The organism is Phocaeicola massiliensis B84634 = Timone 84634 = DSM 17679 = JCM 13223 (genome assembly GCF_000382445.1).
GTDB lineage: Bacteria > Bacteroidota > Bacteroidia > Bacteroidales > Bacteroidaceae > Phocaeicola > Phocaeicola massiliensis.
In genome coordinates, this window is the sequence record NZ_KB905472.1 from 1553766 (window position 1) to 1611436 (window position 57671).

Consider the following 57671-nt stretch of genomic DNA (forward strand, 5'->3'; position numbering starts at 1 on the left):
TTTGTGAACAGAAGCACAAATGCTGCTGCGGAAGCTTTTAATGCAAAAATTAAAGCATTTAGGGCTTCATTTCGTGGAGTAGTAGATAAGAGGTTTTTTCTGTATAGATTAGCAAAGGTGTATGCATAAAGGGAAATTAACAAATGTTAATCCCCCAAGAATTACAACTGAGCCAATAATCTTCCGTTCAAAAGACCTTGGCCGACCCCGGGGAACGGCTTATTCTTCCCTTTGTTTGTGATATGATATTTAAATCCCCAAGAATAATAAGTGACCCATTTGCAAGTCATCACCACATAAAATTTCCCTCTTTGGACCTTAATTCATCACAGGCAAGACCAAAGAGGGAAATTATTATGTGTAAATCTATAAGATTTTCAACGTTCAATTTCTATATAGACAGTATCTATCGTGCTTTTCTTTATCAGCATTTGATTTTCAATTCATCCAATATAGCACGCATCTTCTCAAAAGTAGTGATTCGAGTAGGAACCAAAGGCAGACGAAGCTTATTCTCAATCAACCCCATAACATTCAGCATAGCTTTCACTCCGGCAGGATTGCCATCCACAAACAGCAAGCTGAACAATTCTGTAAATTTATGATGGATAGTCAATGCATTTGCAAAATCTCCCTGAAGAGCCAATCGTGTCATACGACTAAATTCACGCGGAAAAGCATTGCCGATTACAGAAATAACTCCTACTGCTCCTAATGTAATCAAAGGAAAAGTTATTCCGTCATCACCCGAAATCACATCAAAATTAGCCGGCTTGTTCTTGATGATGTCATCCATTTGAGTAATATTTCCAGAAGCCTCCTTAATAGCAATGATATTATTAAAATCGCGTGCCAAACGTAAAGTTGTTTCGGCCGTCATATTTACACCGGTACGTCCGGGAACATTATAAAGCACTACCGGAAGGTCGGTAGCTTCAGCAATCGCCTTATAGTGCTGATAGATACCTTCCTGAGAGGGTTTATTATAATATGGTACAGCTACAAGAACAGCGTCTACACCGGTGAAATCATCATTTTTCAGCGATTCGACAACAGTGCGGGTGCAGTTGCTACTGATTCCCAATAAAATGGGAATTCGTCCGTTCACTCTTTCTACCACCAAATGTTTTATCTTATCCTTTTCTTCTTTAGTCAAAGTCGGGGTTTCGGCGGTAGTTCCCAACACACACAAAAAGTCTGTTCCGTTCTGTAGCTGGTAATCTACCAAACGGAGTAACGCTTCATAATCAACGCTATCATCTTCTTTGAAAGGAGTAATCAGTGCCACTCCCATTCCTTTTAATCTTGTTTGTATCATAAATAAATAATAAACTCTTATTCAATAGCTCACAAAAGTACGAATATTTTCTTTTTTAGCGATAAAAATCATATAATTTTTAAATTATACATACTAAAAAGTCACTTAATCATCTCTAGAAACTCTTCTTCGCTCACCATGGCAATACCTAACTTCTGCGCTTTTTCCAATTTACTGGGACCCATGTTATCTCCGGCTAAAATAAAACTGGTTTTCGAGGAAATGCTTCCTACGTTCTTTCCACCATGTTTTTCGATGAATGCTTTATATTCGTCACGCGAATGATAGGTAAATACCCCGCTGATAACAATCGATTTTCCCGCCAACTTCTCAGTACGGTCAGCAGTATCTTGTTCATCAGCCTCCATTGTCACCCCGGCAACTCGAAGACGCTCAACGATATCCCGATTTTTGGCATCTGCAAAGTACAAAATAATACTTTGAGCTATCTTTTCACCGATTTCATCGACATGGATCAAATCGTCGAGGCCGGCATGTATTAAAGCATCGATAGATTTAAACGCTTTGACCAAAGTTTTTGCTGTGGTTTCACCCACAAAACGGATGCCCAGCGCAAAAAGAACTCTTTCAAACGGCACATTCTTTGATTGCTCGATACCTGAGATAATATTCTCGGCCGACTTTTCTCCCATGCGTTCCAAATTAATAATATCAGATGCTTTCAGTTTGTACAAATCAGCTATATCGTGAATAAGTCCTTCTTGATAAAACTGGTCTACGGTCTCAGGACCGAGACCTTCGATATTCATCGCCCGGCGACTGATAAAATGTTCTATTTTTCCTTTTATCTGGGGAGGACAGGCCGTGTCATTGGTACAATAATAAGCAGCTTCACCTTTATAACGTACCAATTTGCTTCCACACTCAGGGCAGTCAGTAATGAATCTCACTTTATCGCCAATCATTATACGGGCATCTTTGTCTACACCAACAATCTTCGGAATAATTTCACCGCCTTTCTCTACATATACCATATCGCCAATGTGAAGATCGAGTCCTTCAATAATATCTGCATTATGGAGAGAGGCGCGTTTTACCACTGTTCCCGCCAGTTGCACAGGGTCAAGATTGGCAACCGGAGTAACGGCTCCCGTACGCCCTACTTGATAAGTCACTTTGTTCAAGCGGGTACATGCCCGTTCTGCCTGAAACTTATAGGCAATAGCCCAACGGGGAGACTTGGCTGTATAACCAAGATTACGCTGTTGACGCAGAGAATTGACTTTCAGTACAATACCATCCGTAGCAACCGGAAGATTTTTACGCTCGGTATCCCAATATCTGATAAACTCAAATACCTCTTCCAATGTTTTACACTTGCGTGTAACATCAGATATCTTAAAGCCCCATTTTTCTACTTCTTTCAAATTTTCGTAATGGCCGTCATAAGGCAAGTTTTCACCTAATAAATAATATAGGTAAGCATCCAACTTGCGAGAAGCCACGATAGCAGAGTTCTGCAGTTTCAGCGTTCCCGAAGCAGCATTGCGCGGATTGGCAAAAAGCGGTTCCTCGCGAGCTTCGCGCTCACGATTCAGTTCTTCAAACACTTCCCAAGGCATCAGAATTTCTCCACGAATTTCAAATTCGGACGGATAACCTTCACCATGCAAAACAAGCGGAATACTACGGATGGTTTTCACATTATCCGTCACATCGTCTCCTTGCACACCGTCACCGCGAGTAACGGCACGACTCAATTTCCCATTCTCATAAGTAAGGGAAATGGAAGTTCCGTCATATTTCATCTCACAGCAAATTTCAAACTCTTCATTCAAAGATTTCTTCACACGGTCATAAAAATCCGAAACTTCCGATTCCGAATAAGTATTGGCAAGCGAAAGCATAGGATATTTGTGTACCACTTGAGTAAAGTTCTTATTAATATCACTCCCCACACGCATGGTAGGCGAATTTTCATCCCGATGTTCGGGATGCTTTGCTTCTAAGTCTTGCAGCTCACGCATCAGAAAGTCAAATTCCTGATCGCTGATTTCGGGAGCATTCAGCACATAATAATTATAGTTATGGCGATGAAGTTCCTCGCGCAATTGATCTATTCTTTCTATTTCAGTCATACTATAAAAGATAGTTTCCTGCAAAAATAGCTATTTTTTGAATGAAAAACACCGTTAGGCAGAGAGGATTTTAGTACTTTTGCAAAAAATATATAGAAAATGAGAATAGATATCATAACTGTATTGCCCGAGATGCTGGAAGGTTTCTTCAACTGCTCCATTATGAGCCGGGCACAAAAGAAAGGAATCGCAGAAATTCATATACATAATTTGCGTGATTATGCTTTCGACCGTTATCGCAAAGTAGACGATTATCCCTTTGGAGGATTTGCCGGTATGGTGATGAAAATTGAGCCGATAGACCGATGTATTTCCGCCCTGAAAGCAGAGCGTGAATACGATGAAGTAATTTTTACAAGTCCCGATGGAGAACAATTCAATCAACCAATGGCAAACTCTCTCTCGCTTGCCAAAAACTTAATCATTCTATGCGGGCATTTTAAGGGAATAGACTACCGAATCCGTGAACATTTCATTACGAAAGAAATTAGCATTGGTGACTATGTTTTGACAGGAGGTGAACTTGCAGCGGCTGTTATTGCCGATGCGGTAGTTCGTATTATCCCCGGAGTAATTTCTGATGAGCAATCTGCTTTGTCTGATTCTTTCCAAGATAATTTATTAGCTGCTCCTGTCTATACACGCCCGGCCGAGTACAATGGATGGGCTGTTCCTGATATACTCTTATCGGGGCACGAGGCAAAAATAAAAGAATGGGAACTTCAGCAGTCTTTAGAGCGAACTCAACGTTTAAGACCGGATTTGCTAAAATAAAAAATAAATATAAAAAGCAAGGAGGTGCAGACGGTATCCATTACCCTCTGCACCTCCTTGCTTTTAGGAACACACCTACTTAAAGTTCTACTTCAGCTCTTCAAGTTCATCAAAGTATAGATGTAGTCTTCCCACCCGCAATAAAGCTTTTTCTGCATATTCTAAACCTTCATTTTTATAAAAACGAACCATTTCATCGGGAAAAAACATTTAAAGTTATCATTTGATACCCTTGCATAAAGTTGCAGGTGCAACTTATTTAGAAGCCAAAGTTCATCGGGCAACAAGAACAAAAAGCCCCGCAAGGATAAAGAGTAATACCTCAAAACATCCTTGCGGGGTCAACTTATATAAAGGTAAAACTATTACACTTCTAATGCACCTATGATATCTTTTACAGATGTATACCCATGACGCTCTAAATAGTCATTAATACCTTCTGATACTTTGACAGTAACAGCAGGGTCTATAAAGTTTGCCGTACCAATCTGTATGGCGGTAGCACCTGCAAGCATAAACTCTACCGCATCTTTCCAATCCATGATGCCACCTAATCCTATGACAGGAATATTTACCGCTTTAGCTACTTGCCAAACCATACGCAGAGCAATCGGTTTTACTGCCGCGCCACTCATGCCGCCCGTAATGGTCGAAAGAACAGGACGACGTTTCTCTGCGTCGATTGCCATACCCAACAATGTATTTATCAAAGAGACACTATCGGCACCCGATGCTTCGGCAGCCCGTGCAATCTCAGTGATATCTGTCACGTTAGGCGATAACTTTACAATCAACGTTTTTTTATACACCTCACGAACAGCTTTCACCACCTTCGAACAGCCTTTGGCAGAAACACCGAAAGCCATACCTCCCTGCTTTACATTAGGACAGGAAATGTTCAATTCGATGGCCGGAATCTTATCAAGCTCATTGATAATTTCTGCTGTCTTGGCATAGTCTTCTACAGCCGAACCTGAGACGTTTACAATCATATTGGTATTGATATCCTTTATCTGTGGATATATGTGCTCCACAAAGTAATTTACGCCCTTATTTTGTAATCCTACAGCATTGAGCATTCCCATGGGGGTTTCTGCCATACGCGGATAAGGATTTCCTTCACGATGGTGAAGAGTAGTACCCTTTACAATGATACCGCCAATCTTTTCTAAATCTACAAAGTCCTCAAACTCTTTTCCGTAGCCAAATGTACCTGATGCCGTCATAACAGGATTGGACATCATCAAACTGCCAATATTTACGCTTAAATCTGCCATAATAGTTTCTTTATATTAAATACAGGACCATCTTTACAAACACACAGGTGACCTTCGTCCGTGTTTTCCACACAACATAAACATGCACCCACGCCACACGCCATCATGTTCTCCAATGACACCTCGCATTCGATACCATTGGCTTTGGCATATTTGGCAACTGATACCATCATAGGCTTCGGACCACAAGTATATATCATGTTAAAGCTATTGTTGTTCAACAGACTATGTCCGGTCACATAACCTTGTTCACCCATACTGCCGTCTTCAGTGGTGGTATAAACCTCACCCAGCTTCTCAAATTCTTTTAATTGCAACAGATCCTTAGAGGAACGTGCACCCAACAGAAAGGTTGGCTTACAGCCGGCCTTTGCAAGTTCTACCCCTAACATAAGCATAGGAGCAGTACCTACACCACCACCCACCAGCAAAGGCTTGAATGCCGTAACATCCTTGGGTATAGTAAATCCGTTGCCTAAAGGCATTACTACATTAACGATGTCACCCTGCTTTACAGTTGCCAATTTACGTGTACCGTCACCAACCAACTGTACCAGGAACCATACTTCGTTTGTTTTCTTATCCACATAGTTAATGGAAATCGGACGGCGCAGAAAAGTAGTATTAGAGCCGTCAATCCGTATCTCAGCAAACTGACCCGGCAACATTTCGGGTAACGGGTTAGCCTGAGTCATTTTAATCAGAACATAATTGGCATGCAATTTAATGTTCTGTGTAACCACAAGGTCTAAAATATATTTTTTCATGAAATAAAATTGGGTAAATTCGTTTTTCAATGCAAAGATACACGAATTTACCCAATTAGTTATCTGTGGGAGGGCATTTTAGTAAAATGCAAGCTATTTTTCCGGGCGAAAGGTTTCATAAGTACCATTATCGAAGAAAATTCTTATTTCAGTGATTTTTCTGGCAGGTTTTTCTATGTACTTAATCTCCTCACGCACAATCTCTTTAGGGGGAATAGTAGAGGCTTTAACCTCAATTTCCTTGCGATATTCTGGCACATTCGTCCCATTGGACGCAAATAATGAATTCTCGTCAAACAATGGTCCGGGAAAACTACCATTATTATCCGAGTCCACATCGGTCTCCATTTCTCCTTCACCATAGAGAAGCCAATCCAAACTAATGTAATCACAAGCCTTGTGTATTTTCATGACTACCTCCAGGCTCGGATTATTCCTACCACTCAGGATATGAGAGAGAGAAGAAGGCGAAATTCCTATCTTATCTGCAAATTGCGCAGCAGTCATACCTTCTTTTTGGACGATTTGAGCTATTCTTTCCTTCATTTACAAAAGTAATAAGTCAGATTATATAGATACAAAAGTAATTCTTATAATTCGGATTTGCAAATTTACAATATATAAATGTATAGTTTATACTTGTATTTATTAAATTTACATATTTAAATAACGCTGTGTTTACAAGCGTAAACCGCCCTAAAATAGCGATAATCTTAACTTTAATTATATAGGTATAAAACACTCATTATATGAGTATTATAAATTAGATATACACGCAATATACAAATGAAAATATCGAAAAAAGCAACCTTTTTACATATTCTTTATTAACTGCTTTATGAACAGGTAATAATTTATTGGTTTTCAGCAAAATATCAGCTAACATATAAGCTTAAATAAATATACATACACATTTATAACCTTGTGCTTTACAAGAGAACATATCTCCATTTACAACTATAAAATATCAGTTTGTAAATATGGTAATTTACAAAGTTATCTATATCTACTGCTGTTTACAATCATATATTTACTGTTGAAAATATAAAAATTCGCCAATCATGAATTTTACCTCCTGAAGAAGAGAGGCACACCTCTTCATCTGATTCCGCAAGCCCTCGTACCAACAGACATTTTACCTACACATATATACGCATAGGGTTACACGTGCATATGCATAATATGTATATTGATCAGGTTCTGTAATATCTGTATCAGGATTTAATTAGTTTGTCTCCCTCTCTTGACAAACGCTTTTTATGTGATATAATTTGCAACTCGCCAAACTTAAAAATAGAGAAATACTTTCATTTTCACGAACAAGCACCCGCTTCTCAGCAAATACACGATTCTCAAGAAGCAAAATTCCATATAACTACCTAATTATAAATAAGATAAACTTAATTTTCAGTATCAACAAAAAGAACAATCTAGAAATTTGTAAGAGAAGATACCTATCAGGATAACCCCAATAAGCACAAAGAAGAAACAAGATAATAAATATGTAAAATAATATCAATATGCGACAAAGGCAGTTAGCAAGAAAAGAAATACTATAAAGAAGTCCCGATGCTCTCCCATCACAAAGAACATCGGGACTTCTTTTCTTCCACCGACAACTCTACCTAATGAAGAATTTTATAAACAAGTTCCCGGAGTAACTCCCCATCTCCCAAAGAAGAATTTCCCACCCCTTTCGACTTGGCATCGCAGTAACGAATTTCACCAATTATCTGCATCACCTTTACTCCGCTATATTTCCTCATAGCAGCCAGATAGTCCTTAGATTGCCAAGGAGATTTCAGTCCCAACTGAGCAGCAATACCTTGTTCCGACTTCTCGGGAGCATAATATGCCAGCATTAAATTAGAGAAGAAATTAAATAACACAGACAATGTCATCTGCAGAGGATTAGTCTTAGGATTCTCCTCAAAATATTTTATTATCTGATTTGCTTTAAATACATCCTTTATAATCAGAGCATTTCTAAGCTCATAGTTATTATAATCCTTGCTTATGCCTATATTCTGCTCTATTTGCTCCGGTGTGATTCGTTTTTGCCCTTTAGGAAGAGTAATAATAAGTTTTTCCAATTCTCCTGCCATTCTACTCAAATCCGTACCGACAAACTCAGCCATCATTTCGGATGCTTTCGGCTCAATCTCGATAGATTTACGCTTTAAATAAGAAGTGATAAAGCCAGCCAATTGAGCATCCTTTATCTTCTTTGATTCAAAAAGCACACCCACTTTCTCTATCTCAGCTGCCAATTTTTTTCTTCTGTCCAGAACACCATGCTTATGACACAGCACCAAAATGGTAGATTCCAAAGGCTTCTGCAAATAATAAGACAGCTCATCTATATTTTTGACACCTTGTGCTTCCTTTACTATGACAACCTGATATTTAGACATCATAGGATAACGCTTGGCGGCATTGATAATGGTAGCTATGTCCGTATCAGCACCATATAGAATCGTTTGGTTAAATTCCTTTTCATTTTCATTTAACACTGTTTGGGCAATATACTCAGAGATTCTGTCTATATAATAAGACTCTTCTCCCATAAGATAATACACCGGCTTATAAATACGATTTTTCAAGTCACGGGCTATTTCTTCGTAAGTGGTTTCTTTTGCCATAATAAGTAAAATTACCAGTCAAATTTCAAGTGTTTAACCGTCTTCTTTTCATCAATGATCATACGCATGGAAGCAATGCCAATCTCTACATGCTCCTTCACAAACTGTTGCGTTACAATGTTGTCGCTCTTGTCGGTTTTCACCCCTTCCGGAATCATCGGTTGATCTGATACTAAAAGTAATGCGCCGGTAGGAATATGATTATAAAAGCCGGTAGTAAACAAAGTAGCCGTCTCCATATCCACACACATGGCACGAGTCTTAAGAAGATACTTTTTAAACTCTTCATCATGCTCCCAAATGCGACGATTAGTAGTATATACAGTCCCCGTCCAATAGTCACGAGCATGGTCGCGAATAGCAGACGAAACAGCACGTTGCAACATAAATGCCGGCAATGCAGGAACTTCAGGCGGATAATAGTCATTAGAAGTTCCTTCTCCACGGATGGCAGCTATTGGCAGAATCAGATCTCCCAACTTATTTTTTTTATCTATCCCTCCACACTTTCCAAGAAAAAGGCATGCTTTAGGCTGAATTGCCCCTAGCAAATCCATGATAATAGCCGCATTAGGGCTACCCATTCCAAAATTAATGATAGTCATCCCCTCCGCACTGGCAGATATCATATTGGCATCACGCCCCAACACCGGAACACCGAATTTCTCGGCAAACAACTCCACATATTTATTGAAATTGGTCAGAAGTATATACTCTCCGAAATCTTCCAGGCTTCTTTTTGTGTAGCGAGGAAGCCAGTTTGCTACAATTTCCTCTTTTGTTTTCATAATCTTTTGTATTTTTGTACCGGTTATACCGAATTATACTTATTGCAAATTTACTAAATGTTATCATTAAACTTACCATCCTACGAAGCTAAAATAGTACAGCGCAACGGAAAAAATGTTATTTTCGATACGCTCCGAAAAAGATATGTCGCCCTTACCCCGGAAGAATGGGTAAGACAACATTTTGTTCATTTTCTGACGGATTATAAAGGTTATCCTAAAGGACTTCTTGCCAATGAGATACAATTAAACTTGAACGGAACAAAGAAGCGTTGCGACACTGTCCTTTACGATAAGAATTTGAGTGCAAAGTTGATAGTGGAGTACAAAGCCCCCCATGTAGAAATAACACAAGCGGTATTCGACCAGATAACACGCTATAACATGGTATTGAAAGTGAAATATCTCATTGTGAGTAACGGTCTGAGTCACTATTGCTGCCAAATCGACTATAACACGCAAAGTTACGTCTTCTTGCCCGAAATTCCATCTTACTCCCAACTGTAGCCGGGGGAAGATCGATATATAAAATACGGATTGCATAAAACATTACCGCCACATCAGTGACAGTAAGTTCTATGCAATCCGTTCGATATAAATAATAAATAACTTATTTCTTGACAGACTCTAAATGCTGTTCCGATACTACACCGGCCAATTCAGGGTCAATCATGATACGACCACAATATTCGCAAACGATAATTTTCTTACGCATACGAATATCCAATTGCTTCTGAGGCGGAATCTTGTTAAAACAACCGCCACATGCATCGCGTTGTACATAAACAATACCCAAACCATTACGAGAGTTCTTACGGATACGTTTAAACGCCTGCAATAAACGAGGTTCTATAGTAGTTTCCAACACTTTAGCCTTTTCACGAAGCTTTTCTTCCTCCTGTTTTGTTTCAGAAACAATTTCTTCCAGTTCAGCCTTTTTCGCATCCAAGTCTTTCTTTCTTTCTTCCAAAGCTTCATTGCTTTGTGCGATTTCCTCATTCTTGGCCTTTTCGGTAGCTGTATATTCTTTAATACGCTTTTCGCAGAGTTCAATTTCCAATGACTGGAATTCAATTTCTTTTGTCAGCACATCATATTCACGATTATTGCGTACATTGTCTTGCTGAGATTTATATTTCTCTACAGAATTCTTAGCCGCTTCAATCTCAATCTTCTTTGTGGCAATATTTGATCTCAGCTCTTCTATTTCAGCTTTAATCTTTTCGATACGGGTACTCAAACCTGCTACTTCATCTTCAAGGTCTTGTACTTCAAGAGGAAGTTCACCTCTCAGCGTCTTAATCTTATCGATTTCGGACACCATGGTCTGTAACTGGTATAAAGCTTTCAATTTCTCTTCTACCGTCAATTCACTCGGGTCTTTCTTTGCTTCTCTAGCCATAGTTTTTCTTACAAATATTTAATGGGATTGGTGTTTACCCGCGTCATCTGGACTTCCAGTGCCGGAAACATTTCCCGTATGATTGAATAAAATATTTCTTTTGTATATTGTTCACTCTCATAATGTCCTATTTCAGCTATCAAAATATCATTCTCATAATTAAAATAGTCATGATACTTCACTTCACCGGTAATAAAAACATCTGCTTTACCAACCGCACGAGGCAACAAAAACGCACCTGCACCACCACACAAAGCCACAGTCTGAATCAAACGTCCTGATAAACGGGTATGCTTCACACACCCCACTTCAAAAGTTTTCTTGATGTTTTTCAGAAACTCCAACTCTGTTTCAGGCTTCTTCAACTCTCCTATAACTCCGGCTCCTACCTGAGCCCAATCGTTTTTCAACGGATAGAAATCAAACGCAGGTTCCTCATAAGGATGAGCACCCAGCAAAGCTTTTACAACAGTCGCCTTTTTGAAATCAGGCAGAATTGTTTCGATGCGTATTTCGGACTCTTTATGCAATTCGCCTACCTCTCCACAAAATGGACTTGCCCCCTTCAAAGCACGGAACATCCCCTCACCTTCCACATTATAACTGCATGAATCATAATTACCTATGCATCCACATCCTGCCTCCGCCAATGCATTTCTTACCTCATCAGCTTGTGCGCGAGGAACAAAAGTAACCAATTTCAGCAGACATTCCTGTTTCGGCTCAAGTATACGAATATTCTCCAAACCGATTTTCTCCGCAATTTTGAAGTTCACCCCACCCGGCGCATTATCCAAATTGGTATGAGCCGAATAAATAGCAATATCGTTCCTGATAGCTTTCAGGATACAACGTTCCACATAATCTCGCCCCGTAATAGATTTATATCCTTTGAAAATAAGCGGATGATGTGACACAATAAGATTGTATCCTAACGTGACCGCTTCATCTACAACGGCTTCAGTAACGTCTAAACACAACAAAGCCCCTGTTGCTTCCGCTTCTGTCAGTCCGATTTGCAGTCCGGCATTATCAAAACCGTCTTGCAAAGGCAGAGGCGCGAACCTTTCAAGGGCACCTATTACTTCTTTAATTTTCATTTCTTCGAGAAAATTTGAATGCAAAGATACATTTTTTCTTGATGAAACGAAAATAATCAGAAAGATTTTCTACTTTTATATCTTGTAGACTACTATGAAGGTTATTTCCTACATAAAGTAACTCCACCAAAAAGGCAACAGTAATAATAGAAATCTTCAAAACAAGTTTAATAGGACAATAAAGCCAATAAGGTGTACAAGATTATTTTCTTTGTTTGATAAACTTATTCTTTAGAGCATAACGTTCATCTACAACGCAATTGGTAGGAAAAAAGGTGAGATAAAGACGCCACTCCCCTTCCTGAAAAGTAAATTTCCGCCCTGTAATCCCTTGCTGTATTTGTGTTATCTTCCCTTTGATAAACACTTCCAGTCCATCCAGTTCCGAACTTCCTTCACACATGATATCTGCGGTAATAAAAAAACCGGGAGTCTCCATTTCAGCTATTCTACGCCATATTTGTTCTTTGTCTGTCATTAAGATGATATTTGTCAAATACTCTATTTACGTTTTCCCTCTTTATGCACTTGCAACAGGCGACCATAAGAATCAAAAGATTTTCGGGAAGCCAGCATAATGGTAATCATCAATGAGAGCATGGAAGAAGCAACAGTTATCACTACTATCATTATCTGATATTTAATTGCTACATGAGGCGAACTGCCACCTAATATCTGTCCAATCATAGTCCCGGGAAGTGCCACTAACCCCGTTACAGCCATGTTAGCTATACCGGGACTGAAGGCTTTTATTAAAGCCTGACGAATAAAAGGAGCAGTGGCCTCGCTACGAGTGGCACCGTTACCCAACAAGTAATAATAAAGTTGTTGCTCACGCTTCAAACCGGCATAGTAAGTATTGAGACCAATCACATTCACTCCCAACATATTACCCATGATAATACCAAATATCGGGATGAAATATTGAGCACTGAAAATGTTATCTAGTCTAAGCACGAAGCCTAGGAAATAAAGTCCTACCAACACCACTGTCACCAGAAAACCCACGGAAACGGGAATCATTAAAATATGACGCTTCAAACGAGTACGGGTAACAGCTGTTTCAGCTGCAACGCCCACCATAATAATTACCCATAAGAAATTAATAAAAGGATTATTCCACTCAAACAGAAAGCGGAGATAGACACCGATAAAAAACAACTGAATGATCATTCGTACGGCACCAATTAGAATAGGTTTCAGTAATCCCGTTTTGAAACGCCACAAGAAGTAAACAGGTATCAGTAAAAGCAGTAATCCTACTCCCAAACTGGTGTAATCTATATCTATCGTTCCCATCCGTACACGTTTTATAAATTAAATATATGGTTGCAACCGGCAGCAAACTGCTTGTCGTGAGAAACTGCCAGAACAGTCATACCCTTACCGCACAGACTTCTAAAAAAATCTATCACGCGGTCGCAAGAGCTGGGATCAAGCGCCGAAGTAGGTTCATCCACTATCAATATCGATTTATTGAGTACCTCGGTAACCGCCAGCATAATCCGTTGTCTCTGTCCACCCGACACCTCGTGCACACGCTTGTGATAAAGCTCTTCTTCCAAACCCAACAAGGCAAAATTATCCAACAAGCGTTCCATGCTAAAGCCTGTTTCCCGATTGGCTTTCAACTCAAAAGGCATACGCACCATATCACTTACCCATTCAGACGGCAAGGCAAGCTCTTGTGGAATCCATGCTATTTTCCGACGGACAAAATCGGCATTTCGAGGGGTCATCTCTACCCCATCTACTTTGATAACTCCTTCACTTATAGGCACAAATCCTAAGACAGCCTTCAATAACGAAGTCTTTCCACTACCCGAGTCACCGCAAACACAAACACTCTCACCCCGATTTACATGCAAGTTGAGATGCCTGAAAAGTAACAAGTCACCAAAGTTGATAGATATATTTTTTATTTCAATCATTTCTCAAAGAATAAAGGTCGGGAGCATTCACTGCTGCCGACCTTCCTTATTTTAAGACTAAAAAATCAATAAGCTCTAGCAAAGAGTACACGGCGAGCAGATGGTTTACCGGTTACCATACATTTGCCCGGAGTAAGGCTTTCTTCGTCTGCATCAAAAGGCAGACAACGGATAGTTGCCTTTGTCTCTTCTTTTATGCGGTCTTCCGTCTCAGGAGTTCCATCCCAATGAGCCAAAATAAACCCGCCTTTTTCTATTTGTTCTTTAAACTCATCGTATGAGTCTACCTTTACGATATGGCTGTTACGATAGTTCAATGCTTTCTGATAAATATTGTTCTGAATTTCTTCCAACAGATTCTGTACGTATTCTTCAATACCATCGCATGAACGGGTTTCTTTTTCCAAAGTATCGCGGCGCATTACTTCCATCGTATTGTTTTCGAGGTCGCGTCCCCCCATTACCAAACGAACGGGTACACCTTTAAGTTCGTAATCGGCAAATTTAAAGCCCGGACGCTTATTGTCGGCATTGTCATACTTCACAGAGATGCCCATGGCTTTCAGTTTCTTCACGATACCTTCTACCTTGGCATCAATCTTCTTCAGCATTTCATCATTCTTATAAATCGGAACGATAACTACCTGAATCGGAGCCAAATGCGGTGGTAATACCAAACCATTATCATCAGAGTGAGTCATAATCAACGCACCCATCAAACGGGTAGATACCCCCCATGAAGTAGCCCAAACATAATCCAGTTTATTGTTCTTATCAACAAACTGAACATTAAATGCTTTTGCAAAGTTCTGTCCCAAGAAGTGGGATGTACCGCATTGCAATGCTTTTCCATCCTGCATCAAACCTTCAATGGTATAAGTATCAAGTGCACCGGCAAAACGTTCGTTAGCCGATTTCACACCCTTGACAACCGGAACTGCCATATATTTTTCTGCAAAATCACCATAAACATGCAGCATCTTTTGTGCTTCCGCTTCTGCTTCTTCACGAGTTGCATGAGCCGTATGACCTTCCTGCCACAAAAATTCTGCCGTGCGGAGGAACAAACGGGTACGCATTTCCCAGCGCATTACATTTGCCCATTGATTACATAGAATGGGAAGGTCACGGTATGAATTAATCCAGTTCTTATATGTACTCCAAATAATAGTTTCCGAAGTAGGACGGATAATCAATTCTTCTTCCAACTTAGCAGCCGGGTCAACAATAACTCCTGAACCGTCTTCTGCATTCTTCAGACGATAGTGAGTCACTACTGCACATTCTTTGGCAAAGCCTTCTACGTGTTCGGCTTCACGGCTAAGGTAGGATTTAGGAATCAGCAACGGGAAATAGGCGTTAACGTGACCTGTTTCTTTAAACATATCGTCCAACTGACGCTGCATCTTTTCCCAAATGGCGTATCCGTAAGGCTTAATAACCATACATCCGCGCACAGGTGATTGTTCGGCTAGATCCGCCTTTACCACCAAATCATTATACCACTGAGAATAATTCTCGCTTCTTTTGGTAAGTTCTTTTAATTCTACTGCCATTGCTATATTGTTATTTTTACAATCCTTTTTAGAGTCTGCAAAAGTAGTAAAAAAGCATGGGAAAGTACCAATGATTTCCCAAAAATATTATTGATAACGGTAATACCACCAATAGGTATCGCCAAATTCGCGTCGCATACGGTTCTTCTGCTCTACCGGTGAAGTATATTCCTTTTGAAGTTTATCAAACTCTTGCAGGCGTTGTATCATCAGCGTATCATTTAGAACACGCGGATAAGCGGGGTGTGATTGCTTGTAAAGCATAATCGCCTCGCGGTAATAACGGGGTAATGTATCTTGCTCAAAAAAGCTGTCTTCCACGACAGAAGCAAATTTATCAAGCTTCTTATCAAGTAGCAGAGCACTCAGATAGTAGTCCAAAGCGGTATGTTTCCCTACTTCATCCCGACAAATACGGGCAAGGAAATCGGTCGTACTTTCTGCCGTATAAGGTTTAGCTCCCAGATAATTGTACAAACTGTCTGCATCCAATCGCAAGGTGCCCTGCGAAGACGAAGAAAACAGCAAACCATCCGAACCGTAGTATTGAGGATACTCAAACAAGTGCTCGCCCATCGTTCCCTCACGCGACAAGGCATATGCCCGAAGCACGGTAAGCGTACGGCTTGGGTCCAAAGATTCGTATCCCACTTTGCGTGCAGCTTTATAATCTTTCTCTCGGATGGCATTCTCTATAGCCAACTCATGATGAAAGTTAATATCCGAATTGCCGATACACGCCGTCATCAGACACAGTATCAGCAAAATAGCTAAATTAGAGTTGATCAGCCCAATTACAGAACTTTCATGATCCAGCCAATGACGAAATATTCGCCGAAGCACAAACACAACTCCGACATACATAATAAGTAAAAGAGGTAACAGCCATAACCATTTATCCGCAAAGTTTCCACCATGATAAAGAGAACGGTTCACATCCGTCAGCACTCCCAACAATAGACAGGAAGGGAAATATGAAAGTGACCTTACCGAACCTTTCAACCCCAACAAGCCATTTATCCCCCATCTGAATATTAATAAGACAAGTGTAATGATAATGGCTCCCGCCAAAGGCGAATAATGAGTCTTTCCCTGAGACAACGAATAGTGTAATGCCCCCAATACATCACCCTGAAACAGGTAAAGATAGATGAAACTGAAAGCAGAGAAAAGAAGACCGCACGCACCCGTGAGGATGCGAACGGCTCTTTTATAGGACAAATTGGTATTGCTACTCATATAAAATTATTCTTTCACTTTTTTCAAAACCACTGCTGAACGAGCCGGAATATACAGTTTCAACCATTCTTTTCCTTCTCTTTTATAAAGAGGATCAAAGTTGGTCAGATGTCGTATGCTATCGTCTGCCAAGCCAAAACCTCCAAATTCTTTTGCATCGGTATTGAGAACAACCTCGTATGCTCCGTAAGGAACCAAAAAACCATAGTCTGTAAACGACCGAGTCGGATTGAAATTGAAAACGAAGATATTATTCTTACGACGGTATGCCAATACCTGGTCACTGTCATTATGCCATACTTCAATCACCGGAGTATCCTGTATATTCTTCATCTCTCTGAGGGTATGTATCATAGCCGAATCAAAATCACCCAAATAATGGTAACACAGGTTTTTATTGTCTACCAAGTTCCATTGGCGACGTGCATATTTATGCGACCATCCATTACCTTCGCGCGGAAAATCAATCCATTCAGGATGGCCGAACTCATTACCCATAAAGTTCAGATAACCGCCGTTAATGGTAGATGCTGTTAATAAACGGATCATCTTATGCAGAGCAATACCGCGATGTACGTTATAATTCTCGTCTCCTTTCTGGAAATGCCAATACATATCAGCATCTATCAGGCGGAATATAATTGTCTTGTCTCCTACTAAAGCCTGATCATGACTTTCGGCATACGAAATGGTTTTCTCGTCCTTGCGGCGGTTGGTCACTTCCCAAAACATACTGCTCGGTTTCCAATCTTCGTCTATTTTTTCTTTGATTGTCTTAATCCAATAATCAGGAATATTCATAGCCATACGGTAGTCGAAACCATATCCTCCGTCTTGGTAAGGTGCAGCCAGCCCCGGCATGCCCGATACTTCTTCTGCAATAGTGATAGCTTTAGAATTCACCTGATGAATCAGCTTATTGGCCAATGTAAGGTAACAAATTGCATTATCGTCCTGATTGCCATTAAAATAATCACCATAATTACAGAATGCTTCACCTAAACCGTGGCTATAATACAGCATGGAAGTCACACCATCAAAACGGAAACCATCGAAATGAAACTCTTCCAGCCAATATTTACAGTTGGACAATAAGAAGTGTATCACTTCATTCTTACCATAATCAAAGCACAATGAATCCCATGCCGGATGCTCACGACGCACACCGGGATAAAAGTATTGATTCGGATCTCCGGCAAAGTTGCCCAATCCTTCTACTTCATTCTTAACTGCATGAGAATGAACTATATCCATAATAACGGCTATACCCATTCTGTGAGCAGTATCAATCAGTTCTTTCAATTCCTCGGGAGTACCAAAACGAGAAGACGGAGCAAAGAAACTGGATACATGATAGCCGAAACTTCCATAGTAAGGATGTTCCTGAATGGCCATAATCTGAATACAATTATAACCGTCGGCTGCCACTCTTGGTAATATCTTCTCACGGAACTCATTATAAGTACCTACTTTCTCTTCATTTTGGGCCATACCAATGTGACATTCATAAATCATCAATGGATCTATTTTGGCACGGAATACTTTTTTTCTGAATTTATAAGGTTTTTCCGGTGCCCAAACCTGAGCACTGAATATCTTTGTCTGTTCGTCCTGAACAACACGAGTTGCCCATGCAGGAATCCGCTCACCTTCACCACCGTTCCAACGGACTTTCAATTTATACAAATCACCATGCTTTACAGCATTAGGATTGAGTTCCACTTCCCACACTCCGGGAGAATTCTTCACGCGATACATCCGATAATCGCCATTCTCTTTCCAACCATTGAAATCTCCAATAATATAGATTTCTTTCGCATTCGGTGCCCATTCACGGAACACCCATCCTCTTTTAGTACGGTGCAGACCAAAATAAAGATAACCGGTTGCAAAGTCAGAAAGTGTTGATTTGCCGTTTGTCAGTTCAAGTTCTTTGTCGATTGCATGCTGATGACGTCCTTCAATGGCAGCCGAATAAGGCTCCAGCCATGGATCACTTTCAATAATTCCTAATTTGGGAGTTGTATTTTCCATAATATGATAATTAATACTGTTAGTCATTTCCTTTATTTTACACCAATACTTTTACGATTACTTTTTTCACGCCATCCGGTGTGACCCCCGGAGCATGCGCGTCTTGAGGAAAGAAGATTACAAACATTTCCGGCTTTACAGGAATGTAGCTTTCAGCCAGCCCATGGTAAAAAGAAATATCTTTATCAGCATTATATTCAGCCTCAGGCAGATCCTCACGAGGAGTATATCCCATCACTTCTACTCCTGACAAAGGTATCTGTATATCAATAAAACGATTATGCGTTTCTAATTTAGCTTCTTCTTTAGTCTTGGGGTTGGTCTGCGAAAAGTTAACCACCAGGTCATCACCCTGCAGTTTTATTTTTCCCAATTCCTGAGCATTCAGATCGGTTGTCTTCAAAAACTTGATTGCCTCTGCAAACAATGGATTTAATGAAGCATACTTTTCCAGATTTTCAAATTTATCTACTACCATAATTTTATATTTAAATGGTTAATGTTACTTTCTATTATTCAAAGTCATCAATAGTGAAGTTTGTGAAATCGGCAAAACGCTTCAATTGCTTGAAGACGTCCTCCACCTTATCCATCAAATCAGGTGTCATGAAGAAGTCATCAGGTACCATGTAAGTGCAAGTAAACTCCTTACATTTTAAATAATCTATATATTCAAAATCTTTAGGAAATCCTTTTGGAGCTGTTTTCAAATGTGTTTCGCCAATAATGGGGAAATAACGCTTAAATGCAGGATCTTCTACAATAGCTCTATACTCCTCTATATTGTCATATACCGCCTGTCTGACGGCTTTCAGTACTTTAGAATCAAGACAAAGGCTTCCTCCCGCAAGCATGCTGTTTCCATTTTCCAAATGAAGATAATAGCCACAATGGTCCGACTTCTTGCCATGGGCATTGATATAGCCACCGAAATGTATTTTATAAGGAGTCTTATCTGCCGAAAAACGAGTATCTCGATAAATACGATAAGTACAGTCCTTGGCTTCTATACCACGGACACTATCATCAAATAAAGAGATTCGTGCAATAACAGCTGTCAATAATTGTTCAAATTCAGCCTGTGCTCTCAAATACTCTTCTTTATGCACCTGAAACCACTCACGGTTGTTGTTTGCAGCCAGTTCCTTTAAAAATTGAAAGATAATAGATATATCCATGTTCTATTTGTCACACGTTTACTTGACAAATATACAATATATATTTGTAACGAACTAGAAAAAAACGAAGTATTTATCTTTTTCCTACTATCTTCAAGAACTCATTATGCAACTTTCCATTGGTTGCAAGTACCTCATGACCATTATAGAAATTCTCTCCGCCACTGTAATCAGTCACTTTACCGCCTGCATTCATCAAAATTATTGAGCCGGCAGCAATATCCCATGGACCAAGGAACCCTTCTATACGGGCTTCAAAGCGCCCGGCTGCCACATAGCACAATTCAGCAGCCGCAGCTCCCTGTAGACGAAGACCGCCTACATTGCCATAAAGTTTATGCACTATATGCTCGGCAAGTGGCTTATAGGATTGAAAATTGTAAGGAAATCCTAACGCAACGAAAGCCTCATCCATGTCCGCTACATCCGACACATGAATTTCCCTACCGTTCAGATAAGACGGCGAACCTTTGTATGTCCAATAAAGTTCATTACGACACACTTCATATACCACTCCCACCAGCAATTCTTCGCGGTTTCTCAAAGCAATGCTGATACAGTAAGGTGCATTATTATGGATAAAGTTGGTGGTTCCGTCCAACGGATCTACCAACCAGCAATACTCTTCGTCAGTCAGACTGCCTGAACCTTCTTCGGCAATGAAGCCTGCTTCAGGCACCAGTTCGCGCAATTGCGCTACAATTCTGTGTTCCGATTCCTTGTCCACATAAGACACATAATCATGAGCATTTTTCTTTTCCACTCTGCCACGGTCGAAACTACTACGCTCATTACGAAGAAAAGCACCCCCTTGGAGTGCTATTTCACGTACTTTTTTGGTAATTTGTTCTAAGTCTAACATATCCTTATTTTTGAGAGGCATCCAATGTACCAAATTTATATACGCCTTTACGGATAATCTTTCCGTCTTTATCCGTTTCGACAAAAGCACCATGCTTCTTTCCCTGTTTGAAGAATCCGTCAAAACGTACACCGTTTTTATCCACCAGCACACCTTTGCCATCTTCTTTCCCTTTAGAGAAATGACCCTTATAGCAACTTCCGTCTTTCATTTGAAGGACTCCTTCACCGTCGGCCATATTGTTCTTCCAGTCACCTTCATACTCATCACCGTTGGCCCAAACATAATGACCTTTGCCATTACGCTGGTTATTAACCCATTGGCCATCATACACTGCTCCGTTTGCCCAAGTAAATGTACCTGTTCCGTGTTGCTCCCCATCTTTAAATGTGCCGACATACTTATCACCGTTTTTATGATAATAAATACCCTCGCCTGTACGCTCACCATCTACATAATCACCTTCATAACGATCTCCGCTATGGAAATAATAAATGCCTTTGCCATCCTGCACATCTGCTTTCCAATCGCCTACGTATTTATCGCCATTTACATATACAAAGGTACCTTTTCCGTCACGCATATCATCCTTCCATTGCCCTTCGTATTTTGATTTGTCGGGCCATACCATCGTACCTTCACCGTTTTTCTTATCATTCTTCCACTCACCCACGTATTGCGCACCGGCTTTCCACGTATAGGAACCTTTACCGCTGCGCTGGTCTTGAAACCAATTGCCTACATAGATGTCGCCATTATAATAATACATAGTACCCTCACCTTGCTGGTAATCGGTGTACCACATACCTTCATAACGATTGTTGTTCATAAAATAGAAAGTACCGTTGCCATGCTGCTGGTCCTGATACCACTGCCCCACATATTTCTCTCCGTCGTGAAACGTATAGGTTCCGTCACCTTCGCGTTTTCCTTTTACATACTGACCTTCATAAATGTCTCCATTCTTGAAGACTGTCTTTCCTTTTCCGTTAGGTTTGCGGCCCTTCAGTTCTCCTGTATACTCGCTTCCATCCTTAAAAGAATAGTTGCCTATCTTTATTTGAGCGGTAGCCATTGTGCTGACCGAAGCCAAAATCAATAATATATATGCGTATTTCTTCATTGGTTCGTTTCTAAATAATAGATAAGATAGTCAAAGATACTACTTTCTGCTTTCAGCGTTGCAAGTTATTACACTTTTTTACCCGCAACGACCTCTATTAAGTTTTCTTTGCAGAAATAAGTCTGTGCCAATCTCTGTATTTCCTCTCTCGTGATTCCACGGATAGCATCCAACGAACGGATAAAAAACTTATCGTCCAATCCTGCCGTTTCAATATAAATCCATGCATCCGACAGGGAGAATGGACCTTCATATGAACGGCATAAATCGCCCAACATATAGTTCTTCACCATTTCTAGTTCCTCTTGCGGCACCGGCTCATTGCAAAGTTTATCCATTTCGCGATAAACTTCGGTGATAATGGGATTAATGTATTCATTCGCCGCTTCAGTACTGATAATTAAAATCCCCGAATCAGGATAAGATACAATCCCCGCTCCAATACCGTAAGTATATCCTTTTTCTTCACGGATATTGGACATCAGCCGACTACCGAAGTAACCTCCAAACAAAGTCACCATCACTCTCGCCTTCAAAAAATCGGGATGATGACGTTCCATCACAAAACTTCCCATTTTGAGGGAGCTTTGCAGAGCATCTTCACGTTCGACAAAGAGGTGTTTCTCAGAAGTAGTTCGGGGTACAACTGCCTGCATCACAGGTTTATCTTTCACCTCTCCCCATGCCTCATTACCCAAATTCTCTTCAACGCTCCGAATGATATCGGGAGTGACTTTTCCCGATATATAAACTGAGCAATTACCCGAATGGTAGTACTTCCGGTAAAAATCGTGCAATACTTCAGGGGTGATACGATCGTAATCTTCAGCCACCGCATAACGTCCGAAAGGATGTTCGGCACCGAACAAGGCACGATTCAATTGTTTACGTGCAATCATTTCCACACGCGTACTATTGACTAAAAACTGCTGTTTATTGGTATCCGCAACCACCGAAAGCTCCTTTATAGGGAAAAGTGGCGTTTTCACCATTTCAGCAATGACAGACAAAGTGCGGGAGAAATACTTATTTAATGAGTAAAGTGTAATAAAACCATAATTCACCGATGAAGAAAGTTCCAACCAAGCCCCATAATAATCCAGTTTCTCGGCAATCTGCGCCGAAGTCATGCTTCCTGCCCCTTCACGTAGCATACGATTGGTGAACATCGCTTGTAAAGGCTGTTCCTGATGCCATTGTCCACCACCGATCAATAGGTCAAAACGGACAACATCTTCTGTTCCGGCATTAATAATATTCAGCGGCATACCATTCTTCATCACTCTCCGTTCAGGAAGTGAGATACTGAATTCACTTAGCTGGCGGATAGCCGGTGGGGTTGTTCTGTCTAAAGTCATGCGTTCTTTGCCTCCTGCTGATTTAAGAATTCTTCTGCACGTGCCAAATCCTGAGGAGTATCGATACCTATTGTTTCCACTTCACTGATACCGACCTTAATTGTATAACCATTCTCCAACCAACGGAGCTGTTCCAACGATTCGGCCAATTCCAGTGAAGATTGTGGAAGAGCAGTAATTTCCTTCAGCGCATCAGCACGATAAGCGTAGAGACCGATATGCTTGTAATAAGTATGTCCTGCCAGCCAATCCTGCTTTCCGGCATTACGCTGATAAGGGATAATAGAGCGACTGAAATACAATGCGTTCATATTCTTGTTAACTACCACCTTGGGAGAATTTACATTCTCCAACGCTGCAAAGCCATCTTCGGGAGTGAAAGGTTTCACTAAAGTAGCAATTTGCGTGGAGGCATCATCAAAACAAGACTTGACAGCCTCCAGTTGCGAATGCCGGATAAAAGGTTCGTCCCCCTGAATATTGACAATGACATCATAACCCTGTCCCACCTTGGTAAAAGCCTCATAACAACGGTCAGTGCCACTCTTATGGTCGATGGAAGTCATCACAACCTTACCTCCGAACGCCTTTACAACAGCTTCTATACGTTCATCATCTGTAGCCACATAAGCCTCATCCAAAACACCGGCCACTTGTTCATAAACTCTTTGAATCACAGGTTTGCCTCCCAAAAGGGCTAAAGGTTTAGCCGGGAAACGCGTGGAGGCGTATCTTGCAGGAATAATTCCGATAAATTTCATGGTTCTATTTCTTTTATATAATCACGCAAAAGTACAAAAACATTTCTTACTTTTGCAGCATAAATGCAATAAATGTTATGAACGAACACCACTGTTTGCTTTGTATGGGCTCTAACACAAACCGTTTCACACAGCTTTCGGATGCACGAAAAGTTCTGAGTGAAGCCTTCCCCGACATTCATTTCGGCGAACTTATGGAAACACAAGCTATCGGAAGCGGATTCCATTCTCCTTTCAGCAATCAGTTGGCAAGATTCACCACCACTCTGTCATCCGAGTCCGTCCACAACCTGTTCAAGGAACTGGAACGACACAGCGGACGCCTTCCCGGAGATAAGGCACAAGGAATAGTAAAACTGGATATTGACCTGCTGACCTTTGACAACAAGGTACTGAAGCCGGAAGATATGAAGAGAGAATACATTCGCCGCGGAATATCTCTCCTCTGATTTCACCTTTCCTACCATTGGCAACTCTTCTTCACTCTTGCTATAACATATCTAAGGTTATTCAAATTTAGGCACGTTTTAAATTCATAATGAATTAATCGGAACATTTGCTTGTTTATTATCATTAATATCAGTAGCTTAGCACTCTATTGCTAACCTGATTTTAATTATCTAAAAAGAAAAGTTATGAAATTCTTTATTGACACAGCCAATTTGGAGCAAATCCGCGAGGCAAACGCATTGGGCGTATTGGATGGCGTGACTACAAATCCATCTTTAATGGCTAAAGAAGGCATTAAAGGAGTTGAAAACCAACATAAGCATTACATCGAGATATGTAATATCGTGGACGGGGATGTCAGTGCCGAAGTGATTGCCACCGACTATGAAGAAATGATTCGTGAGGGCGAAGAACTTGCCGCCCTCAACCCACACATCGTAGTAAAGGTGCCTTGTATTGAAAACGGTATCAAGGCCATCAAGTATTTCAGCAACAAAGGCATCCGCACCAACTGCACGCTGGTGTTCTCCGCAGGGCAGGCACTGCTGGCTGCAAAGGCGGGAGCAACCTATGTGTCTCCGTTTGTGGGCAGACTGGATGACATTTGTAGCGACGGTGTGGGGCTGGTTGCCCAGATTGTCGATTTATATCAGACGTATGATTACACAACACAGGTCCTGGCCGCTTCCATCCGCAACACTTTGCACATATTGCAATGTGCTGAAGTGGGCGCAGATGTAGTAACTTGTCCTCTGTCTGCTATCAAAGGATTACTGACCCATCCACTGACAGATATCGGACTAGAAAAGTTTCTTGCCGACTATCGAAAAGTGAACGGATGATTTTTTGATTATTTCATCCATTTGTATATTCGGGCGACCAAACGTCGCCCCTACAAAATATTCCTATTTGAACTTAAGATAACCGATGCGGGTACATTTAACTCCTCTGCTTTCATAATGTGACAGCACTTTGGCCGACTTAATATATAATGTATCCCTTTGATTAATCTTCTTGGTATAACAATTCAATGTATCCGGTGTCAGACTAGGTGCTGCTGCTTTTATAACAAAGGAAAAACGATTGCCGTCCGCATCTGCCGCCAACACACTTTGATCCACATAATAGTCATGAGTCTTGTAGCTATCCAACTGCAATCTTACCCCCAGTACCTCCAAGTGCAAATCGACCAGCTTCTCTCCTTTTCCGCCTATGAAACGGCTTCCGCCGGACAAATGATGTTTTCTAATCACAGTATCATAATGCACCACCGCAAAGTCTTTGGCAATCACAGCCAGCTTCTTATCGCGAGGATTTCGGGCTTCAAATTTATGAGCCAGCCATAACACATAATTAGGGTCGACATAATACACCTCGGCCAACCGTTTGCCTCTGTATTTACCGAAAGCCACAATATCTTCGGAAGAGCCGTAATAAGGCTCAAAGAAACTGTTATCTTTTACCTTCAGCATGATATTACAATTCTGCAAATACAAAAATGCACGTTCGGCAGCATCATCGAAAGTGACAGCCAGAGTGCGTACAAACAAAGGAGAATGGCTATTATCAGGAAAGATGCGCCACAAAGCATAATAAGAACGGTAGGGAGTAGAAACGCTAATCGCATAATATCCTGTGTCTTCCCTGCGTCCCTTATTAAAATGGTCTATTTTCTGAAAGACTTTCTCAGCCATTACATTGGTTATCTGATACAGAGTTATATTTTTATCCATCACCTCCTCCTTTCATATTCAACTAAAGTTTTCCTTTTCGTAAATATAGGAATTTATGGGGACTTTCCAAAAAAAACTCGTTTTTTCTCTTTAAAACCAATCTTTAGCTATGCGTTGCAAAGAAGAAAATAATAAAAACACCCACATCACCTGCAGACACAATAAAAGCCCGCAGAATTATCACATCCACACGGGCTTTACTTTATAATTTCCAAAGTCTTAAAGGCAAAGGAAGAAGTTTTGTCACTTATTCAAAAATAGCATCCAAGCCGGTATTGTCTTCGCTGCTCGAAGAGTTATCCATCAGCGTATCCTTACAAGGATCAAAGTCTTCGGGTATATTGAAACGTTCTTCCTGTGAATATCCCAAACTTTTATCCTTATATACTTTCTGCATATAGAGTCCCCATACCGGCAGCGCCATGGCAGCCCCCTGACCGTTGACCATCGTGTCAAAATGAATGTCGCGGTCTTCACCGCCCACCCATACACCGGAAACCAGTGAAGGCGTAAAGCCCATAAACCAACCGTCGGAGTTATTGTTGGTAGTACCCGTCTTACCTCCCATATCAGCAGTAATGCCGTACAAACGGCGAACGCGTCCACCCGTACCTTCATTGATAACCGCACGTAGCATTACCAACATCTTATATGCACTCGATTCACTGATAACTTCATCCATCTGAGGAGTAAAGTTGGCAAGTACATTTCCCTCGTTATCCTCTATCCGAGTGACAAACAACGGTGCAGTGCGGATTCCTCTGTTGGCAAACGCAGTGTAGGCACTGACCATCTCGCCTACCGATATTTCGCAAGGACCGAGACTCAATGACACCACCGGATCTATTTGCTTATTCAATACACCAAACGAATGAATCAAACGAACCAACTGATAAGGATTCAACTTACTCATCAGATATGCCGTTACCCAATTATCGGAATTGGCCAACCCCCATTTGATTGTCACCATTTCACCATAACGTTTCTTGTTGGCATTGCGCGGAGTCCAGGGACGTCCGTTTTCATCTATTAACGTTTGTTCCACATGGCGCACCTCGTCACAAGGAGAAAAACCATTTTCCATCGCCAGCGTATATAGATAAGGTTTGATGGTAGACCCCACCTGGCGGCGTCCTGTCATAGCCATATCATACTGAAAATAATTATAATTAGGTCCTCCCACGTATGCTTTTACATATCCGGTTGTGGGATCCATCGACATGAATCCGGCACGCAGAAAATGCTTGTAATACCTGATAGAGTCCATCGGTGTCATAATAGTATCTTTCTCTCCCTCGTATGAGAATACAGACATCTCATACTTCGTATCAAACGCCTTACGGATTTCAGCTTCCGAATATCCGGCTTCTTTCATAATACGATAACGGTCGGTTTGCTTCATGGCTCTGGTCATGATAGTATTTACCTCTTCCTGAGTCAGATTCCTAGTGAACGGAGCTGTTTTCTTCTTCGACTTTTCTTTGAAGAAACGCGGTTGCAGATATTTAGCTACGTGCTCACTCACAGCTTCTTCGGCATAGCGCTGCATACGTGAGTCGAGTGTGGTGTAAATCTTCAGTCCGTCTGTATATATATTATAGTTCGTACCATCTTTCTTCTTATTCTTGGCACACCAACCAAACAGCGGATTATTTTTCCACGCCAAAGAATCTTCATAATATTTCTGCATCTGCCAGCCGCGATATTCACTCTTCTTCGGCTCCTTGGCTGTCATTACGCCACGCAGATATTCACGGAAGTAAGTTGCCAAACCTTCCTTGTGGTCCACACGACGATACTTCAACACCAACGGTAACTTCTTCAGCGAATCCGCCTCAGCATCACTTAGATAACCGGTTTTTCGCATCTGATCAAGCACCACATTACGACGTCCACGGGAACGCTCGTTAAAACGTTTCGGGTTATATAGCGAAGGATTTTTGCACATACCCACCAGCGTTGCCGCCTCTTCCGTTTTCAGGTCTTTCGGTTCCTTAGAGAAATAAGTGTTTGCTGCCGTCTTGATTCCCACAGCATTATTAAGGAAATCAAACTTATTGAGATACATGGTCAGGATTTCTTCCTTGGTGTAATAACGCTCCAGTTGCACAGCAATTACCCACTCGATAGGTTTCTGCAACAGACGTTCCATCACATTGTCTGCTGTAGGAGAATAGAACTGCTTGGCCAGCTGCTGCGTGATGGTACTACCACCTCCCGCATTTTTCTGCATCAAAATACCGCGTTTCACCAATGCGCGGATAAACGCACGTGCATCAATTCCTGAGTGTTCTGAAAAACGTTCATCCTCGGTAGCAATCAAGGCATGAATCAAGTTAGGTGACAACTGGTCGTATCCCACAAAAACACGGTTTTCCTTACTGATTGACCAAGTGCCCAGCATTTTGCCATCATCGGATATAATCTCGGTTGCAAACTTCAAGTTCGGATTCTCCAACTCCTCGATAGGAGGAACATAACCAATCCACCCCTTGGCTATCGCGGTAAAAATGAAGGCTATAGCTAATATTACACAGGCTACCAACGCCCAAAGTACATAAATAAACTTCTTCCTCATGTCTGTTTCTAGTAATTATCACTGCAAAAGTAAGGAAAAACTTTGAGATAGAAGGCGTTTCTAACAAAGTTCAACTAAATATCTTTAGAAGCTTCGTCATTTTATTTTTTTTTCATACCTTTACGCTCCGTATAATTGTAATTATAAATACAAATAGGTATGGAAAATAGAAGTTTAGTCACTATTGCCGAACACTCCAAAGAGAAAATTCTCTATTTGTTGGAAATGGCAAAAGAGTTTGAGAAGAAACCTAACCGTAAATTATTGGACAACAAGGTGGTAGCCACTCTTTTTTTCGAGCCATCCACCCGAACGCGACTCAGTTTTGAAACAGCAGCCAACCGCTTGGGAGCACGGGTTATCGGATTCACCGACCCCAAAGTTACCAGTTCTTCAAAAGGCGAAACATTAAAAGACACAATTATGATGGTGAGCAACTATGCCGACATTATCGTAATGAGACATTATCTGGAAGGAGCTGCGCGCTATGCCAGCGAAGTTGCCCCGGTGCCTATTGTAAATGCAGGAGACGGAGCCAACCAGCATCCTTCACAAACCATGCTAGACCTCTATTCCATATACAAAACACAAGGCACTCTCGAAAATCTGAATATCTATTTGGTAGGCGACCTGAAATACGGACGAACCGTTCACTCCCTGTTGATGGCCATGCGCCATTTCAACCCGACTTTTCACTTTATCGCTCCCGAAGAGCTGAAAATGCCCGAGGAGTATAAGCTATATTGCCGCGAACACGGTATTAAATATAAGGAATATACAGACTTCAACGAAGATACTATTGCCGAAGCCGACATTCTGTATATGACACGTGTGCAACGCGAACGCTTCACCGATTTGATGGAGTATGAACGCGTGAAAGACGTATATATATTAAGGAATGAAATGTTGAGACACACCCGCCCCAACCTGCGCATTCTTCACCCGCTGCCCCGAGTAAACGAAATCGCATACGATGTGGACGAAAATCCAAAAGCATACTATTTCCAGCAGGCACAAAACGGACTGTATGCACGCCAGGCCATCCTTTGCGATGTATTGGGCATTACACTGGATGATGTAATTGAAGATGGTAATAAGTAAAAACGAAAAGACTATGAGCGAAAAGAACAAACAAGAATTACAAGTTGCCGCTTTAAAGAACGGAACTGTTATAGACCATATACCTTCCGACAAACTGTTTACTGTAGTTGCATTGCTCGGATTACAGAATTCTGACTCAAACATTACTATCGGAAACAACTTCGAGAGCAAGAAATTGGGTAAGAAAGGTATCATCAAGGTAGCCGACCGTTTCTTTACGGATGAAGAGATCAGCCGCCTGTCGGTAGTTGCCCCCAACGTGAAACTTAATATTATCCGTGACTATGAAGTAGTGGAAAAGAAACAGGTACTGATGCCCGAAGAGTTACGCGGCATCGTGAAATGCGCCAACCCCAAATGTATCACCAATAATGAACCGATGGCAACCCTGTTTCACGTCATCGACAAGGAACACGGTATTTTGAAATGCCACTATTGCGAAAAAGAACAAAGCAAAGAAGCAATTAAGTTATTATGAAACAAGACTGGAAACCGGGAACCATGATTTATCCGCTGCCGGCTGTTCTGGTGAGTTGCGGAAGTACGGAAGAAGAATATAATATCATCACAGTGGCGTGGGCAGGTACAATATGTACCAACCCACCCATGTGTTATATATCCGTACGCCCCGAACGTCACTCTTATCCCATTCTGAAACGCAATATGGAGTTTGTCATCAACCTCACTACCAGGGATATGGCTTTTGCTACCGATTGGTGCGGTGTGCGCTCCGGAAGAGATTATAATAAGTTTCAAGAAATGAAACTAACCCCCGGAAAGGCAAAAATGGTAAGTGCACCCATCATTGAAGAATCTCCACTATGCATCGAGTGCCGTGTGAAGGAAATCATTTCACTGGGTTCACACGATATGTTCATTGCCGATGTAGTGAACGTAAAAGCGGATGACAAATATCTGAATAAAGAAACAGGAAAGTTCGAACTGGCCGGGAGCAACCCATTGGTATATGTACACGGCGGATATTTTGATTTGGGTACCAAGATCGGTAAATTTGGCTGGTCAGTAGAAAAAAAAAAAAAAAGAATAGATGAAGAAAAATTTCCTGCTCATATCGGCATTGTTTCTTTCCACGTCTGTCCTGAAAGCAGAAGAACAGAAGCAGAGCTCCCAAACAGAGCCTAAAGTCAACATAGGCCTGAAAGCAGGATTTAACTCCTCCATGTATTTCACCAGCCGCCTGCAACTGGACGGACAACGTTTTGAAGACATACAAAACAACTACAAGGTAGGCTATTTTGCCGCCTTGTTTTTCCGTTTCAACATGAAACGCCATTTCATCCAACCCGAGTTTACTTATAACGTAAACAAAGGAGATATCACTTTCGACAAAAATCAAAACAACGAAACTCTCCCACCCGATTTTGCCACTATCCGTTCCACCATCCATTCATTGGAAATCCCCCTGCTGTATGGATACAGCTTCGTCAAAAGTCATCCATACGGCATGGCATTCTTCATCGGTCCCAAACTGGAATATATCTGGAAGAGAAAGACGAAAGAAGAATTCTCCAACTTTGGGCATGACAATATTCAAGAAGAGTTACACCCCATCAATGTGAGCAGTGTCATCGGTTTAGGCGTAAATATCTCGAATATTTTTTTTGATTTCCGCTACGAAATAGGGCTGACCAACATATCAAAAGAAATCATTTACGAAAAGAACACCAACGGAGAAATATCCCACGAAAAAGGCATTGTTATCAACCGTCATAAAAACGTACTCAGCTTCTCATTGGGAGTTATTTTTTAAATTATCACAGTAGCGAAAGATTTTCCCGAATTTATTTCCTTCTAACCTAAAATTTCTTAACTTTGTGAACTCTAAATCGAATATCGTACATAAACTTATTATAAAAAGAAATGAAAAGAGACGATTTGATTTTCGATATCATCGAAAAAGAGCATCAACGCCAGCTCAAAGGTATCGAGCTGATTGCATCCGAAAACTTTGTCAGTGACCAAGTAATGCAAGCCATGGGGTCTTGCCTTACCAACAAGTATGCCGAAGGTTATCCGGGCAAACGCTATTACGGTGGTTGCGAAGTGGTAGACCAAAGCGAACAAATCGCAATCGACAGACTAAAACAAATCTTTGGTGCGGAATGGGCCAATGTTCAGCCTCACTCCGGTGCACAAGCCAATGCCGCTGTTTTCTTGGCGGTCTTGAATCCGGGCGATAAATTCATGGGATTGAATCTGGCTCACGGTGGTCATCTGTCACATGGTTCTTTGGTAAATACATCGGGGATCATCTACACTCCGTGCGAATACAATCTGAACAAAGAAACAGAACGTGTAGACTACGATCAGATGGAAGAAGTGGCATTACGTGAAAAGCCGAAAATGATTATCGGCGGCGGCTCTGCATACTCTCGCGAATGGGACTACAAACGTATGCGTGAAATAGCCGATAAAGTGGGTGCCATCTTGATGATTGATATGGCTCATCCGGCCGGACTCATTGCCGCAGGTCTGCTAGACAATCCTGTAAAATATGCTCACATCGTTACCTCCACCACTCATAAAACACTTCGCGGGCCTCGTGGCGGTGTCATCATGATGGGCAAAGACTTCCCTAACCCATGGGGTAAGAAAACTCCGAAAGGTGAAATCAAGATGATGTCGCAACTATTGGACTCTGCCGTATTCCCGGGCATCCAGGGCGGACCGTTGGAACACGTTATCGCTGCCAAAGCTGTTGCCTTCGGTGAATGTTTACAACCTGAATATAAAGAATATCAAAAACAAGTACAGAAGAATGCCAAAGTATTGGCACAGGCTTTGATAGATCGTGGCTTTACCATTGTATCCGGTGGCACCGACAATCACTCCATGCTGGTAGATTTACGCACTAAATATCCTGATTTGACAGGTAAAGTGGCTGAAAAAGCATTGGTTTCTGCCGATATCACAGTAAACAAAAATATGGTGCCGTTCGACAGCCGTTCAGCATTCCAGACTTCGGGTATCCGCCTAGGTACTCCTGCCATTACAACTCGCGGTGCAAAAGAAGATTTGATGATTGAAATTGCCGAAATGATTGAAACCGTTCTTTCTAATGTGGATAATGAGGAAGTAATTGCACAGGTTCGTGCCCGCGTGAATGAAACAATGAAGAAATATCCTATTTTTGCTTATTAAAAACAGGAAACACTTACATTTACCATCAAAGAAATGGGGATTGTGTCTAAACATTGAGATAGACCGGTTAGTTTTGACGCACCCCCATTTCTTGAACTATAAAAGAAAAACAAAAGCACGTTTCACACGTATCAAGGGATTAAGGCACTGTTTCACAATCAATTGCAGTGAAACATAGAATAATGTATTAAGCTGATGATACTTCATACAACAACCTCCCCCCCAAAAAAAGACCAAGGTCTTTTTTCAAAACTCTTTCGGCTTTCAAGAAAACACCAAGGTCTTTTAAAAAAACATCAAGGCCTTTATGCAAAACACTTCCGGCTTTTTTGAAAAAGCCTAAATGTTTTCCATCTCTACTGGAAATCCTCCTTTATTTTTATACCTTTGCACACATTTTACATTAACGACTGATGAAAGGAACAAAGAATCTAACTCAAGGTCCCATTCTACGCCAGCTTTTTACTTTAGCAATGCCCATTATGGCTACTTCTTTTATCCAAATGGCATATAGCCTGACAGATATGGCATGGGTAGGAAGATTGGGAAGTGAAGCCATTGCCGCTGTGGGTTCCGTAGGGATTCTCACATGGATGTCCACCGCCATTGCCTTGCTCAATAAAGTAGGTGCCGAAGTAAATGTGGGGCAAGCAATCGGTGCTCAAGACGAACAAGCCGCACGTAATTTTGCTTCCAATAATATTACTTTAGCACTGTTGATTTCCGTACTTTGGGGTGCCATACTATTTATCTTTGCACGCCCTATCATCAGCATCTACGAATTGCAACCACACATCGAAGACATGGCAGTGGAATATCTGCGCATCATATCTACAGCATTGCCGTTCGTATTCCTGTCCACTGCTTTTACCGGAACATTCAATGCAGCAGGAAGGAGTAAGATTCCTTTCTCAATCAACGGTATTGGTCTGATAACTAACATCATACTAGACCCTCTCCTCATCTTTGGTTTAGGATGGGGAACTACCGGTGCCGCTATCGCCACCTGGCTGGCAGAAGCCATCGTATGCTTTCTTTTTGTCTATCAATTAAAGAAGAAAAAGATTCTGTGGGACAACTTTATTTTCTTTACACACCTTAAAAAACAATACGCCGTACGCATTATCAAGATAGGACTCCCTGTAGCAACATTCAACACCCTATTTGCATTCGTCAATATGTTTCTCGGACGAACCGCCTCCGAACAGGGTGGGCATCTAGGGCTGATGGCTCTCACCACAGGCGGACAGATTGAAGCCATAACCTGGAATACCTCACAAGGTTTTGCCACTGCACTCAGCGCTTTTGTAGCTCAAAACTACGCAGCACGCCAAGTAGCCCGTGTACTGAAGGCCTACCACACCACCTTGTGGATGACTTTTATCTTCGGCACCTTCTGTACCTTCATTTTTATATGTTATGGTAATGAAATATTTTCTATCTTTGTACCTGAGAAAGCAGCTTACGAAACCGGCGGTGTATTTTTACGCATTGACGGATACTCCCAAATATTTATGATGCTTGAAATCACCATCCAGGGAGTATTTTACGGAATCGGACGTACAATGCCGCCTGCTGTGATAAGTGTCAGCTGCAATTATCTGCGCATCCCGATGGCACTCCTGTTCGTCTCATGGGGATGGGGATTGCCGGGCATTTGGTGGAGCGTAACCATTACCAGTACAATGAAAGGGATTATCTGCCTGATATGGTTTATGGCTATCAAGAAAAAGGCATTAAGTTATCAGGCTGATTGATGAACAATTTTTGCATTAAGTCATTATATAATTAAAAACAAATGAGATTATGAAAAAGACTAAATTTATTGCTTTTTTGCTGAGTGCGACATTAGTATTCAGTGGATGTGGTAACATGAATAATACAACTAAAGGCGGACTAATCGGCGGCGGTGGCGGTGCTGCCTTGGGTGCTATTATCGGAGGTATTGCCGGACACGGCAAAGGTGCTGCTATCGGTGCTGCCGTTGGTGCTGCCGTTGGTACGGGTGCCGGTGTTTTGATTGGCAAGAAAATGGATAAGGCAGCTGCCGAAGCTGCTCAGATTCAAGGTGCTCAGGTAGAGCAAGTAACTGATAACAACGGACTTCAGGCTGTAAAAGTTACTTTCGACTCGGGCATTCTCTTCAACACCGGAAATGCTTCCCTAAGTCCTCAAGCCAAATCAGCATTGAGCAAATTCGCCAACAATGTATTGAATCAGAACAGAGGCATGGACGTATCCATATATGGTTACACCGACAATCAAGGTTGGAGAAACAGCACTGCCGAACAAAGCATCCAAAAGAACCTCAACTTGTCTCAAGAACGTGCACAAAGTGTGGCAAGTTATCTGTTGAGTTGCGGTGCCAGCACTTCTCAAATCAAATCAGTTGAAGGTTTGGGCCAAGCCGACCCTATAGCAAACAATGATACTGCCGAAGGACGTCAACAGAATCGTCGCGTGGAAGTATATATGTATGCCAGCCAACAAATGATTCAGCAGGCTGAAGCCGGTACATTGAAATAAATTATGTGATAAAATCACGCTTTCAACTACCTCTGTGAGTAGATTTGAAAGCGTGATTTTACTTTTTTCGCTACGCAAACATGAAGAAAAAAAAGATTCTTAAGTTTATCCGCAATCTATTGATTATATTCTTTGGCTCATCTATTCTGTCAGTCATAGCTTTGCGTTTTATCCCCGTTTATTTTACTCCCCTGATGTTCATCAGAACCGCACAACAGATAATTCATGGCGAAGACATCAAATGGAAACACACCTGGGTGTCGAAAGAGAAGATTTCCCGCCATCTGCCCATGGCTGTCATAGCTTCGGAAGACAACCGGTTTGCCGAACATAATGGATTCGACTTTAAAGAAATAGAAAAAGCCATGGAGGAAAACAAGACCAGAAAACGTCCTCGCGGCGCAAGCACTATCAGCCAACAAACTGCCAAGAACGTGTTTTTATGGCCGGCCTCCTCTTGGCTGAGAAAAGGGCTGGAAGTGTATTTCACGACTCTCATAGAATTATGTTGGAGTAAAGAAAGGATTATGGAAGTTTATCTCAATTCCATCGAAATGGGAAAAGGAATCTATGGAGCAGAAGCCGTTGCCAAAGAGCATTTTCATAAAAAGGCAGGTCAATTGACTCCGGGTGAATGTGCCCTGATAGCAGCCAGCCTGCCCAATCCCCGCAAGTTTAATTCGGGCAAGCCAAGCAACTATATGTTTAAAAGACAAAAGAAAATTCTTTATCTAATGAAATGTGTTCCCGCTTTCCCCCCAAAAGAAAAGAAGAAGGCGGAAAACACTTAGTCCTGCCTTACAATACGGATATGATTCGAACCCCGGTATGAGTCCTTTTATTCTTTGAATAGTCATACATTGGCTGAGGGTCCAGAATTACCTTCTTTGCCACAGAGGAAGCATGCAGCAAATGAAGGGTATCTCCCACCCAACAGACAAAACCGACGTGTACCACATCAAGTCCGGTAATATTCGTTGTGATTGCCAATATATCACCATCCTTTATATTCAACTTATAAGGAGGATAACTCAGTTGGTCTTTCGGAAAGTAAGTAACCACACTCCCATTCAACGCCTGTTCCTGTCGCACTATTTCAGCTACTAAAGAGGGATTATCTTTCAGCTGCCTATAACTGTCGGGATGGGTAGACATGAAGTTGAGATGCAACTCCTGTTGCAGGGTGCTGAATTCGTCTGTCCGCTCCTTTACGATACCCTTCCGCTCATTATCCTTTATCCACTCGCTGAAATAATGCAGACGTGATGGATAGCCATTCAATACTCCGCCCCTATAACGCATATGTTGCAACGCTTTTTTAAAACTGCCAAAGTTCCTTTCCTTGTCTTTATCTGCTAAAGCCAAAGCTAAAACCGTCTCAACAAAAGTCGTACAATCCACCTTGTCCAAATGAACTACAAGGTTTTCCTCTTTGCCTTCATCCAAGGTTCCCGCCACGTAAGGCACGCCCAGCATCTGTCGGGCAAAAAACATTGTTCTGCTGCTATCGCCGGGCAATGCCGACGCTTTCTGCAATAAAGCCTCCACTTTTATACTGTCTTTCTCTTGAGCTGCCGCAGGAAGCATCAGCATTCCTGTCAAAAAGAATAATAAAGCCGTTCGTTTCATCCTGTTGGTTTTCTGAAGGAGTAAAGATAGTAATTAAATAAATGATAATAAAAAAACAGGCGCCTGTTTTTTAGAAAAACAAACGCCCGTCCCTTGTTGCTATATTATAAATCAAGCGAAAAACTCCGTTCGTTCCAAGTAAGCAATGACATCACCTTTGTTGACAACCGCACCCTGTGCAGCACATACTTCCACTACTCTTCCGGTGAAATTGGCCATTATCTTTTCGTATTCTCCCCATGGAGTGGAAATATAACAGAACACTTCGTCATGCTGGTATTTACGACCGATAAAAGGAGCTGTCGACGGACCTTCCACCGATACTTCCCACAATACCTGTCCTTTTTCGGGCGCAATAATCGGGTCGGCCTTGGCGCGCTTATACTTTTTGATTTCTTCTTCATTAAAACCACTCTTTGCCATTGCCGCATCTTTGGCACGCTGCAGGTCATCCAAGAAACGCTTCTTGGCAACTCCTGATTTATAATCACGATATTGGCGGTCGTGCATGGCCAATTCAAAGAGCTCTTCATCATCTTCTCCATAGTCCCAACCATTTTCATCCATTTCTTTGCGATAGTTGTCCAACTCATCGGGATAGTTCTTCTGTGGGTCTTCATCCGTAAATTCCAACCCTTTGCTCTTTGCCAACTCTATAATTTCGGGAGCTAACTCACCGGGCAGCTTACCACTCTTTCCTAATATCATATCCCAAGTATGATTGTCTATCATGGTCCAGCGTCCCTCACCCTTTATCAACTGCATTACGTTCATCAGCGCCACATTCTTTACATATTGGCTAAATGGAGTTACCAACGGAGGATAGCCTAATTTCGGCCATACATATTCCACTTCCTCAAACAGCATCACCACCAAGTCATCCAGACTCATCGGCTCCTTGCCCTGTCCTTTCAATATCAAGTTGATGCCCGAATGAACACCCTTCAAGTCAGCCATCATGGAACCCATCATGCCGCCCGGCAGTCCGCAACCGAGCAACAACGAAGACATGTGTTTGTTGGTAGGGTCGATAAAATAACCCAAGAAATCATCTATAAACTCTTGCGTCATGCTGCGCGCTTTCATATAAGCCTTCATATTGATTTCGGGCACCCGGAAACCGGCATTCTTCAGCATGGCCTGAACGGAGATGACATCGGGATGCACCTTTCCCCATGACAAGGGTTCCATTGCAACATCAATAATATCGGCACCGTTTTCACAAACCTCCAAAATAGACGCCATCGATAAGCCCGGCCCCGTATGTCCATGATATTGGACAATCACTTCGGGATGTTTTTCCTTGATATTTTTCACCAGTTGCCCCAACATTTCGGGACGTCCAATACCTGCCATATCTTTCAGGCAGATTTCGGGAGCCCCTGCCTCTATCAATTGATCTGCTATGCGGGAATAGTACTCTACGGTGTGAACCGGAGAATAAGTAATACACAAGGTAGCCTGCGGAATCATTCCGGCTTCCTTGGCATATTTTATAGAAGGAATAATATTGCGCACTTCATTCAGACCGCAAAAAATACGAGTGATATCAACTCCCTGTGCATGTTTCACCTTATACATCAACCGTCGCACATCAGCGGGAACGGGATACATTCTCAATGCATTCAAACCACGATCGAGCATATGAGTCTGAATACCTGCTTCATGCAATGGTTTGGTAAACGTACGGACTGCTTTATTCGGGTTCTCCCCATAAAGTAAGTTCACTTGTTCAAAAGCACCTCCATTGGTCTCCACGCGGGCAAAACAGCCCATCTCAATGATAAGAGGAGCTATCCGTGCCAACTGGTCTGCTCTGGGTTGATACTTTCCTGATGACTGCCACATATCGCGGTAGACCAAACTGAATTTGATTTCTTTTTTCATAATTATATTTCGATTTAAAGGTGTTTCGTCCTTCTGCAAATATAACAAATGAATAAAAAGAAAGTTAATATTCAAGTAGATTTTTTATCCTCTAAAAACATGTTTAATATCATATTGCCAGCTATACAAAACAGAATAGGCCGAACTTATCCGACCTATTCTTTCTTTTTGTTATTTACAGACGCTAATTACACAAAATCACGTAGCTGTCCCTGCAAGCGTTGACGAGTAAAAAAGATACGACTTTTTACTGTTCCAAGCGGCAAAGATAATTTTTCGGCTATCTCACGATATTTAAAGCCTGACACATGCATGGCAAAGGGAATACGGTATTCATTCGGCAAGAGATTTACTACCCGGTGTATTTCCTTAATGTCATAAGCACCTTCTGTACTGTCAAAACCGGAATCCTGTGGCAAGTTCAAGTGGTATAAGTTATCGGTGTGGTCGACAAATGTTTGGTCACGTACAATTTTTCTGTAATTATTAATAAAGATGTTACGCATGATTGTGTACATCCATCCCTTAAAGTTTGTATCGGGAATATACTTATCCTCATTGTCTAAGGCTTTCAGCGACGTCTCCTGCAATAGGTCGTTAGCTTCCTCACGGTCGGCTGTCAGTTTATAGGCAAATCGAAGTAATTCTTCTTGCACACTAAGCAGGTTTTTCTTAAAACTAATACTATTCATAAGTTTTTAAGTTTAGGTTTATAACTCTTTGTTCATGCTCTCGTGCTGCAAGGATAAGGCTTTTTTAAGGGGCGGACAAGGAAAAACTATCAAAATAGGGGGTAAAAACCGCCAATTATCAGTTTCTACCCCCTATCTTGTCGATTAACAGGTGGTTTTCGGAGCTATTCTCCTTTTAAAGTTGGTAAACAAATACTATATTTAACAGCCAAAATACGAGTGAAAAACACCGTTACTCCTCCTACCACCTGGCATCCGTAAGCCTCCATTCCGGCAAAGTCGCATATCCAGTAAGCCAGTCCGCCCACGACACACGCCATTGCATAAATTTCCTTACGAAAGATTAACGGAATCTCATTAATAAACACATCGCGGATTACACCTCCGGCAGCACCCGTAATACTACCCATGATAATGGCTACCCAATAAGGATACCCCAATGCAATGCTCTTGCCCACACCTACAACGGTAAACAAAGCCAGACCGATGCTGTCAAACAAGAAGAATGTATTGTGCATGTGAATCAGATACTTTCCAAAAGCAATCACCCAGAACAATGCAAGCCCCGTACATATCAAATAAATGGGGTCGGTCATCCATCCCGGCGTCACATCCAACAACACATCGCGAATTGTACCTCCGCCGATAGCCGTTGCCATTCCTACTACATAAGCCCCGAACCAGTCAAATTGTTTAGCCGAAGCAAGCCGGATGCCACTAATGGCAAAGGCAAACGTTCCTATAAAATCCAAAACTTGTACAAATGTTATCATAAATAAACTTATTTGGCTGCAAAGTAACGAATAATTTCGATAAGAAAACGTATTTTTGTCTTTTGAAAATAGCTAAAATGAAATGAAAATAACAATTATCGCAGGCGCACGCCCCAATTTCATGAAAATTGCTCCCTTAATGCGTGCTATTAACGCTGCCAAAGCAGCAGGTAAGAACATCAGTGCCCGTCTGGTATATACAGGTTCGGACGAAGACAAGAGCCTGGAGCCCTCTTTGTTCACCGACCTCGACATGCCCCGTCCCGATGCATATTTAAGAGTGGATGATACTGATTTCTTCCAACGAATGGCAGGCATTGTCGTTGCCTTTGCCCGTGAGCTGGAGAAGCATCCTGCACAAATTGTCATTGTGGTAGACGACCTCACTCCCACTATGGCCTGTTCTATCGTAGCTAAAAAGAAAGGGCTGAAAGTTGCTCATTTGGTAGCCGGGACACGCTCTTTCGACATGGATATGCCGAAAGAAGTCAACCGTATGATTACCGACGGACTTTCGGATATCCTATTTACTGCCGGAATGGTGGCAAACCGAAACTTAAACCATACGGGAACAGAACAGGCTCATGTCCATTTTGTTGGAAATATCTTAATCGACACTTTGCGATACAACCGCACAAGACTACAACGCCCTGTGGCTTTCTCTATTATGGGAGTGAAGGAAAAAGAATACGTACTGCTTACTTTAAACCGACATACATTAATTAATAACGATGCTGTTCTGAAAACCCTTTTCCATACAATATTGGAAAAGACAGATAAACCGATTGTCGCTCCTTTACATAATTATGTAAAAAACAAACTGAGTGCCCTGGGCATTCATTCCGAGCGACTGCATATTCTTCCTCCCCAACCCTATCTGGCTTTCGGATATATGGTAAATCAGGCGCAGACCATTATCACAGACTCGGGTAATGTGGCTGAAGAAGCTACCTTCCTCGGTATTCCCTGCATCACACTGAACACTTATGCCGAGCATCCTGAAACCGTAAGTATCGGTACGAATTGTTTGGTGGGTGAAGATGCCGGAGCTTTGTCTGCGGCACTTGACAGGCTGAATAAAGGCGAATGGCAGAAAGGACATCTGCCGGAACGCTGGGACGGTCGTGCTGCCGAAAGAATTGTGCAAACCTTGCTCGAAGAGAAATTATAAAGAGAAAAGGAATAACCATCACTTTTAATCGGCCCGGCGCAGTGCTATTGGTCATTCCGAAACAAAAAAGAAGAATCTGCTGACACAAAGTAATGTGCGCAGATTCTTCACAATATCCAAAATGACAAAAGATACAATACCGTATTTACCAAGTATAGTTCAAACCGAAACTCAGCAATTCCTGCAACTGGAAATAGCTCTTATTATCCTCCGTCAACTTCACGCCATCATCATAGCGGGCATGAACGAATAATTTCGTCGACAAATAACGGTTCAACACGAAGTTGAATGTGTTTTCCCAACTGGCAATTACTTTATCATAAGTAGTAAAGTATTCCAATTTAGACTCCCATACGATACTCGGGATAATTGTCCAAGTGAGGTTTCCCGTAAATTTAGAACCGATAAGGTTGGCAGTGCTGTGCCCCGGCTCCACATTAAAAGCAGCAGGATCGGTAATTTTATCATTACTGATATACATAAAGGTATATGCCAGCGGAGATGTCAGCAAAGACAAAGTATAATTCTTCTTGTTTTGCTTAAAGTCCATACCGAGGGTTATATCAAGCTGTGCCGGAGACATGAAATTAGAAATCATGTCGTTCGTATTGGTTTTGTAGTTAGCAAAGAACTGGGTCTTGAACTCGGCAGCCAATGTATAATACCAATTCTTGAATGCTTTCACACCGAGCTTACTGTTCAAACGGAACAAATCGGCGTTTGTCTTATATTTATGAACCGTATCAGAAGGGGCAGTGACGAATCCCAACTTCATCTCCAGCTTATTTTCAAATTCCAGCCGCTGACGGTCATCAAAATTAGCTTCAAGCACTAAGCCCGAGAGCAAAGAGTTAGTACTTTCACCACCTTTATACCAATTGTCCGAAATATAATGCTGTGTAAACTGAGCATATCCGTTTCCTTTATATTTCCAGAAGTTGGGACGAACAATCACCAAATCACTTTCCGTATCCACACTCTCCACCGGATTTTCCGGTTGTAAGAAGCTCTTAATATGCTCTTTACGTGGATTCATTACAATCTGGCTGTCTTCCAAAGGCTTCAAGTCTGCCAGATAAAGCTCATTACCCAACACTCTCTCAGGATACTGCATATAATAATTAAGAAGAATTTTATTCACCCAACGGTCTACCTTGGCCGACCGTTCCAAATCAGGCACAGTAAACAACCGAATAGAATCCTGTTTGGCACGATAAACCGAATCTGCCGCCGTGTGTTTAGTATTATATTCTTCGGGCGACCACTTCAATTCGAAAGCCTGCTCTACCGGTGCGGTATAATAAGTAGGCGGAACAAACAATTTATAATAAGCCGGGTCACGGCGGACACGCGGAGCCGGAGCATCCAAGTCATCCCACATTCTAAAATAAGCATAATAAGCTGCTCTCAAATTAGCCAAAGAATCGGCAAATGCCGCTACCGCAGGACTTGCCTTCGCTTTTGTTATCTTCTGCGCCGGTGCTACAGAGCAAAACAAAGCCAAAATCAAGGGTAAAGCCAGTTTTCTTTTCATATTCTTTATCGTTTTTGCGTAAAAAGGCACTTAAATGGTGCAAAAGTACACTTAATTTTCCTTATATCAAAAGACAAAAGTACTTTTAAAAACCATATCAATGACTTTTTAAAACCGGATGAAGTTTTTAAAAAGCGCTGCCGGTTACTTTTTAAACGTTCTATTACGTTTTTTTGTTGTGCAACCGGGAAATTCAGAAAAAGATTTTGTAATTTTGCAACTTCGATAATTCAAGAGAATAACATTTAAAAATATTAAGTAGTGGGAGAAACTAAGTATATCTTCGTAACTGGTGGTGTTGCCTCTTCATTGGGCAAAGGTATTATTTCATCATCAATAGGTAAATTGCTGCAAGCAAGAGGCTACAATGTTACCATTCAAAAGTTTGATCCGTATATCAACATCGACCCGGGAACTCTGAATCCATACGAGCACGGTGAATGTTATGTAACCGTAGACGGCCACGAAGCCGATCTTGACCTGGGACACTATGAACGCTTCTTGGGAATCCAGACAACCAAAGCCAACAACATTACAACCGGTCGCATCTACAAGAGCGTTATCGACAAGGAACGCCGTGGCGACTATCTGGGAAAGACCATTCAGGTTATTCCCCATATCACTGACGAAATTAAGCGCAACGTAAAATTATTAGGCACTAAAAATAAATTTGACTTCGTAATCACCGAAATCGGAGGTACGGTAGGTGATATCGAATCCTTGCCTTACCTGGAAAGTATCCGTCAGTTAAAATGGGAAATGGGACGTAACGCTTTATGCGTACACCTCACATACGTACCTTATCTAGCTGCTGCCGGTGAGCTGAAAACAAAACCGACACAGCACTCTGTAAAAGAATTGCAATCCGTAGGTATCCAACCGGATATTTTGGTACTTCGCACAGAACACGAATTGAGCACTAACCTGAAAAAGAAAGTCGCTCTATTCTGCAATGTAGACGAGAATGCAGTGGTGCAATCCATGGATATGCCTACTATTTATGAGGTTCCGGTGCGCATGCAGGAACAAGGACTGGACGTTACCATCCTACAGAAAATGGGCTTACCCGTAGGCGAGACTCCTACCCTCGGCCCGTGGAGGGATTTCCTCGACCGTCGTCACAAAGCTACTGAAAAAGTTAAAATAGGCTTAGTGGGAAAATATGATTTGCAGGATGCTTATAAATCCATCCTTGAAGCATTGTCACAGGCAGCAACATACAACGACCGCAAGGCCGACATCCACTTCATCAACAGTGAGAAGCTGACAAATGAAAATGTGGAAGAGCAAATCAAAGACATGGACGGTATCATTATCTGCCCGGGCTTCGGACAGCGTGGTATCGAAGGTAAGTTTATAGCTATCAAATACGCTCGTACACACAATGTTCCTACATTCGGTATCTGCCTGGGTATGCAGTGCATTGCCATCGAATTTGCCCGCAATGTACTGGGATATGCCGATGCCAACAGCCGCGAGATGGATGAAAAGACTCCGCACAACGTTATCGATATCATGGAAGAGCAGAAGGCTATCACCAACATGGGAGGTACGATGCGTCTGGGAGCTTACGAATGTGTGCTCGACCAGAATTCCAAAACTTTCGAAGCCTATAAGAGCGAACACATTCAGGAGCGTCACCGCCATCGCTATGAATTCAACAATGACTACAAGCAGGAATTTGAGAAAGCGGGCATGAAGTGTGTCGGTATCAATCCCGAATCAGACTTGGTGGAAATCGTTGAGATTCCTACCCTGAAATGGTTTATCGGAGTGCAGTTCCACCCCGAATACAGCAGTACTGTACTGAAACCGCATCCTTTGTTCCTGTCATTTATCAAGGCAGCCATTAATAAAGGATAAAACGAGAATTATAATATAAATAAGGTAAACAAGAAAAAATGGACAAAAACACTTTAGTGGGATTCGCCCTGATTGGTGCAGTTGTGATAGGCTTCAGCATCTACAACCGTCCCAGCCAGGAAGAAATGGCACGTGCAAAACACTACCAGGATTCCATTCAGGCTATCGCCCAAAAAGAAGCTGCCATGCAAGAACAGGCAGCACAGCAGAGTGCGGCCTATACAATACAGGCAGACTCTACCTCACTGTTCTATGGCGCGAGCCAGGGAACGGAGCAGTTGACAACACTGGAAAACGATTTGGTGAAAATCACATTTACCAATAAAGGCGGACGCGTATGCGCCGCCACGCTAAAAAATTATAACGGTCAGGACGGTAAGCCTTTGGAGCTGTTTGACGAAAAAGACTCGGGCATGAACTTCGCTTTCGAAGGAAAGAACGAAAACATTTTGACCGAAGACCTTTACTTCCGACCAACCAATGTGACCGACAGTACAGTGACGATGCGGCTGGCCACCAACGGTGCAGGCTATATCGATTTCGACTACAAGCTGCTACCCAATACCTATGTGGTGAACTTCTCCATCCGCGCCAACGGAATGCAGAATTTCTTCCCGGCAGCAGCCAACACTGTCAACATCAACTGGCATCAGCGTGCACGCCAATTAGAAAAAGGGTTCAGCTTTGAGCAACGTTATACTTCGCTCACCTACAAGCCGGTGGACAAAGGCTCGGACTACCTGAACGAAATGAAAGATGCCAAAGAAGAAGTGACCGACCGCTTAGACTGGATTGCTTTCAAAAACCAGTTCTTCTCAAGCGTACTGATTGCCGATCAGGACTTCGACAAGGCTTCACTGGTCTCTACTCCCCTAAAAGAGGGAAGCGGATATATGAAGAACTATACCGCAGACATGACCACATTCTTTGACCCCACGGGAAAACAGGCTACCAATATGCAGTTCTATTTCGGTCCCAACCATTTCAAGACACTGCTGGCAAGCAATGACTTGAGCCTTTCGCAAAAAGACCTGGAACTGGAAGATCTGGTATATTTGGGTTGGCCGATTATCCGATGGATTAACCGCTGGTTTACCATCCCCTTGTTCGACTGGCTGTCTGGTTGGGGACTGAGCATGGGTATAGTGCTACTGTTAATGACCATTATCGTAAAAGCATTGGTGTATCCGGCTACCCACAAGTCATATATGTCATCTGCCAAGATGCGCGTATTAAAGCCATATATCAATGAAATCAATGCCAAATATCCCAAAAAGGAAGATGCGCTGAAGAAACAACAGGAAACCATGGCACTTTACAGCAAGTATGGTGTCAGTCCGATGGGTGGCTGTCTGCCGATGCTGATTCAGATGCCGGTATTCATGGCGTTGTTCTTCTTCGTGCCAAACGCCATTGAACTGCGCCAGCAGAGTTTCTTATGGGCTCCCGACATGTCTACCTACGATGACATCATTCATTGGAGCACCACTATTCCTTTGCTGGGCAATCACTTGAGTCTGTTCTGTTTGCTGTTCAGCATTACTAACATCCTGAACACAATGTACACCATGAAGCAACAAGACACCGGCCAGCAGCAAATGCCGGGTATGAAACTGATGATGTATATCATGCCTGTGATGTTTATCTTTATTTTCAACGGCTACTCTTCCGGTCTGAACTATTATTACTTCATCTCCGGTTTGATAGGTATCCTGACTATGGTCTTCCTGCGCAAGACAACTGATGAGAAGAAACTTCTTGCACAATTGGAAGCCAACAAGGAAAAGAAGAAACAGAAAAACGGCGGTAAAGCCGGCGGTGGTCTGATGGCCAAGCTCGAAGCATTGCAGAAAGAGCAAGAACGCCTGCAACAGGAAAGAATGAACAAAGGAAAAAAATAAGACTCCGCAATATTCTATTTCTTTAAATAAATAATTATCAAGGGGGACGACCATTTCTCAAAGAGATTTGATCGTCCCCCTTTTTCTTTTGATGCACCAACCCGATGAGGTGCCTATGCACTAGTTGAAATCCCCCACCACACCGTCTCATACTCTTCTACCTCCCCTTGCAAAGCCTCCCTCATGCCATCACAAACCGCGAAGCTTACTGATAGACAACCGGATTATCGCCACTAATCTATAAATCACAAGCACTAATCCACAAATCAACGGCATCAACCTGTAAATCAATGATAAAAATTAGGATATACATCAGGCATATAGTAACTTTGTATATGGTATCCAAAGACATTGGATACTATTAATATCAACTTTATACAGACAATTATGGCTGAATACATCAAACAGGAAATGAGTGACCTGGACGGCTCAGGCGAACAGCGGGTATTTTATCGCATGAAAACCTATCACAACATCAATGCCCGGGAATTTGTCAGCAAGTTGGCACGTCCGGGGTCAGGACTGAGCGAGGGAAATGTACTGCATGTACTTACCACTCTTGCCGATGAACTGGCTTACTATATGGCACAGGGATACAGCGTGAGCATAGACGGTGTGGGAACATTCAAACCCACTTTGGGAATAGCCGAAGGCAAAGAAACAGACACATTGGACGGTGACGAACAAAAACGAAACGCGCGAAGCATTATGGTGAATGGAGTAAACTTCCGCGCCAGCAAAGATTTGATAAAGGAAACCGCCCGGCATTGTGAATTGAAGCGTGCCGGGGTAAGCCGCATCCACCATTCGCCCTACTCGCCGGAAGAGCGTATCACAATCGCCTTGAAATATCTGGAAGAAAATCACTTCATGCGCGTGGCGGACTATATGAAGCTGACCGGACTGCGCAAGACAAGCGCCACTCTCGAGCTGAAACGATTGAGAGAAGACCCCGCCAACGGCATCACAACGGAAGGAAAAAGAAACGGAATGATTTATGTGAAGCGAAATAATAAATAGCCATACAAACGCACAAAATACACCAACAGCCTGCTCTAAAGCAAACAAAGAAAATAACAAATATGCAAGAACATTTCACTTCACCGGCTTTTATGTGTATTTTTGCAATCATTTAATCATCAAAAAACAGCTTTTAAGTATGAATAAATCAAGCGCAACCATCATGGCAGCGGCACTTATGCTGGCTTCTTCCTGCACCGATATAAAACAGGAAGGACAGGGCTACGAGCCCATTATCGGCAAACAAGAAATTACCATCAAAGACGGTCGCCTCACTCCCGAAGCACTATGGGCAATGGGACGTATAGGTAGCCTGAGTGTATCACCCGACGGCAAGAAGATAGCCTATACTGTAGCATATTACAGTGTTCCTGAAAACAAAAGCCACCGTGTGATTTATGTAATGGATGCCGATGGACAAAACAACACCCTGCTTACCCGAACATCTTGGAACGAAGGAGAGCCCCAATGGATAAAAGGGGGAACCAAGATTGCATTTCTGTGCAATGAAAGTGGCGGCAGCCAAATTTGGGAAATGAATCCTGACGGCTCGGAACGCCGCATCATCTCCGACTTTAAAGGAGACATAGAAGGATTCTCTTTCTCACCGGATGGCAAAAAAATTCTTTTCATCTCGCAAGTGAAATATGGTCAGCGCACCGCAGACCTCTATCCTGACCTGCCCAAAGCCAGCGGTATCATTGTTAACGACCTGATGTACAAGCATTGGGATGAATGGGTGGAAACGATTCCGCATCCCTTTGTAGCCGACTTTGACGGCAACATGATGGGAACGGCCACCGACATTATGGAAGGAGAGCCGTTTGAGGCTCCGATGAAACCATTCGGCGGCATCGAGCAACTGGCATGGAGCAGCGACTCTAAACAAATAGCCTATACCAGCCGTAAGAAACAAGGACTGGCTTATGCCGTCTCTACCGATTCGGATATCTACCTTTATGATTTGGAAAGCAAAAAAACCGAGAATTTATGCAAGGACTATACTGAAAGCAGCATACCTGCTACCATGACCAATGCAATGGACGGTGCTACCCCACAAGCAGTCCAACTGACTGTAAAGGACGAGAACAAAGGTTATGACATCAATCCCAAATTCTCACCCGACGGCAAGTACATCGCATGGCAAAGCATGGAGCGCGACGGATATGAAAGTGACCGAAACCGCCTTTGTGTGATGGATTTGGGCAGCAAAAAGAAGACTTATATTACCGAGAGTTTCGAATCGGGTGTAGACGACTATTGCTGGAACAATAATTCCCAAAGCCTGTACTTTGTCGGTGTATGGCATGGTACCAGCATGATATACAGTACAAACCTGAACGGCGAAGTGAAGAAACTGACCGACGGTATGTACGATTACGGTTCGGTGGCGATGGCAGGCGATAAGGTGATTACCAAACGTCATTCCATCAGTGCAGCCGATGAAATCTATACCCTCACTCCTGCCGACGGACGGTTGGCTCAGATTTCACATGAGAATGACCACATCTTCAATCAGCTGAAATTGGGTAAAGTGGAAGAAAGATGGACCAAGACCACCGATGGCAAGCAAATGCTTTCATGGGTAATCTATCCTACCAACTTTGACCCGAACAAGAAGTACCCCACCTTGCTATTCTGCGAAGGCGGTCCGCAAAGCCCTGTCAGCCAGTTCTGGAGCTATCGTTGGAACTTCCAGATAATGGCAGCCAACGATTATATCATCATTGCCCCCAACCGTCGCGGTCTGCCCGGATTCGGTATGGAATGGTTGGAACAAATCAGTGGCGATTACGGAGGCCAATGTATGAAAGACTACCTGTCGGCCATCGATGATATCTCGAAAGAACCTTATGTGGACACAGACCGTCTGGGATGTGTGGGCGCTAGCTTCGGAGGATACTCAGTCTATTGGCTGGCAGGTCACCATGACAAGCGCTTTAAAGCGTTCATCGCACACGATGGTATCTTTAATATAGAACAGCAATATCTGGAAACAGAAGAAATGTGGTTCGCCAACTGGGATATGGGTGGCGCATACTGGGACAAGGATAATGCAACGGCACAACGCACGTTCGCCAACTCACCCCACCGTTTTGTTGATAAATGGGATACTCCCATCCTGTGTATCCACGGTGAAAAGGACTACCGCATCTTAGCCTCACAAGGTATGTCTGCCTTTAATGCGGCAGTGCTTCGCGGAGTTCCTGCCGAGCTATTGCTCTACCCGGACGAAAACCACTGGGTATTGAAACCCCAGAACGGAGTGTTGTGGCAACGTACATTCTTTAGCTGGCTGGATAAGTGGTTGAAGAAATAGTTTGCTCCCGACGTATCCGGGGGCATGTTCAAACGGTTGCTAATGCTATCATTTAGCTCTGCCACCCTGAATGAAATGAAGAATCTGATAACATTTACTTTGTGTTATCAGATTCTTCACTGCGTTCAGGATGATAAAATAATAGGCATGAAACACTTTCTGCCTTTCGCCTGTATTATATCATATATTATATTTCAGGTTATGACCGGTCTTATCGGGCTGCCTCCGGTGCTTTATTCTCCGGTTTTTCGATACCTTCTCCGGTCGCTCTTTCCTCCATACGCTTGATGCGGGCATCAAGATCAGGATGAGTAGAGAATAACTGATTCAGCTTGCTGCTTTTCTGTGCACCGGCTTCTTCCTGCAACTGTTTCAACTTTTGGAAAGACAAAGCCATCGCCCACGGATTTTTCCCTGCTTTCTTCAGGAACTCATAACCATAATCATCAGCCTCACGCTCCTGTTTTTGTGAATAAGTGGCATTAACCAATGCTTCGCCCAAATCACCCAACTGAGATTCTGTAAGTGCAGCAGCCTTACCACCTTGCGAAGAAATGCCGTCTTTCAGAGCTGAAGTCAGCAACGCAGTACGGAAACCGTTCTTGGAATCTTTGTGAGCCACGTGCCCTACTTCGTGACCGATTACACCCAACAACTCTTCATCACTCATGATGTCCATCAGAGAAGAAAAAATACGGACACTGCCATCAGCACATGCAAACGCATTCACATCAATCACATAGTATACCTTGAAATTCAAAGGAATGCCTTCCACTTCATTCAAGCCTTCGGTCAGCTTTTTCAAACGGACTGTGTATGGATCATCATCGGCACATACCTGATTGTGCTTGTCCATCCAGTCAATATATTCTTTTACATATTCTCTCATCTGCTCATCGGTCAGCGTAACTGCCTTTGCAGCTTTCACAGCGCCACCTACGGCTTTTTTCAAATTGAACTGTGCCATTGCAGGTACAGAGCAGGTCATACACAACAGTACAACTGCCAGTTTCATCAAAGTCTTTTTCATTTTCATGTGAGTTGTTAATGGTTCTTAATTCTATTTCTAAATATTAGGCAAAAGAACGAAATTATCGTTTATCCGCCAATCTTTTCATTGATATTTTAAACGAAAAGCCACCGCAAACTCAGTCTGCGATGGCTTTTACCCCTTTTTTATACACACCTTTAAACAAAATGACAGGCCAACTTACTTTTGACGCACCTGTTATTTATTAGTACGAGCTTCGGCGATGTATCCTAAAGCTTCTTTACATTTTGCAGTCACATAAGCCCAATCTTCCGCTTCCACTTTGTCTTTCGGGAAAAGCTTAGAGCCCATACCTACGCAGAAAACACCTGCCTTAATCCATGAAGTAAGATTTTCCTGAGTAGGTTCTACCCCACCGGTCACCATCAGTTTAGACCAAGGCATCGGTGCCAGCAGACCTTTTACCAACTTCGGACCAAGTACATCACCGGGGAACAGTTTGCAAAGGTCACAGCCTGCTTCTTGTGCAAACCCCACCTCAGACACGCTTCCACATCCCGGAGTATAAGCCACCAGACGACGGTTGCAAATCTTGGCTATCTCAGGATTGAACAACGGACCGACAACGAAATTTGCCCCTAACTGAAGATACAGTGCTGCCGTAGCAGAATCGACTACCGAGCCGACCCCCATTGCCATTTCGGGACACTCCTTAGCTGCATATTTCACTACCTCGGCAAATACTTCGTGAGCAAAATCACCACGATTAGTGAATTCAAACGCACGAACACCGCCTTCATAACAGGCTTTTACCACTTTCTTTGCCACTTCTGCATCTTTATGGTAGAACACAGGAACCATGCCGGTAGAACCAATCTTGTTCAATACGGCTATCTTATCAAATCTTGCCATCTCTTACTATCTTACAAATTAAATTATAACTTCTTATCGCTGAACACGTCCGCTGGCATCACCGCCTGCCAATGCTTCTACTTCTTCGGCAGAAACCAGATTGAAGTCCCCATTGATGGTGTGCTTCAAAGCAGAAGCTGCAACAGCAAATTCCAAAGCCGCACCTTGGTTGGGTTTTGTCAGCAATCCATGAATAATGCCTCCCGAGAATGAATCGCCACCACCCACACGGTCAATAATGGGATTGATGTCATAACGTTTTGATTCATAAAATTCCTCACCATTATAAATCATTGCTTTCCAACCGTTGTGAGAAGCAGAAAACGACTCACGCAAGGTTGAAATAACATATTTGAATCCAAACTCCTGCGCCATTGCTTTGAAGATGCCTTTATACCCTTCGGCATTCGTTTCGCCGGCTTCTACATTTGCTTCCGGTTTGAAACCCAGGCAAAGTTCCGCATCTTCTTCATTGCCGATACATACATCTACATACTTCATCAACGGTTTCATGACAGACTGTGCCTTTTCTTTTGTCCACAGTTTTTTGCGGAAGTTGAGGTCTACGGAAACCGTCACACCATGACGTTTGGCGGCTTCGCAAGCCAATCGGGTCAACTCGGCAGCCTTGTCGGAAATGGCGGGAGTAATACCTGACCAATGAAACCAGTCGGCACCTTCCATAATAGCATCGAAATCAAAATCAGTGGGGTCGGCCTCTGAGATAGCCGAATGTGCACGGTCATAAATAACCTTGCTGGGACGCATTGACGCTCCCGTCTCCAAATAATAGATACCCACGCGGTCGCCACCACGAGTAATGAAATCAGTCTTCACACCGTATTTACGCAAAGCATTGACAGCAGACTGACCAATTTCATGCTTCGGCAATTTTGTCACAAAATAAGCTTCATGACCATAGTTGGCGCAGCTCACTGCCACGTTTGCTTCACCACCGCCATAAACTACATCAAATGAATCAGACTGTACAAAGCGTGTGTTTCCCGGAGTTGAGAGCCTCAACATGATTTCACCTAAGGTTACTATTTTTCCCATAATTACATGATTTTAAATTGTTATTTATCTATTCGTTTCATTTTACAAATTACCAAAACACTGTTCTCCTATCCGATAATTGCCAAGACTTTAATATCTTCGCTCTATCTTCTACCCGGATATTTTATTCGTGTGCGTGCACAAAGGTACTATTTATTTTTTTAAAACCAAAAATTGTTATATATTTGTAGATGAAAAAAGTAATTTATTAGTGTATCCGAATACACTATATATAATAAGGTATATGAATAAACTGCCCGAAAGAATCAGAATTAAAGATATTGCCCGCTTAGCGGACGTATCGGTTGGCACAGTAGACCGTGTGTTGCATGGCCGCACCGGAGTTTCGGAAACCAGCCGGAAGAGAGTGGAAGAAATTTTGAAACAACTGGACTATCAACCCAATATGTATGCCAGTGCATTAGCTTCAAACAAGAAATATCAGTTTGTCTGTCTGTTTCCCCAGCATAAGGAGGGAGAGTATTGGACTGACGTGGAAGCCGGCATAAAACGTGCAGTGGAAACCTTTTCCGATTTCCATATCACGCTCTCTATCTCCTATTATGATCAATACGAGTATGCCTCTTTCACAAATTCCGGCAAAGAAATATTGGCCCGGGAAGTAGACGGAGTTTTGGTGGCGCCCACCATTCCCGAAATTACGTCACAATTTATTGAGCAGCTGCAAAAGAAAGAAATCCCTTACATCTTCATCGATTCCAATGTACCCAGCCTCCGGCCATTAGCCTTCTTCGGACAGAAATCAGAACAAAGCGGGTATTTTGCCGCACGCATGGCAATGATGCTGGGAGAAAAGCCGAAAGAAATTGTCGTGTTCCGCCAGATTAATGAAGGACGATTAGGTTCTAACCAACAGGAAAATCGAGAGAAAGGGTTCAGAAAATATATGCAGGAGCATTTCCCCGATTGCCGGATTGTTGAATTAAACCTCTACGCCAAACGCCCCGACGAGGACGAGATACTGCTGCAACACTTCTTTAATGAACATCCTCAAATCAATTGCGGCATCACATTCAACTCCAAAGTATACATTGTAGGTGAATATTTATTAAAGCACAACAAAAAAGACTTTAAGTTGATGGGATATGACCTGCTGAGCCGTAATGTATATTGCCTGAAAGAAGGAGCTGTGGATTTTTTAATAGCACAGCAGCCGTCCGTTCAGGGATACAGTGGTGTGGAAAGCCTTTGTAATCATCTCATTTTCAAAAAAGAAGTGAAACAGTGCAACTATATGCCCATTACCTTGCTGACGATAGAAAATATAGATTTCTATTTGGATGCCTATAAAAAACAAATCTGACAATTGACATATAGGGAACAATATATTCAAATTACCGTAAGTGATGTTTCAATCGTTCCGAATGGAGATATAAATGGGGAAAGAGTAACCCAAAAAAGGATAAATTAATTCCGCTGACGAGGTATAGAACAGTCTTTTTTGTAACTTTGCACCCCATTTATAAAAATAGAAATTCATGAACGGTGAAAAATTAACCCCTATAACCAATAAACCCAGTCTATGGGCACTTAGTCCGTTACTGGTATTTCTGTGTCTTTATTTGGTAACCTCTATCATTGTAGATGATTTTTATAAAGTTCCCATAACTGTTGCATTCATGATTTCCTCGGTATATGCCATCTGCATCACCAAAGGACTGAGCCTGAACGAGCGAATGTTGCAGTACTCCATTGGTGCAGCCAATAAAAACATCATGTTAATGATATGGATTTTTATTCTGGCAGGCGCTTTCGCCCAAAGTGCAAAAGACATAGGCGCCATCGATGCAACTGTTAATATGACGCTCCATTTATTGCCTGACAACCTCTTATTGGCAGGTGTCTTTTTAGCAGCCTGCTTTATATCCATTTCTATCGGAACCTCAGTAGGGACTATTGTAGCATTAGTTCCCGTAGTGGTAGGCATTGCCGAAAAAACAGACATGAACCTGGCTTTTATGGTAGGTATTGTGGTGGGAGGTGCCTTTTTCGGCGATAATCTTTCTTTTATTTCGGATACTACCATTGCAGCCACACGTACCCAAGGGTGTGCCATGCGTGATAAGTTTCGGGTAAACTTTATGATTGCTTTGCCGGCAGCATTGATTGTATTCAGCTATTATATCTTCAGAGGAATGGATATTATGACTACTCCCCAAATACAGTCGGTGGAATGGGTAAAAGTTACTCCATATCTGGTGGTGCTGGGAACAGCCATTGCCGGTATGAATGTGACCCTAGTGCTCATTTTGGGAATTGCCGCCACAGGAATCATCGGAATACTGACCGGAAGCATCAATTTCTTCGATTGGTTTGGTTCTCTGGGAACAGGTATCACAGGAATGGGTGATTTAATTATCATCACACTCATGGCAGGCGGTATGCTGGAACTGATTCGTTTTAACGGTGGAGTGGATTATATTATCCAAAAACTCACCAAACACGTAAATAGCAAACGAGGTGCAGAATTATGCATTGCAACATTAGTGAGTATTGCCAATTTCTGTACGGCAAACAATACAATAGCTATCATCACTGTAGGACCGTTGGCAAACGACATAGCTACCCGCTACAGAGTGGATAAGCGCAAAAGTGCAAGCATATTGGATACTTTCTCGTGTGTCATCCAGGGAATTATTCCTTATGGAGCACAAATGTTAATAGCTTCCAAACTGGCAGCATTGTCACCATTGAGCGTAATCGAGTATTTATACTATCCGGTTACCATCGGAATATTTGCCCTGCTGAGTATCATACTCCGCTATCCGAAGCGCTACTCTTAAAATGTTACTACACTTTTGACACATTATGATAACAGCGTGCACAATGCCTGCTTCAGACGTTCTATGACTTCCTCCATCGGAACTTCTTTGCCCAATTCCTTCTGCAAAGAAGTCACTCCCTTATTTATAAATCCGCATGGATTGATATACCCAAAATAACGCAAGTCCGTATTGACATTCAATGCCAGTCCATGCATCGTAACGAAATGACTGCTGCGCACCCCCATAGCACAAATCTTCCGTTCCCGGGGAGTTCCGATGGCAAGCCATACGCCTGTCGCTCCTTTTACTCTGCCGGCTTCTATACCATACGAAGCACAAACCTGAATCACCGCTTCCTCCAATACATGAATGTATTCTTTTAAACCCAAATGATAATCTTCCAGATTCAAAATAGGGTAACAAACCAGTTGTCCGGGACCATGATAGGTAATATCTCCCCCCCTGTCGATATGATAAAGCGTTGCACCAATAGCTTGCAGTTGTGCCTCACCCAACAACATATTCGCATCTTTTCCGCTCTTCCCCAACGTATAGACATGTGGATGTTCCACAAAAATGATTCTGTTCTCGTATGGTTTTCCTTCCTGCTTTGCTTCCACCAATGCATTGAAAAGCACAGTCTGCCTTTCCCAAGCCTCGGAATAAGGTACTGTTCCCCAATTTTCTATTTTCATGTTTTCCTTTAATTTTAAATGTAATATAGGATACGGTTCACCTGACGCGTCAGTAGCATCTCTGCCTATCACCTTAAATCCTAAGTGACGGTAAAAGCCATAAGCCTGTTCATTCTGTTCATTTACATCAACATAACGCACGCGACAAGAGTTAATGGCATACTTCAGTAATTTCTTCCCCACTCCCTTTCCCATAGCTTGAGGGTGCACAAAAAGCATCTCCAGCATATCCCCGTTTATCCCCATGAAGCCTTCTATCCGTTCCGGTCCTCGCACCGTGTAAACAGGCATACTACGAAGATAAACACTCCACACCAACGGTTTGAGCTTCAGAATATATTGTTCGGGGATAAAATGATGAGTAGCACGCACCGACGCTTCCCACAGCTCGGTAAGTTCTTCAAAATCATCAGCAGTAGATAAAGTAACACACATAAGCATTCATTATTTTCTGCAAAGAAAAGATATTTATCGTATATTTGCAACTCCAAACAAGCTAAAGAATATGGCATTATCCAATAAAGAAATACCAACAGACCTACGTGAATATATCGAAATAAACATTCTTCCCCAATATGCGACTTTTGACAAGGCTCATCGTCTGAATCATGCCGAAAAAGTAATAGAAGAAAGCATGAAGCTGGCACAATATTATGAAGTAGAGCCCGCCATGGTATATACC

At 42.3% G+C, this 57671-nt stretch carries 51 protein-coding genes and 3 pseudogenes (1 of these 54 only partly in view); 21 read left to right on the plus strand and 33 right to left on the minus strand.

Annotated elements, in window-relative coordinates:
- Nucleotides 1–129 (plus strand): annotated as a pseudogene (locus HMPREF1534_RS21225) (ISAon1 family transposase); the annotation flags it as partial.
- A gap of 295 nt (nucleotides 130–424) precedes the next feature.
- Here the strand turns inward: HMPREF1534_RS21225 and dapA are convergent.
- The gene (gene dapA / locus HMPREF1534_RS12440) at nucleotides 425–1318 is read right to left on the minus strand and encodes a 4-hydroxy-tetrahydrodipicolinate synthase (protein WP_018452758.1); all 894 of its coding nucleotides are present in this window, start codon (nucleotides 1316–1318) and stop codon (nucleotides 425–427) included.
- Between the two features lie 101 nt (nucleotides 1319–1419).
- Nucleotides 1420–3417, minus strand: coding sequence for an NAD-dependent DNA ligase LigA (ligA, locus tag HMPREF1534_RS12435; RefSeq protein ID WP_005938754.1), 1998 nt, complete (start codon nucleotides 3415–3417; stop codon nucleotides 1420–1422).
- 99 nt (nucleotides 3418–3516) lie between these two features.
- Between ligA and trmD the strand changes: the two genes are divergently transcribed.
- The gene (gene trmD, locus HMPREF1534_RS12430; protein WP_005938757.1) at nucleotides 3517–4191 is read left to right on the plus strand and encodes a tRNA (guanosine(37)-N1)-methyltransferase TrmD; all 675 of its coding nucleotides are present in this window, start codon (nucleotides 3517–3519) and stop codon (nucleotides 4189–4191) included.
- 365 nt (nucleotides 4192–4556) lie between these two features.
- Here trmD and HMPREF1534_RS12425 read toward each other — a convergent pair whose 3' ends face one another.
- The 5 genes from HMPREF1534_RS12425 to HMPREF1534_RS12405 all read right to left on the minus strand — a co-directional run bounded on the left by HMPREF1534_RS12425 (nucleotide 4557) and on the right by HMPREF1534_RS12405 (nucleotide 9665).
- Nucleotides 4557–5468, minus strand: a complete 912-nt coding sequence (locus HMPREF1534_RS12425; protein WP_005938763.1) for a dihydroorotate dehydrogenase — start codon at nucleotides 5466–5468, stop codon at nucleotides 4557–4559.
- A complete protein-coding gene (locus tag HMPREF1534_RS12420; RefSeq protein WP_005938766.1) occupies nucleotides 5456–6235 on the minus strand; it encodes a dihydroorotate dehydrogenase electron transfer subunit in 780 nt (259 codons plus the stop codon). Before HMPREF1534_RS12420 ends, HMPREF1534_RS12425 begins: the two co-directional genes overlap by 13 nt.
- Nucleotides 6236–6328: 93 nt before the next feature.
- Entirely contained in the window at nucleotides 6329–6742 is a 414-nt protein-coding gene (locus HMPREF1534_RS12415; RefSeq protein WP_005938768.1) for a helix-turn-helix domain-containing protein, read from the minus strand.
- Between the two features lie 1118 nt (nucleotides 6743–7860).
- Complete coding sequence (gene holA, locus HMPREF1534_RS12410; RefSeq protein WP_005938770.1) at nucleotides 7861–8877, minus strand: DNA polymerase III subunit delta; 1017 nt, start codon at nucleotides 8875–8877, stop codon at nucleotides 7861–7863.
- 11 nt (nucleotides 8878–8888) lie between these two features.
- The gene (locus HMPREF1534_RS12405) at nucleotides 8889–9665 is read right to left on the minus strand and encodes an AMP nucleosidase (protein WP_005938774.1); all 777 of its coding nucleotides are present in this window, start codon (nucleotides 9663–9665) and stop codon (nucleotides 8889–8891) included.
- Between the two features lie 57 nt (nucleotides 9666–9722).
- Here HMPREF1534_RS12405 and HMPREF1534_RS12400 point away from each other — a divergent pair, with 57 nt between their 5' ends.
- Entirely contained in the window at nucleotides 9723–10172 is a 450-nt protein-coding gene (locus HMPREF1534_RS12400; RefSeq protein WP_005938778.1) for a type I restriction enzyme HsdR N-terminal domain-containing protein, read from the plus strand.
- A gap of 103 nt (nucleotides 10173–10275) precedes the next feature.
- Here HMPREF1534_RS12400 and HMPREF1534_RS12395 read toward each other — a convergent pair whose 3' ends face one another.
- The 14 genes from HMPREF1534_RS12395 to kdsB all read right to left on the minus strand — a co-directional run bounded on the left by HMPREF1534_RS12395 (nucleotide 10276) and on the right by kdsB (nucleotide 24209).
- Nucleotides 10276–11067 carry a zinc ribbon domain-containing protein gene (locus HMPREF1534_RS12395; protein WP_005938781.1) on the minus strand — a complete coding sequence of 264 codons (792 nt, stop codon included), beginning with the start codon at nucleotides 11065–11067 and terminating at the stop codon, nucleotides 10276–10278.
- An 8-nt stretch (nucleotides 11068–11075) separates the two neighbouring features.
- The gene (locus tag HMPREF1534_RS12390; protein WP_018452756.1) at nucleotides 11076–12167 is read right to left on the minus strand and encodes a Nif3-like dinuclear metal center hexameric protein; all 1092 of its coding nucleotides are present in this window, start codon (nucleotides 12165–12167) and stop codon (nucleotides 11076–11078) included.
- Between the two features lie 202 nt (nucleotides 12168–12369).
- Nucleotides 12370–12645 (minus strand): hypothetical protein, encoded by a 276-nt coding sequence (locus HMPREF1534_RS12385; protein ID WP_005938787.1) that lies wholly within the window; start codon nucleotides 12643–12645, stop codon nucleotides 12370–12372.
- A 23-nt stretch (nucleotides 12646–12668) separates the two neighbouring features.
- Complete coding sequence (locus tag HMPREF1534_RS12380) at nucleotides 12669–13466, minus strand: ABC transporter permease (protein WP_005938790.1); 798 nt, start codon at nucleotides 13464–13466, stop codon at nucleotides 12669–12671.
- A gap of 11 nt (nucleotides 13467–13477) precedes the next feature.
- A complete protein-coding gene (locus tag HMPREF1534_RS12375) occupies nucleotides 13478–14098 on the minus strand; it encodes an ABC transporter ATP-binding protein (RefSeq protein ID WP_005938792.1) in 621 nt (206 codons plus the stop codon).
- Nucleotides 14099–14163: 65 nt separating this feature from the next.
- Nucleotides 14164–15654: a proline--tRNA ligase gene (proS, locus tag HMPREF1534_RS12370; RefSeq protein WP_005938794.1), complete on the minus strand. Its 1491-nt coding sequence runs from the start codon at nucleotides 15652–15654 to the stop codon at nucleotides 14164–14166.
- Nucleotides 15655–15741: 87 nt separating this feature from the next.
- Nucleotides 15742–16893, minus strand: a complete 1152-nt coding sequence (locus tag HMPREF1534_RS12365; protein ID WP_005938796.1) for a DUF6057 family protein — start codon at nucleotides 16891–16893, stop codon at nucleotides 15742–15744.
- 6 nt (nucleotides 16894–16899) lie between these two features.
- A complete protein-coding gene (locus HMPREF1534_RS12360) occupies nucleotides 16900–18927 on the minus strand; it encodes an alpha amylase C-terminal domain-containing protein (RefSeq protein ID WP_018452755.1) in 2028 nt (675 codons plus the stop codon).
- 37 nt (nucleotides 18928–18964) lie between these two features.
- Nucleotides 18965–19405: a YhcH/YjgK/YiaL family protein gene (locus HMPREF1534_RS12355; RefSeq protein WP_005938800.1), complete on the minus strand. Its 441-nt coding sequence runs from the start codon at nucleotides 19403–19405 to the stop codon at nucleotides 18965–18967.
- 34 nt (nucleotides 19406–19439) lie between these two features.
- Nucleotides 19440–20105, minus strand: coding sequence for a DUF2461 domain-containing protein (locus tag HMPREF1534_RS12350; RefSeq protein ID WP_005938802.1), 666 nt, complete (start codon nucleotides 20103–20105; stop codon nucleotides 19440–19442).
- 73 nt (nucleotides 20106–20178) lie between these two features.
- Nucleotides 20179–20967 (minus strand): inositol monophosphatase family protein, encoded by a 789-nt coding sequence (locus HMPREF1534_RS12345; RefSeq protein ID WP_025066847.1) that lies wholly within the window; start codon nucleotides 20965–20967, stop codon nucleotides 20179–20181.
- 4 nt (nucleotides 20968–20971) lie between these two features.
- Nucleotides 20972–22090 carry an MORN repeat-containing protein gene (locus HMPREF1534_RS12340; protein ID WP_005938808.1) on the minus strand — a complete coding sequence of 373 codons (1119 nt, stop codon included), beginning with the start codon at nucleotides 22088–22090 and terminating at the stop codon, nucleotides 20972–20974.
- A gap of 68 nt (nucleotides 22091–22158) precedes the next feature.
- Nucleotides 22159–23448 carry a M16 family metallopeptidase gene (locus HMPREF1534_RS12335; protein WP_005938811.1) on the minus strand — a complete coding sequence of 430 codons (1290 nt, stop codon included), beginning with the start codon at nucleotides 23446–23448 and terminating at the stop codon, nucleotides 22159–22161.
- Nucleotides 23445–24209, minus strand: coding sequence for a 3-deoxy-manno-octulosonate cytidylyltransferase (kdsB, locus tag HMPREF1534_RS12330; RefSeq protein ID WP_005938814.1), 765 nt, complete (start codon nucleotides 24207–24209; stop codon nucleotides 23445–23447). Before kdsB ends, HMPREF1534_RS12335 begins: the two co-directional genes overlap by 4 nt.
- Before the next feature lie 77 nt (nucleotides 24210–24286).
- Between kdsB and HMPREF1534_RS12325 the strand changes: the two genes are divergently transcribed.
- A complete protein-coding gene (locus HMPREF1534_RS12325) occupies nucleotides 24287–24658 on the plus strand; it encodes a 2-amino-4-hydroxy-6-hydroxymethyldihydropteridine diphosphokinase (RefSeq protein ID WP_005938817.1) in 372 nt (123 codons plus the stop codon).
- Nucleotides 24659–24844: 186 nt separating this feature from the next.
- Nucleotides 24845–25501 carry a fructose-6-phosphate aldolase gene (fsa, locus tag HMPREF1534_RS12320; protein WP_005938820.1) on the plus strand — a complete coding sequence of 219 codons (657 nt, stop codon included), beginning with the start codon at nucleotides 24845–24847 and terminating at the stop codon, nucleotides 25499–25501.
- A 63-nt stretch (nucleotides 25502–25564) separates the two neighbouring features.
- Here the strand turns inward: fsa and HMPREF1534_RS12315 are convergent, their stop codons facing one another.
- Nucleotides 25565–26392, minus strand: a complete 828-nt coding sequence (locus HMPREF1534_RS12315; protein WP_005938823.1) for an exodeoxyribonuclease X C-terminal domain-containing protein — start codon at nucleotides 26390–26392, stop codon at nucleotides 25565–25567.
- Between the two features lie 247 nt (nucleotides 26393–26639).
- Nucleotides 26640–28970, minus strand: coding sequence for a transglycosylase domain-containing protein (locus HMPREF1534_RS12310; protein WP_005938826.1), 2331 nt, complete (start codon nucleotides 28968–28970; stop codon nucleotides 26640–26642).
- A gap of 159 nt (nucleotides 28971–29129) precedes the next feature.
- On the opposite strand from HMPREF1534_RS12310, the gene pyrB reads away from it, so the two are divergent.
- From pyrB to mtgA, 8 genes and pseudogenes are all read left to right on the plus strand, one after another.
- Nucleotides 29130–30071: an aspartate carbamoyltransferase gene (gene pyrB, locus HMPREF1534_RS12305; RefSeq protein WP_005938830.1), complete on the plus strand. Its 942-nt coding sequence runs from the start codon at nucleotides 29130–29132 to the stop codon at nucleotides 30069–30071.
- 13 nt (nucleotides 30072–30084) lie between these two features.
- On the plus strand, nucleotides 30085–30549 hold the full coding sequence (pyrI, locus tag HMPREF1534_RS12300) for an aspartate carbamoyltransferase regulatory subunit (RefSeq protein WP_005938833.1): 465 nt from the start codon (nucleotides 30085–30087) through the stop codon (nucleotides 30547–30549).
- Nucleotides 30546–31112, plus strand: a pseudogene (locus HMPREF1534_RS12295) (flavin reductase family protein); the annotation flags it as partial. The gene pyrI and the pseudogene HMPREF1534_RS12295, both read left to right, overlap by 4 nt.
- 7 nt (nucleotides 31113–31119) lie before the next feature.
- Nucleotides 31120–31842: a porin family protein gene (locus tag HMPREF1534_RS12290; RefSeq protein ID WP_025066849.1), complete on the plus strand. Its 723-nt coding sequence runs from the start codon at nucleotides 31120–31122 to the stop codon at nucleotides 31840–31842.
- 110 nt (nucleotides 31843–31952) lie between these two features.
- Entirely contained in the window at nucleotides 31953–33233 is a 1281-nt protein-coding gene (gene glyA / locus HMPREF1534_RS12285) for a serine hydroxymethyltransferase (RefSeq protein WP_005938843.1), read from the plus strand.
- A gap of 413 nt (nucleotides 33234–33646) precedes the next feature.
- Nucleotides 33647–34990, plus strand: a complete 1344-nt coding sequence (locus HMPREF1534_RS12280; RefSeq protein WP_005938846.1) for an MATE family efflux transporter — start codon at nucleotides 33647–33649, stop codon at nucleotides 34988–34990.
- A gap of 49 nt (nucleotides 34991–35039) precedes the next feature.
- A complete protein-coding gene (locus tag HMPREF1534_RS12275) occupies nucleotides 35040–35759 on the plus strand; it encodes an OmpA family protein (RefSeq protein WP_005938849.1) in 720 nt (239 codons plus the stop codon).
- Nucleotides 35760–35839: 80 nt separating this feature from the next.
- Complete coding sequence (gene mtgA, locus HMPREF1534_RS12270) at nucleotides 35840–36550, plus strand: monofunctional biosynthetic peptidoglycan transglycosylase (RefSeq protein ID WP_005938851.1); 711 nt, start codon at nucleotides 35840–35842, stop codon at nucleotides 36548–36550.
- 7 nt (nucleotides 36551–36557) lie between these two features.
- On the opposite strand, the gene HMPREF1534_RS12265 is transcribed toward mtgA, so the two are convergent.
- From HMPREF1534_RS12265 to HMPREF1534_RS12250, 4 genes are all read right to left on the minus strand, one after another.
- Nucleotides 36558–37388: an N-acetylmuramoyl-L-alanine amidase-like domain-containing protein gene (locus tag HMPREF1534_RS12265; protein WP_005938853.1), complete on the minus strand. Its 831-nt coding sequence runs from the start codon at nucleotides 37386–37388 to the stop codon at nucleotides 36558–36560.
- Between the two features lie 111 nt (nucleotides 37389–37499).
- Nucleotides 37500–39275, minus strand: a complete 1776-nt coding sequence (locus HMPREF1534_RS12260) for a biotin/lipoyl-binding protein (RefSeq protein ID WP_005938854.1) — start codon at nucleotides 39273–39275, stop codon at nucleotides 37500–37502.
- Between the two features lie 188 nt (nucleotides 39276–39463).
- Nucleotides 39464–39967, minus strand: a complete 504-nt coding sequence (locus HMPREF1534_RS12255) for an RNA polymerase sigma factor (protein WP_005938855.1) — start codon at nucleotides 39965–39967, stop codon at nucleotides 39464–39466.
- A gap of 164 nt (nucleotides 39968–40131) precedes the next feature.
- Complete coding sequence (locus HMPREF1534_RS12250) at nucleotides 40132–40740, minus strand: trimeric intracellular cation channel family protein (RefSeq protein ID WP_005938856.1); 609 nt, start codon at nucleotides 40738–40740, stop codon at nucleotides 40132–40134.
- A gap of 82 nt (nucleotides 40741–40822) precedes the next feature.
- Here HMPREF1534_RS12250 and HMPREF1534_RS12245 point away from each other — a divergent pair, with 82 nt between their 5' ends.
- The gene (locus HMPREF1534_RS12245) at nucleotides 40823–41911 is read left to right on the plus strand and encodes a UDP-N-acetyl glucosamine 2-epimerase (protein WP_005938857.1); all 1089 of its coding nucleotides are present in this window, start codon (nucleotides 40823–40825) and stop codon (nucleotides 41909–41911) included.
- 145 nt (nucleotides 41912–42056) lie between these two features.
- Here HMPREF1534_RS12245 and HMPREF1534_RS12240 read toward each other — a convergent pair whose 3' ends face one another.
- Nucleotides 42057–43445: a DUF3078 domain-containing protein gene (locus tag HMPREF1534_RS12240; RefSeq protein WP_005938858.1), complete on the minus strand. Its 1389-nt coding sequence runs from the start codon at nucleotides 43443–43445 to the stop codon at nucleotides 42057–42059.
- 261 nt (nucleotides 43446–43706) lie between these two features.
- Between HMPREF1534_RS12240 and HMPREF1534_RS12235 the strand changes: the two genes are divergently transcribed.
- The 4 genes from HMPREF1534_RS12235 to HMPREF1534_RS12220 all read left to right on the plus strand — a co-directional run bounded on the left by HMPREF1534_RS12235 (nucleotide 43707) and on the right by HMPREF1534_RS12220 (nucleotide 50549).
- On the plus strand, nucleotides 43707–45308 hold the full coding sequence (locus HMPREF1534_RS12235; protein WP_005938860.1) for a CTP synthase: 1602 nt from the start codon (nucleotides 43707–43709) through the stop codon (nucleotides 45306–45308).
- A 38-nt stretch (nucleotides 45309–45346) separates the two neighbouring features.
- A complete protein-coding gene (gene yidC, locus HMPREF1534_RS12230; RefSeq protein ID WP_005938861.1) occupies nucleotides 45347–47209 on the plus strand; it encodes a membrane protein insertase YidC in 1863 nt (620 codons plus the stop codon).
- A 387-nt stretch (nucleotides 47210–47596) separates the two neighbouring features.
- Nucleotides 47597–48229, plus strand: a complete 633-nt coding sequence (locus HMPREF1534_RS12225) for an HU family DNA-binding protein (protein WP_005938863.1) — start codon at nucleotides 47597–47599, stop codon at nucleotides 48227–48229.
- A 139-nt stretch (nucleotides 48230–48368) separates the two neighbouring features.
- Nucleotides 48369–50549 carry a S9 family peptidase gene (locus tag HMPREF1534_RS12220; RefSeq protein WP_005938864.1) on the plus strand — a complete coding sequence of 727 codons (2181 nt, stop codon included), beginning with the start codon at nucleotides 48369–48371 and terminating at the stop codon, nucleotides 50547–50549.
- A 211-nt stretch (nucleotides 50550–50760) separates the two neighbouring features.
- On the opposite strand, the gene HMPREF1534_RS12215 is transcribed toward HMPREF1534_RS12220, so the two are convergent.
- The 3 genes from HMPREF1534_RS12215 to HMPREF1534_RS12205 all read right to left on the minus strand — a co-directional run bounded on the left by HMPREF1534_RS12215 (nucleotide 50761) and on the right by HMPREF1534_RS12205 (nucleotide 53508).
- Nucleotides 50761–51579, minus strand: coding sequence for a M48 family metallopeptidase (locus HMPREF1534_RS12215; protein WP_025066852.1), 819 nt, complete (start codon nucleotides 51577–51579; stop codon nucleotides 50761–50763).
- 198 nt (nucleotides 51580–51777) lie between these two features.
- Nucleotides 51778–52452: a bifunctional 4-hydroxy-2-oxoglutarate aldolase/2-dehydro-3-deoxy-phosphogluconate aldolase gene (locus HMPREF1534_RS12210; protein WP_005938869.1), complete on the minus strand. Its 675-nt coding sequence runs from the start codon at nucleotides 52450–52452 to the stop codon at nucleotides 51778–51780.
- A 33-nt stretch (nucleotides 52453–52485) separates the two neighbouring features.
- Nucleotides 52486–53508, minus strand: coding sequence for a sugar kinase (locus tag HMPREF1534_RS12205; protein WP_005938871.1), 1023 nt, complete (start codon nucleotides 53506–53508; stop codon nucleotides 52486–52488).
- A 244-nt stretch (nucleotides 53509–53752) separates the two neighbouring features.
- Between HMPREF1534_RS12205 and HMPREF1534_RS12200 the strand changes: the two genes are divergently transcribed.
- Both HMPREF1534_RS12200 and HMPREF1534_RS12195 read left to right on the plus strand, forming a co-directional pair.
- Nucleotides 53753–54832 (plus strand): LacI family DNA-binding transcriptional regulator, encoded by a 1080-nt coding sequence (locus HMPREF1534_RS12200; RefSeq protein ID WP_005938873.1) that lies wholly within the window; start codon nucleotides 53753–53755, stop codon nucleotides 54830–54832.
- Nucleotides 54833–55007: 175 nt separating this feature from the next.
- Nucleotides 55008–56312, plus strand: coding sequence for a Na+/H+ antiporter NhaC family protein (locus HMPREF1534_RS12195; RefSeq protein WP_005938874.1), 1305 nt, complete (start codon nucleotides 55008–55010; stop codon nucleotides 56310–56312).
- A 23-nt stretch (nucleotides 56313–56335) separates the two neighbouring features.
- On the opposite strand, the gene lipB is transcribed toward HMPREF1534_RS12195, so the two are convergent.
- Nucleotides 56336–56989, minus strand: coding sequence for a lipoyl(octanoyl) transferase LipB (lipB, locus tag HMPREF1534_RS20915; RefSeq protein ID WP_025066853.1), 654 nt, complete (start codon nucleotides 56987–56989; stop codon nucleotides 56336–56338).
- A gap of 69 nt (nucleotides 56990–57058) precedes the next feature.
- Nucleotides 57059–57430 (minus strand): annotated as a pseudogene (locus HMPREF1534_RS21230) (GNAT family N-acetyltransferase); the annotation flags it as partial.
- 64 nt (nucleotides 57431–57494) lie between these two features.
- On the opposite strand from HMPREF1534_RS21230, the gene HMPREF1534_RS12190 reads away from it, so the two are divergent.
- Nucleotides 57495–57671, plus strand: the beginning of a protein-coding gene (locus tag HMPREF1534_RS12190; RefSeq protein WP_005938878.1) for an HD domain-containing protein. It continues 474 nt past the right edge of the window; only the first 177 of its 651 coding nucleotides appear in the window; the start codon lies at nucleotides 57495–57497; its stop codon lies beyond the right edge, outside the window.

Coding starts and splice junctions, on each gene's coding strand:
- dapA (WP_018452758.1), bottom strand. CDS start 1,318: ATGATACAAACAAGATTAAAAGGAATGGGAGTGGCACTGATTACTCCT.
- ligA (WP_005938754.1), bottom strand. CDS start 3,417: ATGACTGAAATAGAAAGAATAGATCAATTGCGCGAGGAACTTCATCGC.
- trmD (WP_005938757.1), top strand. CDS start 3,517: ATGAGAATAGATATCATAACTGTATTGCCCGAGATGCTGGAAGGTTTC.
- HMPREF1534_RS12425 (WP_005938763.1), bottom strand. CDS start 5,468: ATGGCAGATTTAAGCGTAAATATTGGCAGTTTGATGATGTCCAATCCT.
- HMPREF1534_RS12420 (WP_005938766.1), bottom strand. CDS start 6,235: ATGAAAAAATATATTTTAGACCTTGTGGTTACACAGAACATTAAATTG.
- HMPREF1534_RS12415 (WP_005938768.1), bottom strand. CDS start 6,742: ATGACTGCTGCGCAATTTGCAGATAAGATAGGAATTTCGCCTTCTTCT.
- holA (WP_005938770.1), bottom strand. CDS start 8,877: ATGGCAAAAGAAACCACTTACGAAGAAATAGCCCGTGACTTGAAAAAT.
- HMPREF1534_RS12405 (WP_005938774.1), bottom strand. CDS start 9,665: ATGAAAACAAAAGAGGAAATTGTAGCAAACTGGCTTCCTCGCTACACA.
- HMPREF1534_RS12400 (WP_005938778.1), top strand. CDS start 9,723: ATGTTATCATTAAACTTACCATCCTACGAAGCTAAAATAGTACAGCGC.
- HMPREF1534_RS12395 (WP_005938781.1), bottom strand. CDS start 11,067: ATGGCTAGAGAAGCAAAGAAAGACCCGAGTGAATTGACGGTAGAAGAG.
- HMPREF1534_RS12390 (WP_018452756.1), bottom strand. CDS start 12,167: ATGAAAATTAAAGAAGTAATAGGTGCCCTTGAAAGGTTCGCGCCTCTG.
- HMPREF1534_RS12385 (WP_005938787.1), bottom strand. CDS start 12,645: ATGACAGACAAAGAACAAATATGGCGTAGAATAGCTGAAATGGAGACT.
- HMPREF1534_RS12380 (WP_005938790.1), bottom strand. CDS start 13,466: ATGGGAACGATAGATATAGATTACACCAGTTTGGGAGTAGGATTACTG.
- HMPREF1534_RS12375 (WP_005938792.1), bottom strand. CDS start 14,098: ATGATTGAAATAAAAAATATATCTATCAACTTTGGTGACTTGTTACTT.
- proS (WP_005938794.1), bottom strand. CDS start 15,654: ATGGCAGTAGAATTAAAAGAACTTACCAAAAGAAGCGAGAATTATTCT.
- HMPREF1534_RS12365 (WP_005938796.1), bottom strand. CDS start 16,893: ATGAGTAGCAATACCAATTTGTCCTATAAAAGAGCCGTTCGCATCCTC.
- HMPREF1534_RS12360 (WP_018452755.1), bottom strand. CDS start 18,927: ATGGAAAATACAACTCCCAAATTAGGAATTATTGAAAGTGATCCATGG.
- HMPREF1534_RS12355 (WP_005938800.1), bottom strand. CDS start 19,405: ATGGTAGTAGATAAATTTGAAAATCTGGAAAAGTATGCTTCATTAAAT.
- HMPREF1534_RS12350 (WP_005938802.1), bottom strand. CDS start 20,105: ATGGATATATCTATTATCTTTCAATTTTTAAAGGAACTGGCTGCAAAC.
- HMPREF1534_RS12345 (WP_025066847.1), bottom strand. CDS start 20,967: ATGTTAGACTTAGAACAAATTACCAAAAAAGTACGTGAAATAGCACTC.
- HMPREF1534_RS12340 (WP_005938808.1), bottom strand. CDS start 22,090: ATGAAGAAATACGCATATATATTATTGATTTTGGCTTCGGTCAGCACA.
- HMPREF1534_RS12335 (WP_005938811.1), bottom strand. CDS start 23,448: ATGACTTTAGACAGAACAACCCCACCGGCTATCCGCCAGCTAAGTGAA.
- kdsB (WP_005938814.1), bottom strand. CDS start 24,209: ATGAAATTTATCGGAATTATTCCTGCAAGATACGCCTCCACGCGTTTC.
- HMPREF1534_RS12325 (WP_005938817.1), top strand. CDS start 24,287: ATGAACGAACACCACTGTTTGCTTTGTATGGGCTCTAACACAAACCGT.
- fsa (WP_005938820.1), top strand. CDS start 24,845: ATGAAATTCTTTATTGACACAGCCAATTTGGAGCAAATCCGCGAGGCA.
- HMPREF1534_RS12315 (WP_005938823.1), bottom strand. CDS start 26,392: ATGGATAAAAATATAACTCTGTATCAGATAACCAATGTAATGGCTGAG.
- HMPREF1534_RS12310 (WP_005938826.1), bottom strand. CDS start 28,970: ATGAGGAAGAAGTTTATTTATGTACTTTGGGCGTTGGTAGCCTGTGTA.
- pyrB (WP_005938830.1), top strand. CDS start 29,130: ATGGAAAATAGAAGTTTAGTCACTATTGCCGAACACTCCAAAGAGAAA.
- pyrI (WP_005938833.1), top strand. CDS start 30,085: ATGAGCGAAAAGAACAAACAAGAATTACAAGTTGCCGCTTTAAAGAAC.
- HMPREF1534_RS12290 (WP_025066849.1), top strand. CDS start 31,120: ATGAAGAAAAATTTCCTGCTCATATCGGCATTGTTTCTTTCCACGTCT.
- glyA (WP_005938843.1), top strand. CDS start 31,953: ATGAAAAGAGACGATTTGATTTTCGATATCATCGAAAAAGAGCATCAA.
- HMPREF1534_RS12280 (WP_005938846.1), top strand. CDS start 33,647: ATGAAAGGAACAAAGAATCTAACTCAAGGTCCCATTCTACGCCAGCTT.
- HMPREF1534_RS12275 (WP_005938849.1), top strand. CDS start 35,040: ATGAAAAAGACTAAATTTATTGCTTTTTTGCTGAGTGCGACATTAGTA.
- mtgA (WP_005938851.1), top strand. CDS start 35,840: ATGAAGAAAAAAAAGATTCTTAAGTTTATCCGCAATCTATTGATTATA.
- HMPREF1534_RS12265 (WP_005938853.1), bottom strand. CDS start 37,388: ATGAAACGAACGGCTTTATTATTCTTTTTGACAGGAATGCTGATGCTT.
- HMPREF1534_RS12260 (WP_005938854.1), bottom strand. CDS start 39,275: ATGAAAAAAGAAATCAAATTCAGTTTGGTCTACCGCGATATGTGGCAG.
- HMPREF1534_RS12255 (WP_005938855.1), bottom strand. CDS start 39,967: ATGAATAGTATTAGTTTTAAGAAAAACCTGCTTAGTGTGCAAGAAGAA.
- HMPREF1534_RS12250 (WP_005938856.1), bottom strand. CDS start 40,740: ATGATAACATTTGTACAAGTTTTGGATTTTATAGGAACGTTTGCCTTT.
- HMPREF1534_RS12245 (WP_005938857.1), top strand. CDS start 40,823: ATGAAAATAACAATTATCGCAGGCGCACGCCCCAATTTCATGAAAATT.
- HMPREF1534_RS12240 (WP_005938858.1), bottom strand. CDS start 43,445: ATGAAAAGAAAACTGGCTTTACCCTTGATTTTGGCTTTGTTTTGCTCT.
- yidC (WP_005938861.1), top strand. CDS start 45,347: ATGGACAAAAACACTTTAGTGGGATTCGCCCTGATTGGTGCAGTTGTG.
- HMPREF1534_RS12225 (WP_005938863.1), top strand. CDS start 47,597: ATGGCTGAATACATCAAACAGGAAATGAGTGACCTGGACGGCTCAGGC.
- HMPREF1534_RS12220 (WP_005938864.1), top strand. CDS start 48,369: ATGAATAAATCAAGCGCAACCATCATGGCAGCGGCACTTATGCTGGCT.
- HMPREF1534_RS12215 (WP_025066852.1), bottom strand. CDS start 51,579: ATGAAAAAGACTTTGATGAAACTGGCAGTTGTACTGTTGTGTATGACC.
- HMPREF1534_RS12210 (WP_005938869.1), bottom strand. CDS start 52,452: ATGGCAAGATTTGATAAGATAGCCGTATTGAACAAGATTGGTTCTACC.
- HMPREF1534_RS12205 (WP_005938871.1), bottom strand. CDS start 53,508: ATGGGAAAAATAGTAACCTTAGGTGAAATCATGTTGAGGCTCTCAACT.
- HMPREF1534_RS12200 (WP_005938873.1), top strand. CDS start 53,753: ATGAATAAACTGCCCGAAAGAATCAGAATTAAAGATATTGCCCGCTTA.
- HMPREF1534_RS12195 (WP_005938874.1), top strand. CDS start 55,008: ATGAACGGTGAAAAATTAACCCCTATAACCAATAAACCCAGTCTATGG.
- lipB (WP_025066853.1), bottom strand. CDS start 56,989: ATGAAAATAGAAAATTGGGGAACAGTACCTTATTCCGAGGCTTGGGAA.